This window comes from Brevibacillus fortis (assembly GCF_003013395.1).
In the GTDB taxonomy this organism is placed as follows: Bacteria; Bacillota; Bacilli; order Brevibacillales; family Brevibacillaceae; genus Brevibacillus; species Brevibacillus fortis.
In genome coordinates this window covers 115344-159857 of sequence record NZ_PXZM01000039.1, presented here as the reverse complement: position 1 = coordinate 159857, position 44514 = coordinate 115344, and the positions used below count along the sequence as shown (strand labels likewise).

The window sequence follows — 44514 nt, the reverse complement described above, 5'->3', positions numbered from 1 at the left end:
GTCTTCGATTGTTTATTTTTTGGCTAAGTATTTGCGAATGTCAAAAGCAACGGCTGCCACAATGATGAGCCCTTTGATAATGAGCTGCCAATACGGGCTGACTCCGATAAACGTAAGACCGTAGTTGATGACGCCAAAAATCAGGACACCTGCAAGCACACCCGGAACGGTACCGATTCCCCCAGACGTCGAGACTCCGCCTACTACACAGGCTGCAATGGCGTCCAGCTCGTACATGTTGCCGTAGTTGTTCGTCGCGCCACCTGTTCGTGCTGCCTCCAGGACACCTCCAAGTCCATATAAGGCTCCGGCAATGGCATAAATAATCATGAGATTGAAGGCGACGTTGATCCCAGAAACAGTTGCGGCCTGCATGTTGCCTCCGATGGCGTACATGTTTTTACCAAGCCTGGTTTTGTTGAAGATCACCCAGACGATGAACGCAACCATAATCGCAATGATGACAATATACGGGATCGAATACGGGCCACTCGGGCCGATGTAACCTGTCCCAAGATGATTGAAGTCACTGCGCAGTCCAGCGATTGGCTGCGATTGATTGGGCTCCATATCAAAATAGATGGAGTTGAATCCGTACACAATGACCATCATACCCAGCGTGGCGATAAAAGGTGGCACACTGAAGCGGGACACAATGATGCCGTTGATCAGGCCAACCAGCAAACCCGCAGAGATTGCGATGAGAATAGGGATAAGCAAAGGCAAATCGGGCAAATCAGGGAAAAACCTCCGCGGATAGTCTTGGCTTTGCAGCATCGAGGCGGAGATGACAGCAGTCAACCCTACCACTCGCCCCGCGGAAAGATCGGTTCCGCCTGTAATCAGAACAAACGCAGCACCCAAGGCGATAATGGCCCGGGTTGAGGATTGCATCAAAATATCCCGAAGCGTTGTAATGGAAAGAAAATTTGGGTCGTAAATCGCAATTCCTGCGATCAACAAAACCAGAACGATATAAATGGCGTGTTGCGTAATAAAGCCTTGCACCTGTTTAAGAGACAACTGTGACATGCTTGTTCCCCTCCTTTCTCATGCAAGATGTTTGGTAGCCAACCGCATGATCTCTTCTTCGGTTGCCGCTGTACCTGACAAAAAACCTGAGAGCTTCCCTTCGCACATAACCATGATCCGATCTGACATTCCAAGCAACTCCGGCATTTCCGAGGAAATCATGATGATGCCTTTTCCTTGGCTCGCCAACTCCGCGATGATGGAATAGATTTCGTATTTGGCGCCGACATCGACTCCGCGCGTGGGTTCGTCCAGCAATAAAATATCCGGATCAGTCAAAAGCCACCGCGCCAGCAGAACCTTTTGCTGATTGCCTCCTGACAGGTTTTTGATCAAGGCTTTCATAGAGGGTGTCTTGACGCGCAGCATATCGATGCTTCGGCCGACATCCTCCCTTCGCTTGAGCTCATTAAGGAGTAGAAAAGGTGTTTGGTAACTCGCCAAATTCGCGATTACCGTATTTTCCAGAATCGATAAGACAGGAATGATGCCAGTGACTCGTCGCTCCTCCGTCAAGAGCGCCATTTTGTACTTCTTCGCATCCTTCGGTGATTTGATCCGTACCTCCTGACCGTTGATCGACACTTTCCCTTCTGACACCGCGCGCAGTCCAAACAATGCCTCAATCAGCTCTGTTCGTTGTGCACCAACGAGGCCCCCTACGCCCAAGATTTCGCCTTTGCGCAATTCAAACGACACGTGCTGAAAAGACTGGGAAAACGGGGAGCTCAGTCCTTCTACCTTCAAAATCGCATCCCCTGGCGTATTGGATCGACTCGGGAAACGCTGCGTCAGGTCCCGTCCGACCATTTTGGAGATGATCAAATCTGTCGTCAGCTCGGCAGCCCGCCATGTTCCAATGAGCTTGCCATCGCGCATGATCGTCACGTCATCCGCAATCCGTAAAATTTCTTCCATCTTGTGTGAAATATAGATGATGGCGACACCTCTGCTCTTCAGTTCGCGGATGATCGCAAATAGCTGCTCCACCTCGTTTCCCGTCAAAGAAGACGTCGGTTCGTCCATAATAATCACTTTGGATAGGTAGGAAACAGCTTTGGCAATTTCAAGCGACTGTACCTTGGATACAGACAAATCACGGACAATCGCATGCGGATTCAAGTCCATTCCCAGATCAGCAAACAGCTTCTTTGTGTCCGTAAGCATTTTTTTCTCATCCACAAACGGAAAAGGTCCGATTCTTTTGACCGGAAAACGTCCCAGCCATATGTTTTCCATGACATTGCGAAAGGGCACCGGATGCAGCTCTTGATGAATCATGGAGATGCCATGTGCCAGTGCGTCCTTTGAGCTGTTCATCGTCACCTGCTCATTGTTCAAGACGATTTCTCCCGCATCTGGCCTATATATTCCGAAGAGACATTTCATCAGGGTCGATTTGCCTGCTCCATTCTCTCCCATGAGTGCATGAACAGTTCCGGGACGGACTTTTAGCGTGACATCGTCGAGTGCTTTGACTCCTGGAAACTCTTTATGAATGTGGTTCATTTCCAACAAAAACGCTTGCTGGACCATGCGAATGCCCTCCTTTTTGCAAAATCATCCCATCACCGAAACAGGAGAGTCGGATTCGTCTCTTCACCGACTCTCCTGCTTTTCATTTCGCGTCGTTCATGTTCTCCTTGGTGATTTTTTTGTAGGGCACCCACACGTACTTGCCGTCCGTAATGTCAAAGCCTGTGGAATCCTTCGTTGGCGTTTCGCCCTTCGCCAATGACGAAGCGATACTAAGGGTGGCTTTGCCTTGGTTATTCGCATCGTTGAGGACCGTTCCGAGCAAGGTTCCCGCCTCCAGCTCCTTTAACGCAGGCGCTGTGGCATCTACACCAACAACAGGCATGTACTTGCCATTCGCAAAATAACCAGATGCCTTCAGTGCTTCGATTGCCCCCAGTGCCATATCGTCGTTGTTGGCAAGAACGGCTTCGATCTTGTCACCGGAAGCTGCGAGGAAGGCTGCCATCTTTTCCTGCCCTTTTACGCGATCCCACATGGCCGTATCTTCCGCTACCTTCTCTACTTTAATCCCTGCATCTTCAATCGCCTTCACCGAAAACTTCGTCCGCAGCTCAGCATCCTGATGCCCTGGCTCGCCTTTTAACATGACGTATTGCAGCACACCATCCTTATTTTTATCCGCTTCCGGATTGGCCTTCCAGTAATCGACGATCAGCTCCCCAGAAATCGTGCCGGATTCCTCTGCTTTTGCTCCCACGTAGTAGACCTTATCCCACTTCTGCATATCCTCTGGCATCGGCTCACGATTAAAGAAGACGAGGGGAATATTGGCTTGCTTCGCCTTGTCGATAAGGACGCCAGCAGCTGTGCGATCCACCGGATTGATGGCGAGAGCATTTACCTTTTTATTAATGAACAAATCCACTTTGTCATTTTGCGTAGGCTGGGCATTTTGGCTGTCTACTATGTCCACTTCCGCTTTACCCTCCGCGGCTTTCGAAATCGCATTGCGCACGCCCGTCATGAACGTATCATCGAACTTGTAGATGGCCACTCCGATTTTGGGGTTCCCCGCAGGAGCCGCCCCTCCCCCGGACGCTGTCGGCTGCGAACCGCCAGATTGTGAGCATCCAACCACCGAGAGTGTAACTGCGGCTACCAGTGTTGTGGCAATCAGCTTTTTCATTCGATAATCCCCCTTTATCCCCTATGTTTACATCTGATATATACCAAATGTAAGCGTTTTCCCAAATGTGTTCCATCGAAAATCCTGCGCATTTCTATCAAAATTCTCATCTGTTTTTCGGTGGCTTACTTTACAAAGGGGAAGAGGAGCTTTTGATTTTCCGACCAGAACATATTCTCCCGATCGATTACTTTTGTTCCAGTGTCGACCAGACTGGGAACGGCTCCTCCGTTGCTCGCTTCGACTGCGTATTTAACGCCGAGATATCCCATCGATAACGGCTTCTGGATAATCGTCGCGGATATAATCCCTTCCTGCAAATACGCCAGAACTTCCGACGGACTGTCGATTGCTACGATTTTGATTTTGACTTTGTCCCGCAATCCACTGTTTTCCATTTCCTCAGCCACCCCGATAGCTGTACTGGCATCGAGTGCAATCACTCCTTTCAACTGTGGATGCTTGCGGATCAGTTCGCGAGTCCACTCACCGATCTGCTTTTTATCCAAGGGAACATGTTCGTTGGCAATCAGCTCAACCTGCGTTTCCCGTGGGAGCAAATCGAGGACCCCCTGTTCTCTTCGTTTGGCATTTGCCTTTACCCGATCAGTACCGAGCAAAGCGATTTGTCCCTTTTTTTCGATCAGGTACACCATTTTTTCGAATGCCTTCATGCCCATATCGTAGTTATCCGTTCCAATGTAGCTGTTGACGGCTGAATCTTTTCCGACTGTGTCGAGTACAAAGAGAGGGATGGCCCGCTCCCTTGTCAGCTTGATGGCTTCTCGCAAAACTTGCTCGTCACTAGGTGCCATCACGATTGTCTCGGAGCCATCCGCAATTGCCTGCTGCACCAGCTCCATTTGCCTGCGGGAGTCCTCCTCATAGTCCGGCGCGTAAAAATTCAGGTTTCGCTCATATTCCTTGGCAGCCATCTCCGCCCCGAGCTTGACCGTTCGCCAATAATCGCCGTGCTTCATACGGACGATCAGCGCCACTGTTTTTTTCTTGGCTACTTTCACATCCGCAAGCGGAGCACTACACGAGTAAAAAAGCGTCACCGCTACCAACATGAACAGTCCGTATACGCTCATCCGTTTTACCGCTGCCATCCTCATAAACGCTCTCGCTCCTCTGCAATTTGGCGCGGAATCCATATACGCACCACGGTCCCCTCCTCCTGTTCACTCTCGATTTCCAAACCGTACTGTTCACCGAAGGTCAAGCGGATGCGCTCTTGCACGTTTTGAATCCCAACGCCCGAGCCTTCTTTGCTTTTGTAGCAACCGGCTTTGACTCGTTCGAGTACGTCTGGCGGCATACCCAGGCCATTGTCGCTTACCTGCAATAACATCTTACCGTCGATAAGCGCTGCAAATATGCGAATCCGGCCCGGATCAGCCAGATGCTCAATCCCGTGGTAGATGGCGTTTTCCACAATCGGTTGGAGCAACAACTTCAGCGTCAAACAGTCGAGCACCCCATCCTCGGCCACGATCTCGTACTCAAATTTTTGCTTGTACCTCATTTTTTGAATAATAAGATAATTAAGGACGTGCTCCAGCTCTTCCTGCACCGTGATGATGTTCTTGCCTCTGCTCAGACTAATCCGAAACAGCTTTGACAACGAAGTAATCGTGGTGATGACATCCTCGTTTTTTCCGATGCCGACCATTCTGACCACAGAATTCAACGTGTTGTACAGAAAATGCGGATGGATCTGTGCCTGTAGCACCTCCAGTTCGCTTTTTCGTTTGGCTTCCTGTTCCCGAATAATCTGATGCATCAATTCCCTGACCTTCGCGACCATCAGTTGAAAACGCAAGGAAAGCTGTTCGACCTCATGGCTTCCCCGGATCGGTTCACTCTCTGAAAAGTCTCCCTGCTCCACTTTTTCCATGGATCGCTCCAGTAGCTTGATTGGTCGTGATATTTTTGCAGAGAGATAGTGCAGCACGAACAACACAATAACAATCACAATGATGAGCAGCCAAATAATGAAGCCACTGATTTCTTTTTTGGTCGTCACGATCTCGTCCATATAGGAAACCCCAATTATTTTCCAGCCTAGCTGATCGATCGTCTTGATGGTAATCAAACGCGCTTCGTCCTGTGTCTCCTCTACATAGCTGCCATAGGAATGCTTCAGCGGCAAAGAACGGTTTTCATTTTTCAATCCGGCGTAAATCAACTGCTGCTGCGGATGGTAGACGATGTTCCCGACCAAATCGATGATGTAGACATACCCCTTTTTCCCCAAGCCCACTCTCTGGCACAAGTCATCGATCTCCTTGAAATTCACATCGACTAAAAGTACAGCCGGAATTTCTCCGTCTGGTCCATGGAGGAGAATTTCACGACTCATCGAGACAACCCAGGTGTACTCCCCTTTAAACAAGTTCTGGATATGCGGGAGCGAAAAGGACAGGTTCGTTGGGTCCTCGATCGCCTTTTGGAACCAGCTCTGCTCGGTCAAACGAGTGTTTCTCCTCAGTACCTTGGTAGGCGTTGTAGACAATAACGTTCCGTCTCGTGTAAAAACGGCGATGGAGACGATGTCCTTTCTCGTTTCTACGATTGTCTCAAGCTGTTCGCTCAGCTTGTCTGCCGTGAGCCCCTTGCTTCTTCTGATCTTGTCATCGACGAGTTCAAATATTTGTGTCATCCCATTCAAATAGCTGTCCAGATTGTATTTCACCTGCTCCAGGATTTGCTGCGTGTGCAGGTAGGCGTTTTGCTCTGCCGTCTGCGCAAATTTTCCGTACAGCATCACTCCGACAAACAGCATGACGAGTACCGTCACGAGTGTAAAGGAAGTGGTAATGATAAATTGAATGCCTTTGACCTTAATCACCGCGAGCAATCGTTTCATGGTTAGCCTTCCTGCTCGCTCTGACTTCGGTACTCTTTGGCGGATATCCCAGCATACTTGCGAAAACTGAAGCTAAAGTAATTGGGGTCGGTATATCCTACTTTCTCCGCGATTTCAAACGTTTTCAAATCCGTCGTCCGCAAAAGCTCTTTGGCCTTTTCCATGCGTAATGATAAGAGATAGGACACAAAGGTGGTTTTCGTCTCTTTCTTGAAGATACTGCTAAAATAACCAAGGCTGATGTGCAGATGATCGCACACCCTGTGAATGGATATGTCGGGAGAATGATAATGCGCGTGGGTGTAGTCCAGTGCCTGGGTGATCAATCGCCTGTACGTCGTTTGTCTTCCACTAGCGATACTTGCCATGATGCGCTCACAAATATCTGTGATCTGTTCTCGAGCATCCTCCGTACTGGAAAAAGTCGTCATGACCTGCAACAAATAGCGTTGCCCGCCAAAAAGTTGATCCATGTCAACCTCGGCACGATGGGCAGCCTTTAAAATGGTCGTCATAATTTCCAGCAAATAAATTCGGTAGTCCTCAATGGATACGGGTACACCCGCCACTTGATCAAACAATTCATCGATAACGGTCCGAAGCTCGGGACTCGTCCCCATTTTTATGCATCGAATCAATTCATGCTCTCTTCTCTCATCGAGGCGTATTTGCTCACTCGCTTGCTTTTCCACGTCGTTGATCACAATCACACGATTGCAGCCCTGGATGCTTTTGTAATCGAGTGCCTGCATGGCGTCCCCATACGAGTAAGGGAGTGCCGCTACATCCGTAACGACGTTACCGATTCCGATTGTTACAGTGATGCTCATATATTTTTCAATCGTCCGCCTGATTTCTTCTGCGATATTTTGTGTTCGCACTTCGATTCGCTGCGTGTCGTCTGCTTTGGTTCGTATAAGCAGCACGACCTGATCTTCATGGAGAAACACGATCCCCGCCTGTTTGCCTGCATTCAGTTGTTCTTCTGCGACATTTTTCACAGCAAAAAGAAACAGCTGCTGCTCCTCCTGCTTGGGCTGGTCTATACAGATTGCCGCCACGAGATATTCGGGACTCCTGAGCTCTACCCCGTATTCGCAGGCTTTAGAAAAAACATCGTACTGAACGAGCTGACGACTCAACAAAGATGATAAAAAAACTTCCCGCAAAACCGGCAAGCTTTTTCGATAGCTATCGCGCAGAAGCTGAACGTTTTCCCGATGAGCCGCCTCTTCGTCCATACGTCGCTTGACCTTGTCCAGCGCTTCCATCAGCTCACTCGCAGAAAACGGCTTGAGCACATATTCATCAATTTGCAGCTTCACGGCCTTTTGCGCGTACTCGAACTCATCAAATCCCGTCAGGATAATGATGCGAATGGCAGGGTACTCGCGCCCGATAGACTCCGCCAGCTGAAGTCCGTTCATAAAGGGCATCTTGATGTCAGTTACGACAACGTCCGGTCGCAGCCTCTCTACCAACTCCAGTGCCTCTCTGCCGTTTTCTGCTTTGGCAACCACCTCGTATCCGTGGCTATGCCAGTCAATTTCTTGGCTAACCCCTTCTCTTACATCTTCTTCGTCATCTACCAATATCAGCTTATACATAGGCACCTCCCGCTGTTGTACATGTACAACGGGAGGCAAATATTTTCCTGCCAGTAGAATGGTATGACGCTACCACGTCTTATCCAGATCATCTGCATAGAACAGAATCGCTTTTTGATAGGCCAAAATCGTAGGATCGCTTGAGGTTTCTGCGAGGTTTTTCAGGAGGAGAGTCATGGCTTCGTGATGCTTCCCGAGGTTGTAATACGCCATGGAAAGAAAAATCGGAAAGGATCGGTCCTCGGGGAACTGTTGCATTCCCTTCGCGAGCGTATTTGCTGCCTGCTCGTATTGTCCCAGCGTGCGATATGTACTGCCAAGACCCAGTAATGCCCCTTGCAGGTCGTCTTTGACAGACAATCCAAGCTCAATCGCTTTCTCGTAAAAGGGAACGGCTTCCTTCTCCAATCCGGCTGCGTCGTGGCACCAAGCACATTGATAATGGGCGACAGGATCCGTCGGGGATTGGCTGACGAGCTGAAGGGCAAGCTGGATCGCTTCGTCCAGATGCCCTTCTTTTCGCAGATGAATGATTTTTTGGATCATCGGGTTCATGTGAGCACTTCCTTTGCCTGTGTATCTATCTCTTCCTCCTAGCGTAACAGCGTAACTTGGCTAGGTGAAGACGCAAATTATGTGCCCTGCAAGGATTTTGCCCGCTCTCTTTCGCTTCTCCTTTGCCGGTAGGCCCTCATCCACGACCAGCCTAAAATAAGAAACGGAACCAGAACCAACAGAATCAATAGGATGCCGTCCCAAAACTCCCATGAGTGAAGTGGAGCGTTTTTCATATCGTCCGCGATGATCCAGATAAAATCGACTGCCATGCGCAGCTGGTACTGGACAAAGAACCAGATACCCCATACCGATCCGATTAAATAGACCCAGCTGTACCAACGGATGACTCTTTTCTCATGGTCGGCTACGTATTCCCATTCCTCCTGCTCATCCTGCCTCAAGGAACGGAATTTCCCTTTTAGAAACAGGCGTGTATTCACCATCAAATTGGAGCAGTGGAACTTGGTTGCCAACACGTAATACAAGTCCGTCTGCATGAAAACCATGAACTGGAAGGCCAAGGCCATGAGCAGGATCACATTCAGCATACGAATGAATGCTTCCATGAAGGGCACAAGCGTCAGCCAGCCTTGATCATTGGCAAACAACAGAATGACACCTATTCCCCAAAACATCGCATCCCAGGACATCCCCGCCAAAAACGCCCTGTATCTGCGCTGTGGCTCAACGAGAACGATATTGGACATATTCGTCTCTGCTACAGCAAAAACAAGTCGATGCCCCAGACCAATACGACTGCCGATTCCCAATGATCGGGCCGCCATTAAGTGGGCCATCTCATGGAAAAATAGAAAAACCCAAGTAGCTACGAAAGAAACCACAACCGAAACCGTCACGGAAGAAGAAACAAAAATATCGGAATAGACCGGGATATACTTGCCTGTAAACACACAAATCAAAAGACCTGTGAAAAATAAGAGACCGTATAATCCAAAGGCAACACGATTAAAGAAAAACTGACCCGTGCCCTGCTTGATCCAAGAGAAATGATCCTCAACTGGAACTGGCTCGTTGACAACTTCTCCATCTACCATGTACACAAATTGATAGGAACCAATTAAATCCTGTGCAAAGTCAAGCACATCCACCGGTTCGCCCAACCGTTCTTCCATGATCGTCGCGACTTCATTGATGCTCTTCCCTTCATCCAGCATATCGATGATCTCGACACCAATGGCCGGAAGCACGATGAAATTGCTGATATCCGTTCGTCCAATGAGGATCTCTTCCTCGTTTTCAGCCCGACGCGCAAGCGGGTGCATCTTGAGAATGCTATCACCCGAGATATTCACTTGACAGACACCTTCCTCTCTTCCAGGAACGACTCCTCACTACGCGAGCACTTCTTTTCTCTTAATATGAAAAACCGGCTCCGTTCCGCTGCCCCTTCCACAAGTCGGGCATTCGGCTTCATTTCGCTCCCATTCAAAAAAAACGCTCTTCTCCAACGTGTTGAAGTCGAAAATGATAAATTTGCCCGCCGATTGTACCGGAGCGATTCCTGTCAAATACCTGATAGCATCGGAAGCCATCATTCCCGTAATCATCATGGTGTTGGGTGCGATGGTGGCGGTAGGCAGAGTAAAGTTGGTATCAAGCAGCCTTTGAATCATCTGCGCATAGTCCTCGATCTGACTGGAACGATGCAAATGCATGCAATCGATACAACCTGTCTTGCCCGGATCTACCATGAAGAATTGTCCTTCGATCAGATTGAATCCCCCAGCGATGAACGGAATTTGCTGCTTGGTGCAGGCGAGATTTACCCATCTCTGCAAAAAGAAAAAGGGCTGATCGGCTGCGAGCATCACGAGGTCACTGCCGGCAATAACCCGCTCCACGTCTTCGCTGGACTTGATTTGCAGCGTCTCCGTTTCAATCAACACCTCAGAATGAAGCCTTCCTATGAAATCACGTGCCGCTTCCACCTTCAAGCGCCCAATATCTTTTTCATTAAAGACCATTTGCCTGTTCAAATTGCTGAGCTCGACTCTATCAAAATCCACGAGCTTGATATGCTGAATGCCCGCTCCTACCAGATTGACCAGCAGCGTTGAGCCAAAAGCACCCATGCCAAGAATCGTCACTTTTTTTCTGCTTATTTGTTCTTGCAGCTCGCTCGGACTTTGATTGAGATCGGTAAACAAGGAGAAGTAGCGGATATTCGCTTTATACCTTTCTTTTTGTTCAAAAGTCAGGTCAGAAGCATCTTCCTTCGCCTGGTCCATGAGAAAGCCCAAGCCACTTAATGATTCTACTGCTTCCACTATTTCTTCATACGAAATTTCAGGGTAATCAACTAGCAATAATGTATGTATTTCTCCGACAGTGCGGGTACCATCCATTAGTTTGATCATTTTGCGTATAGACCGATTCTCGTCTTCCAATTCGAAGGTATAGCCAGGAGCTTCGCCCATGCGGATGATCTGCTCACTCACTTCATAAACAGGATGCACTGGTTTAAACAAAGGACGACGTTCCATACCAAACACCTCTCCATATTGGGTTCTCTAACCCGGCGCATTTTGGATGAAAAAAGGGAATAGCTCGTGTGCTATTCCCCCTCTTCTTAAGAGAATTAAGCTGCTACTGCAGTAGTGCGAACGCTTTCAACTTTTTTCGCTTGGATTTTCATGGGTGGTGCCTCCTCTCTATGATCAATGATTAAGACAAGTTCATTATATTTCATGAATTTACAGAAATCTACAAATATTAGCAAAAAATTATATATTCTGGTAATATTCGACTATTTATTTCGTATGCAATAGTAATTTCCTTCCATTTTCTATGAATATTCTTAGAAATCCTTCTTTCAGGGAAATGTTTTTTATTCTTTTTTGGAAAATGCCCCTTAATTTGGGACGCTTTCATTTCGGGATCAACAATGAAAAACCACCTTTCCTAATGAAACTGTAACAGCTCATGGGAAAGGTGGTTTTTTTAGATTTCGGTTCCTTTTACAGCCTTCACGGTAGCGAGTGCAGCAGCGAGGTCATCATAAATAACATTCCCTACGACTACGGTATCTGCAATCGCAGCCATTTCTGCTGCTTGCTCCGAGTTACAAATCCCGCCGCCATAAAAGAGATGTGCTTCGCCCGCGCCTGCTTTAGCAGCCTTCACGATTGCTGGATCGCCATATGTACCGCTGTACTCCATGTAGACAATCGGCAAACGACAAATGTTCGTCGCTACCTGTGCGTACGCCTTGGCCTGCGAGGCATCCGCAATCGGACGTGCTTTCGTCAGCTGTGCTACGCCCGCGTCAGGATTGGCGATGATATATCCCTCTGTAATAATCTCATCCCAATGAATATAAGCGCCAAACGCTTGCAGCCCCGATACATGCGGAGCAAAAATCCAGTCAGGATCGCCAGCGTTCAATACGAGCGGGATCAAGTACGAATCAAATCCCGGCACAACTGCATCCAGCGAGGAAATCTCCAGGACGGCCGGTACCGCGTAACGACGCAATCGGGACATCAATTCGAGCGTATTGTCATAGGTCACACCGTACGTGCCGCCAACAATAATCGCATCTGTTCCGGACTCGCAAATCGCTTCCAAGGCCTCGTCATCGATTGTTTTATCCGGGTCTAGTTTAAAAGTATGGCGCCAGCCACGATAGTCAATCAACGTTGCCTGCCTCCTAGCTATTTTCCGATCCGCTCAAGCGCCATCTGGTATCCGTCATTTCCATAGTTCAAACAGCGTTTGACGCGGGAAATGGTTGCCGTACTTGCCCCGGTTTCTGCTTCAATCTGATTGTAAGTAAAGCCTTTGCGGAGCATTCTCGCCACTTCCAGGCGCTGTGCGAGCGACTGCATTTCATTCACCGTGCACAGATCGTCAAAAAATTGATAGCATTCTTCCATCGTTTCCAGGGAAAGAACAGCTTCAAACAACTGTTCGAGCCCTTTTCCTTTTAATTTTTCCAATTGCATATCTGTCACCTCTGTTATATAGTCCGTTTTTCGAACGGTTTCTCACTGTACAATTTTTAAGCACTAAAGCTTCAACAATTATCTTAGAAGAAACCGCCTTCATCCGCAAGCCCTAATCCTTACTGGAACTTGAGCGACTTCGACAGACCCGGTGAGTTCGGCAATATCGCCACCCATGTATTTCCTGGCAAAAGTGGGGCTTCTTGCGTCAAAGCCGCGTCCTCATAGGCACGGATGACACCATTGCTACGCTTCCATTTGACCTTGCGCGCTTTTCCATGCTGGAATAAATAACCGTCCCCAGGACCGATTACATCTACCGATAGACGCCCTTCTTTATCCAGCACGCGGTGCTTGGCAGAGATGACCAACAGATTGGTCGTGGTTAACTGCTTTTTGTCGCTCAAGTCCAAATGCGGCTTGCCTGCCGTGAAGCGCATGTATTTCTTTTGCTCGGAATCATATGTAAAAGCAGCTTTGTTCAATGAGTGGAAAGTCAGATCTACCTGAGTAGCAGGCTCGCCTTCCTTAATCTCAGCATCCTCCGGCAGGAACGTAAAGTGGGGCACTTCTGCCGATTGACGCATCCCTTTATCCTGCATCGCTTTTTCCAAGAGCTCTGGCTTTGTGTACAGGTTATGCGGCATCTTCCGGAATTTTTCTCGCCAAAAGTATTGACCGTTCGGGATTTCATCCAGATGACTGAGGTCTTTTCGCGCCAAGGTTTCTAGTGCATCCGGACTACCGCCAGCATGAACGAGGACCGCATCAAAGCCGTTACCGATCTGGATAAAATAAGGGCGTATACTACGGACAGGCCCAATTACTTCCGGTTTTTGACTTTGGAATATCGCTAGAAAGCGGGTCATTTCCCCTTCTGACAATACCTCATAAATCATGTCCGCCTTGTTGACGCCTGTTTGTGGACGGGCGGGCGGAGCATTGTTGATCATCACCATAATCGGGCGTTTGCTCCCCAGGTTTTCGTGACTGCCAAGTCCTGTCATTGGTGCCTTATACGCATACTCGATAGGCTGATTCGTTTCTGGCGGCGTTTGCACAATCGGGTCAGGTATCTGCGGACTAGGTTGGGTGTCCACCGGCTTTTGAGCGCAAGCCGTCGTTACGAGCATGAAGGCTAGTACCATGAGAGACGATTTGACTGTTCGTTTCATATGAATCGCTCCTTTCCATCTCTCGTTGTCGTTTATTCCCTGTTTCTTTTTCCAGAAGGATACAGGGGAATCCTGCTTCCACATGTTTTCCACGATTCTCATACGCCCGTGCCACACATCTTGTTTTTGGCTATGCTACAATAACGGTATAAAACAGATGCAAAGCGAGGCCAAAATCTATGAATACCCCCTACCTCGTCTATCTGGTGGACGATGAAACGAACCTGTTGGAGTTGCTGCAATCGTATTTGCAAAGTGCTGGATTGCAGGTGAAAGCGTTTTCTAATGGCAAGGACGTATTGCCGTTACTTGATGAAGACACACAGCCACATTTGTGGATATTGGACATCATGATGCCCGACATCGACGGCTATGAGCTCTTGCGTCTTATCCGCGAAAAGTCGAATGTCCCGATCATCTTCATCTCCGCTCGCGATCAGGATGTCGATAAAATCATCGGACTGGAGCTGGGCAGCGACGACTACTTGGCGAAGCCTTTTCTCCCTCGCGAACTGGTCATCCGTGCGAAAAAGCTGCTACAGCGCACTTATGAGAAGCCCGGTGCCACTGCTTCCTCTACCCAAACTTTCCAAGATTGGGTAACGGTTGATCCTTATATGATCTCAGAAAAAGGCAGACAAGTAAAAGAAGGCGACGATCTCATTGATTTAACCACAAAAGAATTCGAGCTCATTGTCTACCTTTTGCACAATCAGGGCCTGGCCTTAAACCGCGAGCAGATTCTGACCTCCATCTGGGGGGAAGACTACATTGGCTCAGATCGGGCTGTCGATGACTTGGTGAAGCGCATCCGCAAAAAAATGCCCAAGTTTCCATTGGAGACGGTCTATGGCTTCGGCTACCGAATGACGCGTATATGAGCAAATTCCGGCTGAAAAACCTGCCGATTTCCAGGCAAATCCTCATTTTGTTCATGATCCTGACAAGCGTGCTCGGGGTTGGCCTTGGCATCGGGTATCCACTGGCTGTCAAACAGTATCTGGTATCCAACACTTACTCTCTCTTGGAAGAAGAGTTTTACACATTATCTGAGCATATCTCCTTCAATGAGCATAACGAGCTGCTGCCTGTCCCGGCTGCGGCCCCTTACTTTTTACAGCTCTTGCTCCAACGCTATGAGTACTCATTTGATATGATCGTCTATGCCGAAAACGGACGAGAGCTGGGCAGCCGAAGCAATGGCCGCATTCCGTACGAGGATGCCAAGGAATTGTTCCGACAAGCCGCCTCGTATCCAAGCAACAAGCTCCAGCATGGTTCGCTGGACCGTGGAGCCGAGAGCTATTTGTTCGTCAGCAAAAAAATGGATTACCACGGCTTCCCATACTACATGGTGCTCTTCTCCAAGGAACAGGAGCTCAATCAGATCAACTCGATTTTGACACGTCAGTTTTTGTTCGTGTTTGGTCTGCTGTTGATCGTAAGCTGGTTGTTGGCCGTGTGGTTTAGCGGGTATTTGAGCAGACCGCTACGCACACTTGAAGAGCTGTGCAAAAAGATCGCTCGTCGTCAGTTCGATATCCCGCTTGCGATGGATCGCGGCGATGAGATCGGACAGCTCGCCCGCTCATTCGATATGATGAAAAACCAACTGAAGGAATACGACGAGTCGCAGCAACATTTTGTCCAAAATATTTCCCATGAGCTCAAAACACCGATCATGGCGATTCAAGGATACACGCAAGGACTCATAGAAGGCGTCTTCCAAGGGCCTCAAGCTGAAAAAGGGCTTTCCATCATCATGGAGGAGAGCAAGCGCCTCGAAAAGGTCGTCGGACAGCTCTTGTATATCACGAAGATCGAGTCTGTCTCCCAAATGATGCAAGTCGACCGCGTCGACCTGTCAGAAATGATGCACCTGTTGAAGCAGCGACTCTCCGTGCTCAACCCGCAAATCGAGTGGGAATTAAATCTGGCAGCCGACTTGATCGTGGAGGGAGACGGCGAGCAATTGAGCACTGCTTTCGTCAATATCATGGAGAATCAACTGCGCTACGCCAAAAGCCGACTTACCATCACAGGAAGACATGCGGGAAAAAGCGTCATTGTCGCGATCTCTAATGATGGGCCACCCATTGAGGAGGCACTGCTGCCGAATTTGTTCCAGCGTTTCCGCAAAGGAAAGTCGGGCAAGCATGGGCTTGGACTCGCTATTGCCCGTGCCGTCTTGGAAGCACATAAAGGGACGATCGATGCCCGCAACGATCCAGATGGACCTTGCTTTACGATGATTGTACCTGTTGAGTTTAAAGGTCGATTGAACTGATAGGAGAGGACACTTGTCCTCTCTTTTTCTATTCTAAAGGAGAAATTCAATAAACGCGTAGGAAGATACCGTGACAAATCCGAGCTTCTCATACACGTGTATCGCCATGGGATTATCTGCAAAGACAACCAAATAGACATTCGCAGACTTCTCCAGTCCAATCCGGGAAATATCTGAGCTGATTTGCGTACCCAGCCCTTTTTGCCGATGATGAACAGATGTGCCAATGTTCCCGATTTCTACGTAGGCTTCATCATAGACGTGAAAGCCTGCTACGGCCATTGGCTCGCCACCTTCAGAAAAGAGCGCGATGTGTGGCATTTCTGCTATTTCCTCCGCCCGAAAACTAATCATGCCGAGCTCTGCCGCCATTTTCTCCACGATCTGTGCTTCGGATAATTCCAGTATTCGTGATTGTCCCACAGGCAAAAGCCGCTCCGGATCTATTAGTTTCATCAAATGCATGGTACGTGTAGCGAGTATATTCGGAATTTGTACGCGATTTGTGCTAGGCTCCGCTAGTGCAATCACGCCCTTTTGTCCATCTGGTAAGCTGCCATCTAGCACTTCTTTCATATACGAGAGCATCGGCTCCATCTCGTAATTTCCCTCGCCCGCTACCACATGAAGAGAAAACGCGTGAAACGGCATCCCCTTCAAGTAAGACCCGATGGCCCTCAACTCTCCTTGGACGCTATCCGTTACGACGACGCTCCTGTCCGTTCGCAAGTACATATTTCCGTACAAAATGTACGAATCTTCTAACGAAATTTGTTCCAAAAGCTGGCGTTGTTCATGACCTGTTCGCAATTTTAGCAAAGAATTCACTCCTTCTATCGATTCCCTATTGACGTTGTCGTGCTTCGCGGTTAACATGGTAAAAATTTCTCTAAAAAAGAGGCAGTTCTAAAAATCGAGACCAACTAGGAGGAGCGAATCGTGGCTTATTATTACACAGAACCATCTCGGACGTTTAATGAGTTTTTGTTGTTGCCAAATCTCACCACAAAAGAATCCACACCAAACAATGTGGACTTATCCACTCCGATTACCAAGTATAAAAAAGGTGAAAAGCCTGCCATCACACTAAACATACCGTTCTCATCCGCAGTCATGCAAGCAGTTTCCGACCATCATATGGCGGTCGCATTGGCTAGATGTGGCGGTATTTCGTTTATTTTTGGCTCCCAGTCCATCGAGAGCCAAGCAACCATGGTTCGCAAAGCAAAAGGCTACAAGGCTGGATTCGTCGTTAGCCGCACCAACCTGACACCAAGCCATACGCTGAAGGATATTTTGGAATTGAAAGAAGCGACAGGTCACTCCACCGTTGCCATTACCGAAGATGGTACGGCAAAAGGCAAGCTGCTCGGAATCGTAACGGGTCGTGATTATCGTATCAGCCGCGACTCTCAGGACAAACTCGTCAGCGACATCATGACACCATTCTCGAAGCTGATCTATGGCAAATCCGGCATTTCGCTCTCCGAAGCCAACGACCTGATCTGGGAGCACAAGCTCAACTGCTTGCCAATTGTAGATGATAATCAAAATCTCGACTTCCTCGTTTTCCGCAAGGACTACGATTCTCGCAAAAACAATCCGCTGTCCCTCTTGGACGCGAACAAGAGCTATATTGTAGGTGCCGGTATCAATACAAAGGACTACAAAGAGCGCGTCCCGGCATTGGTGGAAGCAGGCGTTGATATTCTCGTCATCGACTCCTCCGACGGCTTCAGCGAATGGCAGCGCGAGACGGTTCAATATGTAAAAGAAAACTTCAATGTTCCCATCGGTGCAGGCAATGTCGTCGATAAGGAAGGCTTCCGCTACCTCGTGGAATCGGGCGCCGATTTCGTCAAGGTAGGGATTGGCGGCGGCTCCATCTGCATTACCCGCGAACAAAAAGGAATTGGGCGCGGTCAAGCCTCTTCCCTCATTGAAGTGGCAGCTGCCCGCGATGAGTACTTCAAGGAAACAGGCATTTACGTTCCGCTCTGCTCCGACGGTGGAATCGTACATGACTACCACGTGACTCTTGCTTTGGCTATGGGCGCAGACTTTGTCATGCTGGGACGTTACTTCGCTCGCTTCGACGAAAGCCCGACCAAAAAAGTGAAGATCGGCAACAACTTCGTGAAAGAGTACTGGGGAGAAGGTTCCAACCGCGCTCGCAACTGGCAACGCTATGACACTGGCGGCAAAAGCAGTCTTGTCTTTGAAGAAGGCGTAGACTCCTACGTACCATACGCGGGAAGCCTGCGCGAGAACATAGACCGTACCTTGAGTAAAATCAAATCGACCATGTGCAATTGCGGGTCGCTCTCCATCTCAGAGCTTCAGCAAAAAGCGCGAATCACCGTCATCTCCGCCACTAGCCTGGTAGAAGGCGGCGCACATGACGTTATCTTGAAAGAAAGCAGCATGGCTGCCGAGTAAGACAATTGATTCGTGAGTAAGCAAGAAACAGTCTGCAATGTTCTAGCAGACTGTTTCTTTTATTTATAGGAAGTGTCACATCGTTCCCTGTTCAGACCGTTTTTCATAACGCTTTTTCAGATCCCCCACAATCAGCAAGAGAATGGGCAAAAACAAACCGTACGTCAACGAATACGGCATCCAAATGTCCGAAACGAACGAGTCAAAATAAGGGCGGTTAGGCATCGTCGCCAATGCCACCACGATCATGATCATCCCCAATGGAAGTGTCAAATGGCGGTAATCCCGTAGCCCCAGTGTATATGCGATTCCCAAGTTGGTCGCATAATAGCAAATGGTAATTTTGACAAAGAGCGTGATAAACCAGATAACGGCCATCAACACTTCTATTCGCTCAAAAAAATTGCCGATACTGATTTTTTGCGCAAGTGTGTAGCTTGGATAGGCGAGCAGTACGGTAAAATCGGCACCCAAGACCAAGATTGCCACAGCAGTAATGATCGTCAGGAAGAAATTAGCCAAAAGGTTGCCCAAGATATAAGCTTTGGCCGCACGCGCTGGCCGTTTTACCAAGGGAAACATCACGATCAGAATGACCGATTCCAGCAAATAACCCAGGTATCGGAAATTCCCCCCGAATACAGGAGCGATTCCATGCGCAAGCACGGGCTTCACATTTTCTATTTTGATCTGAGGGGAGATAAACGCAATCAGGATAGTAAACAGCAACAGAAAATACGGAAACAACAGCTCGCTCACCCGAGAAAAGGCTTCTGCTCCACTGCGGACCCCCATCACGATAATCACCATAAAAAGGACAAGAATAATTTCAATGGGGGTCTCCTGCATAATCTGCGTCGTGACAAAATCGCCAATCTCCATCAGCATGAGCGAAGCGTCGATGAAAAAATAGCTGATGAACAACACAGCCACCGCTTTCCCCAGCCACTTCCCCAATATATCCTCACTGTACTGAAAGATCGACTTGTTCGGATACCGCATGCTCAGCGAAACATATAGATAGGTTAAAAGAAAGCCTTCCCCCCACCCTATGAGGGCGGAGATCCAGGCATCTTGCTTGGCAGCGATAGCAGTAAGTGATGGTACGTACAATATCGCATCACCAATCCCAAAAAGCGCCGCGAGTATCATGAATTGCCTTGCGCTAATATGACCGTTGTCTATCAATTCCTCTCGCTCCCCCGCCTCGCTGCTGGCTACTGCTTCATTCCACAGTTCCCAAAATGAAGTCGCTGAATGGTTTATAGACAAATGTGATCCAGTCCAACGGGTTCGGAATATTCGCCTCAAGCGATTCGGCTATGCTAAGTCCCGTCCCCACTACAAGCAAAATGAAGAAAACCAGCATTTCCTTGTTCATCGCGTTCCTTCTCAAATAAGGCACCTCAAAGAGGGCAATGAGTAGGCTGATCATCAAAATCATTATGATGGTCCACATGGTGTGCCACGCACCTACTTTTTCGAAGCATTACCTTTACCATTTCCATGGATGGAAAAAGTTATGCCCTACTCCTTTTTCATGAAAGGAATAAACGAATTGCCCACTTTTCCTGTCCGCCTGAGCTTCACGTCTGTTTTGATTTTCACTTTCACGTTGGAGAACTGAGAATCCCAATCCTCTTTTACCTTTTCCCACCCTTTGGGGTCATTTTGGTAGATCGACTGCCCAAATCCGAAAACATCCGCTCGGTATTGCTTTTGCGCTTTATGGATGGCGCTTAAAATTTTCTCTCTGATCTGCTTTTCTACGTCAGCCTCCAATTTGTACATGGTTTGGGGATCGGACAAATCTTTTTTGCATGCTACCTCGCCTACATTGCCTTCTGCGGAAATGCTCACTTCCACTTGTGGTTTGCCTTTTTCTACCTTGCCGCTGACAGTTGTTTTGTTTCGGATGATCTCAATGACAATTTTATTGTTTTTATCACAAGGAATTTCTTCAACTGTACTGTCCACCCTGTCTGTGATGTAGCTGAATCCGATGCTTTCCTCTTCGTTAAACCACCCTCGCAGCTTGTCTTCTTTGAAGACACCGATTTCATGGTACCTCAACAGCGCTGACTGGCTCTCTTTTTGGGAATTCACACTGGAAGTCCCCGTATGTACCCTCCCTTTTAGCGTAATACCTACCAACACTGGCTCAATTCCTTCTCCTAACAAATCCGCTATATATTCATCTAATTGGACGGAGACAATCGATCCCCAGGCACTCTCTGCCGTTTCCAAGCTTTTATAGAGCTTCGTCGCCGGAATTTTTTCCAATGGGTCGATCATGCTGAGGATTTGCAGTGCTGTTGCATCCTTGGCAAGAATGACATAAAAATCGGGCCGAACCTCATGATCGCGAAATAACAAATCCAGCACTTCCTTTGTCCCTTCTCTCGCTATCTGCTCTCCCAAAATCAGCACCTGGATATGGGAAAAGTACAGCCGTCTCGGCGTCCCGGTTGTCATTTTTCGGATTCCCTCAAAAATGCTTGCTGCCCGTATGCTGTAAGTGGCAACAGGTGATTGGCTCATCCCCCCGCTCTCCTTTAACGCTACCCCTCCCGGATTGACGATTTGGGCGGAAATCACATACTCTTTGTCTATCTTGTCAATACCCATACCCATGACGATCGCCAAATCATTCAATTCTCTGCGGTTCCAGCAGCCTGTCAATAAAACGAGAAAAGCCAGAGCCAGGGCCAGGAGGAACACACCTTTTCGTTTCATGCCGTCTCCACCTCGGCTTCGATTTATCCTCACATCAGCACGATACTTGCGCTATATTTTACTTTGTCGTTCCCTGGCGCTGTTTTTCTGTCGCAAAAAATGAGGACGCGTATGCATCATCCAAATCGGCAGACGAAGCAGCGTATCCTTTTGGTCCGCCAAATTCATTGGGGCAAGCGGTGCCATATAGGGGACACCAAACGAACGTAGGGTGCACAGGTGAATGCACAAAGCAATCATCCCCACAAATACGCCGATCAGACCAAAGCTGGCGGCGAGTGCAATCAACCCGAACCGCAATAGCCGAATCGGAATGGACATGGAAAAGGAAGGGAAGACAAAGCTGGTGATCGCTGTAATCGAAACGACGATAACGGTAGCAGGTGAAACAAGCCCTGCCTGTACGGCTGCTTCACCCAACACGAGTGCTCCCACGATGGAAATCGCTGATCCCACCGCCCTCGGCATACGTACCCCTGCCTCTCGCAGCATTTCAAAGGTAAATTCCATCAACAGCGCCTCCACTGCTGCCGGGAATGGCACACCTTCACGCTGGGCTGCAATGCTCATGATCAGGTTAGTCTGCAGCATTTCCTGATGAAAGGTCGTAACGGCAACATAAAGGGATGGCGCGAGCAAAGCAATAAAGAAAGAAATGAGACGCAAAATACGCAGAATCCCAAAATCCGCACGCATGTAGTAGTCCTCGGAGGACTGAAAGAATTGGACAAAGACAGCTGGTACCAACAAGACAATCGGTGTACCGTCCACCAGAATGGCGACGCGCCCTTCCAACAGCCCGGCTGCCACCGAGTCGGGGCGCTCTGTATTGTAAACGGTCGGAAACGGCGTGAATGTATGATCCTGAATCATTTCTTCGATGTTTCCGCTCTCCAAAATACCGTCGATCGTGATTTGCCCCAAGCGTTCTCGGACTTCTGTCACTACGCTTTCCTGCACGACTCCTTTTATATACATCACAGCGACTTTGGTCTGTGTCATGTCCCCGATCTGCATGGTTTCCAACCAAAGATTGCGATTATTGATCCGCCGACGCACCAAAGCCGTATTGGTTCGGAGGTTTTCCGAAAACGCTTCTCTGGAACCGCGGACCACCGTTTGCACGGAAGTCTCCTGAACACCACGATCTTCCCACTGCTTCGTATTCGCAATAAAGCCGTACGAATACCCATCTACCAAAATAACGGTATCCCCCGTCAATATCGCATCGAACAAATGGTCAAAATCGTATACCTCTTCCACTCCACCGATCGTGAGCAAGAAGTCCTTCATCAGCATCAATGGATCGGCTTCTGTGGGGAAGTCCTTTTTCCTGGCATGAAGCATGAGAGACTCCATGAAGCCACTAATCATATTTTTGTCGACCAGACCCTCGGTGTACAAAATCCCCACCTGCATCTGATCGACAGCTTCTAAACGCACTTGGCGTGTCACAAGATCCGTGCTGTTGCCCAGCTCTCGCTTCACCTTCTCCAGATTTTCGTCCAACGAGAAAAGAAATGGCGTAGCTTGTTTTCCTTGGATCATTTTGAATCACTCTTTTTCCAGTTCGGGATATGTTTACTATCCCTCATGGCTCTGAGGTCTATGCTGAACACAAAAAAGCCCCCTTAATAGGAGGCTTTGGGACTGGCTGTATGAATCGACAACTGTCATCATTGTTACGGCAAACGATAAACAGCAAATGGTTCCCCGTTTCGGTACGCGTCACTCAAGCGGTCCAGCTCTGCCAAGGTCGCTTCATCCAGCTCCACGGATGCACTCTGCAAATTATCCGTAAGCTGCTCGACACTGGTCGCGCCCACGATCACCGAAGAGACAGCTGGCTTGTGCATGAGCCAAGCCAAGGACAGCACACTGGAGGATACACCAATACCCGCTGCTACCTGACTGATTTTACGTCCAAACTCCAGCTTGTCTTCGCTCAGCAACCGGACGAAACGCGGCTCCTTGTCCGCCCGCGAACCAGCCGGGGCCTGTTCTGCGGAGGTGTATTTGCCTGTTAAAATTCCACCAGCAAGCGGGAAGTACGGAATGATTCCCACCCCCTGGTCAAGACAAAGCGGTACGAGTTCACGCTCGGGTGTCCGATCTGCCAGTGAATAGCTCACCTGCGTCGATACGTAACGATTCAGCCCTTCCCGCTGACTGATGCCAATCGCCTTCATCAATTCCCAAGCCGCATAGTTGGAAGCCCCGATGTAACGCACCTTCCCGGATCGAACCATATCGTCAAGTGCCCGGAGTGTTTCTTCCAAAGGTGTCTCTGGATCAAACGTATGAATCTGATACAAGTCCACATAATCCGTGCGCAAACGCTTCAAGCTGTTCTCCAGCTCCAGCATTAGGTGGTAGCGCGATGAGCCTCTCTGATTCGGTCCTTCGCCTTTTACCAAACCAGCTTTGGTCGCCAAAACGACCTCGTGCCGCTTCCCTGTAAGCGCCAGCCCGATGATTCGCTCCGATTCTGTTTGCGTATAAATATTCGCCGTATCAATAAAGGTAATTCCGTTTTCGATTGCGGTATGAATGATGTTTACAGACGTTTGCTCATCCGCACGCCCTCCGAATGAGTTCGTGCCTAATCCCAATGCCGATACCTTCAATCCACTGCCACCGAGTCGGTAGTATTTCATATTGTGATCGACCTCTTTTCATAATAGGAGTGCTCTTCCATTATCTCCTATTGAAGTGGGGATTGAAAAATAAGATTAGGGAAGTTTGCTTTTCGAAATATTCTGAATTTTTTTCATGGTTCTTGATACACACATTTGGGATACATTTAAAAAGTCTGCCGTTTGCGTCTGATTGTAGCCTGACATCCTTAATTGCAGGACTTGCCACTCTTTTGATGAGATTTGATTTTGCAGTTGCGTAAGCATTGCAGCCACATATAGCTTGTCCAGCACGTACTCTTCCACGTCTCGTCCTTCGTCCTTTAAGACATCCATAGCGGTGGTAGCTTCATTGCTTGAAGCGGATCCATTCATGTATGGCTCCTGTAAATACTTCACAGGTCTACCGACATCCAGTGCTTTTTTGATCTGTTCCACATTTTCACCCAACAGTTCGGACAGTTCTTCCATTGTAGGGAGATATCCTAGGTCTGCTTCTATTTTACTTATCTGTTGGAGAATCGTTGTTGCCGTTCTAGTCGGCCGTACAATATGTCCGCTATCTCGCAAAAAGCAGTTGATCTCCCTCACAATTGTGATGACGGCAAAGGACGAAAACTTCACGCCTCTTGCTATATCAAAGGCTTTGATAGCCTTGATGATTCCCATTCTCCCCAATTGCAAGATATCTGCTTTTTCCAAGCAATATTGCTTCACCAATGTCTCCGGCTTTCCAATATATTTGTGCACAGAATGCCAAATGAGCTCTTCATTCGCGAGTATGACTTCACCCAGATACTCACTATCTTCCTTGCAGCGGCGAATATTCTCCATGTTATACAAGGAGTATTGTTCTTTATTCTTGCCAACTCTCTGTTTTACGAACATGGCATGCTCACTCATAATACCTCCTCCCAGCCTATCCTCAAGATTCTCTTAATAAGCGGTTCATTTTTTTGTAATGGGTCATGACTTTTGTATAGTAGCCATCGTGATAACGATTTCGGTCGACATTTCCCTCGCCTTGGTTATAAGCGATGATACTTAAACGAAGGTTTCCATATTTCTTTTGCAAGAGATCCAAGTACTTGATACCCGTATGTAGATTGATCACTGGATCAAACAGGTCATCAGGGTTAACTCCCAGCCAGCTTCCTGTGCGCGGCATGATTTGTAATAATCCTCTTGCGCCCTTGCCGGAAATCGCGTCGTGCTGAAATCGGCTCTCCTGCCAAATCATCGCCATGATCAAAACCGGGTCTATTTCGTATTGATTGGATAATGCATAAATCGTTTCTGTATAAAGCTCGACTGTAGCAATATCTAGTCTCGGTGCAGCATGTGTGATTACGTTTGCAAGCTCCTTTTTTCTATGCAACTGCCTATCTGTGTCCCTGGCCAGTTTCACCACAGGATGAATTTCCGACAGCCCCTTTTCTACGGCTGGCAGTACAGCATTTGCGGGAATGAACACCGCAGCTACAATGCCGATTAGCTTTGTTAGCACGTAACTCGCTTTTTCAGATGTAGCTGATGGACTGCTTGCAGAATGTTTTTCTGCATTTTTTCCACCCCGATTGACGTATCCAGCGTATGCACTGACCGGCGCGAGGCATTGGCAAGGGAAAGATAGGCTTCCTGCACCTTTAGCAGCACGGCATTATTCGCATCTACTTCGGTTCGCAGAAAAAAGGTTGCATCGGGTCGCTTCGTCAAATCACTCATCGTGGCATACCAAGATAGGGGAGTATCTTTCATATAGAAGTAGTAATAATTGGACAGTTCGTAATGATCAATGATGATGAAATCAACGTTCTCCTTCGAAATCCTCGCCATTTCTCGCTGATAGTCCAGAAAATCCGCTTCAAAAAGCTTTCCTACCGCTTTCTCATCCAGCTCAATTTCGCAGCGAAGCCACATGCCAATGACCGCTCCGATTGGGGTATCTAAACGCGGAAACGATACTCTTTTCACTTTATATCCGAGGCCTCTCAAATTTTCTTCTAGTAACGCCGCCTGAGCTTCCTTCGCATTGGCGTCAATTCCTTCGAAAGCGACAATCGTGGGCTGTCTCATGGCGTTACATCGACTCCTCATTCGTCGAGATTTCTTCAGACGCTTCACGAAGCTTTTTCTCAGCTTCGAGCTCAGCAGCCTGAGTAGCTAGGTGATCTGCTAGCATTTGCTCGAATTCTTCCTTTGTAATCTCATAAATCTCGGAATGGAGTCGGTTCACCGTGTATCCCATACCGTCGGTCAGTAAAAAGTTAGTGTAGGTCAACGGCTCCTCACGAAACTCCTGCTTTTCGTAATCGAAGGCAATGACCGCTTTTTCAATTCCCGCTACGCAACCGCCAAACCAAATATTTACCTCTTCTTCTCCACCTTCGGCTGTAGGGGTTGTGTGCATATTGGTAGGAACGTGTACATATTTTCCAATGACCTGATGGGAGAGCTCCTCGGTCAATTCCTCATTCATCTTTTTCAACAAAACTGCCATGCTGGATCATTCCTTTTCCGATTATTTGTGTATGTCTACAGCTCACCGTACTGCTTCATAATCGCTTTGATGATTTGACACACTCTTTCCTTGCTGATATTGAACTTCTGGCCGATTTCCTCATGGTAATAGCCTTCGCTTCTCATCTGGAGAATCAGCTTGTCTCGCGTGGACAGCTTCATATACTCCATGATGTCGATCATCATTTCTACTTCCTCGTATCGATACTCCTCACTCGGAGCAGCAATACGGCTGATCATCGTTTCCTCTTCATCCTCATCTCCACTAGAGACAAGAACCGCATTACTGTTTGTCAGGTTTTTTTGCGTGCCGGCTTTCCGCAAGCAGTCACGAATTTTATTCGTAATCACATGATCGACAAAGGTAGTCACTCTAGCTTTTTCCTGATCGTAATCCTTCATCGTGCGATACACTTTTAAGAGAACCTCTTGAACGACATCATCATGGGTCATTCCAGCAAACGTCATCCCGGTCAGCTTGGCTTCACAGTTTTCCTTTGCCTTCTGCAAAAAATCATCGACTTTCCCTGCGAGAAATAATTCGTCCATCTGGTGAAGTTGATCTGTCATGTACTTCATCCCCTCCTCATGCTCCTATTCACAGTGGCTCTATCACACTAGGTAATTTGAGGAGGGATTTAGCAACCAGCTTTCAAAATTTTTTTCGGACAAGTTTGCAGGGTACCGGCCGTGAATGCTTTTCCATTCAAAATCTTCCATGACGCACACTGACGCTTGATGTACCATTGGCAATCGCGGCAAATGTCATGAACCACACAACGACAAGTCATGGGCACGACATCCTGTTCCTTTGCTGACATCACGATGTCATTGACTTTCATTTTCTTTTGGCAGGCTTTTTCGTAATCACATCCTTGACAGGCCATGCTATCCACCGATCCTGACGATCCCGATTCCTTTCAGGGACTCTGGATTTACTTGGACATGCTCGCGAAAGAACTCTTCCAAAACGGCTATGGGGGTGTCTTGGGTCGAAGTATATTTCATGACCTGCACCTGCTCTCCATCTGCCGAAAAACTAATCTGATATAACATGGTTTCTCCCCTCCTTTTGCCTCTTGTCGAATCTATACGAAGCGATTTGCGATGCATTAAGCGGATTTTGAAAATAAAAAAAAACCAGCTGTTTATTCCAGCTGGTCCTCTACGTATAGTTCCTCAATCATTTCCTCTGTTATATTCATCTTCCCAAATTCCTGACAAACTTTTTGAAATCCAAGCAGCAAGGAATCGTTTTCTGCGAAAACCTCGTTCAGATCCATTCCTACCATACCAAGCGCGTCACTGAGCTCCTCCCAGCCTTCGCGATCGATATCCTCTCCTAGTAGAAATTCAGCTAAAGCAGCAATACTTACGATATACAATACGGCTTTTTTGGAATCTCTCATTCTTATCCCTCACTTTTTTTCGTTTGAGATAGAATAGACCGTTTCGAATGAGTTTCTCCCTCCAAAAAGAAAAAACCCGCTGTGCGGGCTTACTGTACATCTGAAATGATTTTTTGAATCATACTTTCATCGATGAAATGGCTGGCTACTGTCAATGCCTTTGCCATTCGCTCCTTATCTCCATCAAAAACCTCGTGAATAATTGTACGCACACTTTCTTCATTCAGCGTGTAGTTCTTGGCCATCGCCATAATCCCTACAACAGCTTCATGATCTTCAAGCGTTTTCGCAGAAACTTTTTCCTTGGTCTGTTGAATGATGATTTGTATCATTTCACTTCGCAATGTTTTGACCTCCTGGCTTTTTTATGACTGAATATGTATTCCACGGGAGACATCTTCCTCATCGGTCTAACCTATGAACGTAGAAGGAGCCTATTTTGTTCCAAAAATTCTCAGCAAAAGGGGGTGAATCATTCGTGGTTGTCGACCTCTATCATCATCTCTATGAATTACTATCTACGGATAGCCAGTTACTCGCATTACTAGGAATTGCTCCAGAAGACAAGGACTCCTTATCCAGGCAGCTTATCAAGCAAAGAAAGCTCGCTCAGCTATCTGAGGTGTCGAAGCCTCTCCTTTCCTTCTACGCAACCTCCGGAAAGCGCGACACCGACAATCCTCTCCTTCTCACCAGCTTTTTCAGATTAGATGTGCTCACACCTGATGATGTCGAGCTGGCGCATCAAATCGCGAGCCGCCTTTTCCATCTCTTAGACGGTAAAAGCTTATCGATGAATGGAATAGAAGGTTTGGACACGTATGTTGTCTCGCAGCAGGAATCCGATACGGGCCATTCCTCTGCGTACTGTTTCACGCTGATCACGAAGTTTACTTTGCAAGTTTGTTAGACATTTCAAAACCCCGTCTATCCTATGACAAGCTGATCGCGATTCCCGTTCCACACGATTCAGCAACAACACCCAAATTCCCTATCTAGAAGGAGTGACTTTCATTGTCTAAAAAAATGATTATCAAAGGTGTCGGTCAATTTCTTGCCAAACGCGCTTCCAAAGATGGAAATGGCGTCGAAGTCATTACGCTTGGTAATATGCAGGACCTGAAAATTGACATGAATGTTGAAATGGAGGATATCTTTGGCGGCGATGGACTCTTCGCCATTGACACTCTCGTCAAATCAAAAAGCATTGAGATTACCGCAACGGATGCCAAATTTGATCTGGCTGCGCTTGAGCTCATGATGGGCTCCAAGCTGCAAGAACAAAAGAGCGACTATGTGTATGTGCTGGGTGAGCAAAAAGCAGTCACAGCTGGTAGTCTGGATCGTTCTGCATCCACAGGCGACGCTGGTGTTTGTGAAGTTGACTTTGGCGGTACCCTCTTCAATGGCGGCGGATTTGCTGTTCGTCTGAAAAATAGCAATCGTCTTTTGAAACAAGTTAGCTTGAGCACGTCTGCTGCTCCAAAAGCTGACGAATTCATGGTGGATACTTTCAAGGATGGCAGTGAAAATAAAACTCGTCTCATCTTCTCTCCAGCCCTCGTGAATGAAGATGTGGCCTTCAACTATCAGCGAATCGAAACCGTAGACGTAGTCGATATTTTGATGGATGAAGTACCATTCCCTGTTCATGTCGTCCATCACGGCTCCTTCCTGCAAAAGGACGGAACCTATGCAGGCATTGAAACAGAGCTGTTCTCTTGCATGGCAAAAGGCAGCTTCTCGATCGATGCGGCACGTTCCACAGCCAGCACTTCCGCTATTTCCTTGTCCGTTATTGATCCAGAGCGAGCAGATGGCAAGCTAGGCAGTGTGAAACGCTTCGTATCGACCAAAAAAGTGTAAATCTTTCGAGGTTAAGCAGGCTGAGTGGAGGGCATCATGCTCTTCGCTCTTGCCTTGCTCTTTTAAAAAGGGAATAACTTACAACGAATCATAGCGAACGAAATCACATTCAGCAAGTGGATAAATTTTACTGATGATTTCTCGGATTGTACAAGGAGGGATTTTTCCATGCTAAACCACCAAGAAGATCTGGAAAAAAAACACGCAGAAATGATGAACCAGGAAGCTGTAGAACGTATCAAAAAACAGCAGGATGCTGATCTGGTAGAAGCTATTTTCTTTGAAGATGATAGTGAAATCATGCTGCGTGACGGCAAAGCCTACCGGATTCCGCCTGTGACCTTAAAAGATGCCCGAATCCTGATGAAAAAGCTGGGAACCATCCATATCGATGCGATCATTCTCAATTTTCTCCCGTTCGAAAACAAAGAAGAAGATTTATTCGATATCCTGCTTCTGGGCTTCCGCAACTACCCTACAGTCACTCGCGAGTACTTGGATGAACATTGTGATTTGGAGACGGCCAAAAAGCTTATTAACATTTTAATTGGTCTAAACGGCTTAAAAAAGTAGAGAGTGGCGAGGGTGACAGTTCCACCATTCGCGATATGGAATCTGGTGAGCCACTTGATTGGGGCGATCTATTTTTTCATCTCCATAAGGACTGTGGATTGAAGAAATGGGATATTTGGGAGTACACCCTTCCCCAAGTAGCAGAATTAATGAAGAGAGTGAACAAATATATTCAATTTGAGGTAGAGACGCGCATGGGACTTCCTTTCTTGAGAAGACAGGGAACGAATTCTGCTGCCAACTCTCCCCATGCCTCCAACTCGCAAGACTATCAGGAAATTTCCGAAGACGATATTGCCGTACTTGGCAAAGTGTTAGGTGGTCTATAACCCGTTTCTGTCTATTCTAAGACCAGAACGGGATTTTTCTTTTGAGGAAGGTGATATTCATGGAAACTCAACGCTTGACCGATGCCCTCCGCTCCATAACGAGTGCTGCACGGAGTTCTGTAGAACAGCCGGCATCCCCATTTCGAGCCCAGCAAGCTACACCATTTTTTCAAGCCATGCATCAGCAGCTGTATGAATTGCGCCAGATTATTCGCGACATTGAGTCGAAGCCGCTCAGCTTTTCCCGTAAGTACGTGTCTCAGCCTGTTTCCCATGCTGCTCCTGCTTCCCGGCAATCCGTAAGTACAGGAGCCATTTCCCCGTTCCGCTTCGCTACTTTTCCTGATGCTCCCGTTAAAAGAACAGAAAAGTCCTACGGCACAAGAAACACCCTTCGTCCACAAGCATGGGAAGATGCTGCTGTAGATGTGTTGCGAAACATGATGAGCAGCGGCCTTCACACGCTTATCAACTCGATGGATATCGAAAATTGGGAGTCAGCGAAATCTTTGAACCGCCTGTTAAAGAGGGCAGAGCGTAATTTTTTGTTCAAAGATACAAACATGATGGATTTGGCGCAGGCACGCGTTTCAGGACGAACGACGGATCAAAAACAAGTGGAAGAAGAAGCACTTGGTTTGCGCGAATACTTGCGAACAGGAGTCAAACAAGACCTGCGGGATATCGCGCTAACACATGCCGTCAGCCTTGAAGACGTAACCAGAGCCTACTATACGTCTTCTCGCAAATCCAATGACCCGCATGCAACTGTAGCCGATATTCGGGAGAAAGCAGCTCTGTTACCAGATGACCCTCTTGCTCCCCAAAACCAGATGCAAACCATTTGGCAGTCAGCATCCCTTGAAGCATTTGATCTGTTTAAAAATCAGCCAGGGAGCTTTCCTACTCTTTTGGTCCACCTACTTCAGCGCATGCGAGAAAGCCAGAGCCAATTAACGCTTGCTGTTCGTCTGTTTAAAAATGCTACGGATCAATACGGAGGAAAAGCTGCCTACGTCAAAGCCCGGCGCAATCTTCATGAAGGAAGTGAGCAGCGAAGACAAGAACGCGTTACCACAATGCTTGGTCAATCCTCTTCTCCCTTTACACAAGAAGCGATGGAAATCCAGTCGTGGCAATTGCAAAATCTGTCCTCCTATCAGGCTAGCCGCACTCGATTGATTCGCAACAGGTTGGAACAGAAAAGGGTACAAGAGCTGTATCCGTACAATGATCGATTGTTAAAGGCATTGATTGCGGAAGAGAAAAAGCTGCTTGAACAGTTGGATTTGCTCAGACGGAAGATGCGCGATGTAGAGCGTCAGGCACATTTGCTCACCAGCCGAATCCTTTTGGTACAGCGCGCATTCGGTGGATTGCAGAGTACGATTACCTCTTTAATTCCTTCCGTCTCTTCGCTGGATGAGAAGCTGCGTGCCCTTGCTGATACGTCTGTCACGACCGACCAGCAGATCACGGACATGACAAGCGATTTAAAACAGCAGGAGGAACAACTCCAGAAAACACGGGAAGCCTTGAAGGAATTGACAGAAGCACTGTCCACGGCTGTACCCAAACCTCCGAATGCCGCAACGGGTCCTCAGGCTGCTCCCGCGGCTGCAGCCGCAAGCAGTTCATCCTCTACCGCTAGCAGACTCGCCCCTGTCGCTGCTCTTCTTTTTGAGGAGTTCTCGGGTGATTTCAAGACGAAGATACGGGAAAAGTACTTCAAAGGCAAAAAGAAGGAGGATGAGAAAGAATCTGAATCTGAATCCGATTCTGCATCTAAACCTAAATCCAAATTTAAATATAGATTGAAATCTGCCGAAAAGGCGAGCGATACGGATGAGTCAGACTCCACTCCGAAAGCTCCATCCAAAGCCAGCAAAGCTGCTTCAACGGCTGTCGATGATGCAGCTAAGGGTGTACCAGGCTGGCGAAAAGGATTAAAAAACATCGTAAAGTTAGGTAAAGGTATCCCTGGCATAGCCATCGGTGTTACGGCACTTACTCTACTGGACAGTCTTAACAAAGATTGGTTGCAGCCTATGTTTATGTCCGATACCCAGAGACAAAGCAGAGCCTTAGAAAATCAAAAAGGTCTAGTGGCTGACATCAATAATTTTGATAAAATGCCTCCAGGTTTAAAGCATTTATTTTTTGCCGGTACCGCTGCTTCTGGTATTACAGATGGTCTGATCAACTTCATGGGTGGCACTGCTCCTTCATGGGGCGATTACTATAACGCTTTAGAAGCTGCTTACAAATATGATGGTCCTGAACTCAAACAACAGTTGGAGAATAGCTTTCAGCTAGGAGACAAGGAAGCTCAACTCACGCTTGAAAATGTCAAATCCGAGATTAAAAAGAATAACGAGAAAGAAAAGCACTCTAAACTTATTGATGTTGATGGAGATGGATACAAACTGGACGATACTCCACTACCTTCATGGGATGAAGTCAAGACACTCGAACATGGCAAAGAAGTCGTTGGGTATCACCTGGAAAAACTCTCTTTAGCGGAAGGCGAGTTAAAAGCCAAATTAGAGAAAACGCAGGCAACTCTTCTAGAACAAGGTAAATCCGAAGATTCTCCAGAAATGCTGAAAGCTTATGATGACTACTACAGTGGTATTAATACGAAACAGAATGAACACTTAGCCTATTTTAAAACGGTATTAGCGAAAATCCCTAAGGGTACAGATGCCTCTGGGATAGTAGAATCAGTAATCGCTAATTTAGATGCTTCTATCGCCAAAAATAACCTCGATAAAACCAACCATACAGCCAGCACCAAAATTGAATCCGCGAAGGACAAGTTAAGCTCTGATCTGGAAGGTATAGAACTTCAACACTCCATTGACAGGAACAAAGCAATCTTAGCTGGTCACAGCGCAAATTCTGAAGTAGTAAAGAAGCTAGATGACGAATATTTACGCAGTATCAATGAGACTTTTGATGCGACGAGTTCTGAAATGGATCGTCTTTTGGCAGAGAACCAAAATAACGAAACACACAAGAAAAACATCGAAAGCTTTAAAAAAGGTCTCGAAAAAGCCAAGTACGACAATCTCGTATCCCTGCATATGTCCAAGCAGCCCACCAAAGGAACCTTCAACATGCCCGACGGCTTGCAGCCGCTTACCTACTGGGGTATGCAAACCGCAAATGCAACACATAACACCTACGACCTTACCTATGGCGGCGGCAGCAACGTGAACATTACCATCGACAAAATGAGTGGAACAGAAGCTGACCTCCAACGCATCGGCTCGACCGTCAGCGAAGCCGTTCGCAGTACACAAGCAAGCCTTTCTACCGAATTGAGCCAACAAGTCCGCTCCGGCATCGCCACGAGCTACACGAGATTGTAAGGAGGTACAACGATGACCCAACAATACGCCTTTGGCACTGCTAATCAGCGCTACAAAAAAAAGCTGTTCGTCGATACAGGCTTTGAGTTTATCGAAGTAAACGCCCGACTCATCGAGCCATATGCTCCGCCAAGTCCCCAGCCTTCCTTGCGCGAAATCAAAATCATCAACGCTCCCTCGCACATCCACCACTCCGGCTTTAGCAGCTACCAGTGTTCATTGACCTTACTTTTTCCAGACAAGGAATCGTACAACCATTACTTGAGCTACGCAGGCTGGACCCACAAGTTTTACGATGAAAAGGGAAGCATTTTCCTCGGAAGCGCAGAATCCATCACCCCCCATGTGCTTGAGGCAGGACGGCGCTACAGCGTAACTGTCGATCTAATCCTCATCAAAAAAGACTCGATCGAGCGCGAATCACGGTTCCAGTTTCAAGATATCGAGGGGCATTGGGCGCAGAAAAACATCGAGGAAATGGCCGATCTTGGGCTGATCACAGTCATTACCCGTGACGGAAAGCCCGTCATTTACTTCCGCCCCAACGATTTTGTGACACGCGCCGAATTTATTGCTTTTTTGAATCGGACAAGGCGGCTCGTAGAACGGATGATTCGTGAATAGCTAAGGCTGTTCCGGGTTTCTGTCTACTCTATATAGGAGGTGATGAAAATGATCAGCTGGGCTGATGTGAATGAAAAAGACTGGTTTTTTAATGAAGTAATGGAGGCCAGCAATTATTTGATGGCTGACGGAGAACCGTTCATTCAAGGAATTGCTTATGGCTCCTTTGAAAGCAATGCTCCTTACTTGTATGAGGAACAAAAGGGCTCCATCGGACAAAAAGTATTTACGCTCGCAGCCAAATTGACACCGAGTGCAGATAACCCCGTCTTTGTCTATATTGATGGCACGCAAACCCTTTTCAAAGAAATTCGGCCGAATCAAACAGACCCGAACAAAACGGACGTCGAGCTGTATTACGCACCATCTGCCAACTCGGTTGTTGCGTTTTCCAGCTTCGGCAAGCCTGCCTTGGACCGTTTTGGCAAACCGATTTCCCCCAATTCCTCTTCCTTCGCTTACCCGAACAAACGCCTTGATAATGGAGACACGTATTTCTACAATCCGTTTAGCCGCCAATTCAATGAGTATTTGTACGCATATGGACGCTCCTTGAAGCGAATCGATGTGCCGGAAGAAGAATGGAAATCGACACCTGCCCAAGACCTCGCCAAAAAATATATCGGACTCAAGCAAGACGTCTACATGGTCAGTCCTGCTCCTGGAGCCACGATTTACCTTCCTTACAATCTAAACGGCGTACAGGTGCGCTTCATCTACAACAGCTACGAAAACGGTGCTCTGTTTATGCGAGGCGGATATTTTTCAGTGAAAAGCTCTGGCGTTTGGAGAAATGACCGCTTCTTTCCCAACGCCTACATCAATCGGGCAGAGGCTTTTCTGCTCATTGACCGGCTTCGGCGCTCCTTTTACCAACGCTTTACGGATTCACAGCCTCCCACACAGCGGCTGGATGAATCCCACTCGGCATACGAGGGGCAACGTGTTTTTCGTCTGAACGGTACCTATCCAGCGGGCAAAAAGCTGCTTGCCGTCAAAGTGGATGGAAATACGGTGAAAAGCTCGGACTATCAAGAATTTGATGATCATACGGTACTGTTTAACATGCCGCTTGAGGCAGGTAAAAACGTGCATTTCTTGTATGTCAAAGAGACGAGCACCCGTTTTGAAGATGTCGGGCGCGAAAAATATATGTACAACAGCAACACCGGGGAAAAAATTGCGCTAAACGGTGGGATGGCGGGCAGCAAGCCTTCATGGTGGGCACCATCCGTCCTCTCTATGGAAGACGAGCGGTTTGGCAACGGAGATTACTTGATCGAAGGAATTGCGATCAACAATTTCGTCGATGGAGCCGCTGTCGTCAATCATATGTACGAGGTATCGTCATCCAACGCGGAAGAGAAAGAAAAATGGTTCATGCCTTACTCGCTGCTCACCCGGGCACAGGCCGTCTCTTTTTTGAATCGCTTTCGAAAATGGTCCCTGGAACGGTTTAAATAGGAGGTGTTTTCATGCAAACGATGTCCAATGAACTGCGCAGAATTCTCTCCGCAAGACTCAAACTGGGAGAATTATCGAAGCCCGCGTGTCGCGTCGAGATAGATCGACTCATCTTCGTGCCGGGCCGTACCGAAGAGCTCGATTTCATTATGAGTGATCCGCGGGAAGAGAAAACATTGACCCGCACCATCATTCAGGATGGTTCAGGAGAGGGAGGAACTGATCTCTCTAAGATTCCTTTTGTCTTTCCCGTTGAGGGCAAAAGCATCCGAGATATTACCGCCTATATGGGCGACAATCGTAACCACCAAGGGATTGATATCGCTTGTCCGGTCGATACACCTATCAAAGCTACATGGGCTGGCAAGGTAAAAAAAGTGAGCGTGTCTGAAAAATATACGAGCTACGGCTATCGCGTAGAAATTCAACATGCGGATGGCATCTGGACACGCTACGCCCATATGAGCGAAATCCACGTCAAAACAGGGGATTATGTCACGCAGGGCACCACAATCGGAAAAAGTGGCAATACAGGCGATGTCCGCTCTGCCGGGGTTAAGACAATGGGCACCTATGACGATCCCAATTCCCCCCGCTCCAAAGGAAGAGGAGCTCATCTGCACTTTGAGGTCTGGAACGGACAAGCCGTCATCGATCCGTTTCCTTATATGAATGGCTCGAAGCATCTGTTCGCTGCCTCTTCCAATAACGGCGCAGGAGTCACTACCGATGCCACCTATGTTGGAACACCAGGAGCAACTCTTTTTGACGAACGGTTTACCAATAATACGTGGCACACAAAATCTGTCTACAAAGTAGACGAGCTGACCAAAAAGCTATCCATGATCGAGAGAAGCTCGACGGAGCATAGCAACCTCACCTTTACCTTTGATCCCAAAGGGTACAAGACCGTCTTCCCTTCCCCGACCGTTACAACAGGCATGAATCTCAAGCTGACCTCCGTTCACCCCGGAATTTTTAGCATGGGTTTCTCCACCAACTTCGGTGAAGGTGCTGGCGAGCTGCGCGTTTTTTTCAATGGAAAAATGCAAATCAAGGTCAACAAATTCACCGGGACTGAAAACGTAGAGATTCGTGATATCCCCTTTCCCAATGGCGAAATGGAAATCCGTATCGAGCTGTTTTGGAATGGAAAGCAAGTCAATTGTTTTTCCCTCCAGTACATTCAGATTAAGGAATTGCAAGGGCGCCCCGATCTGTACGGGAACAAAGAAAAAGTCGATCCCACTGTGCAGCAGGAGTTTTTTGAGGAACGGGAAATTACGAGCACCTTCATGCCTGGTCAGCCGCGAAAAGTATCGCTCCAGGTCGGAAAGTTCGTCTATATGGACACTCTTACCCTCGACAATATTAACCACATCGAAATGGACGACCAGTTTGAAATGGATTCATGCGAGGCACGGATCACGATTTCAAACCCGGGCGGCTACTACAGCCCGGACTATAATCCGTTTTACTTTCCCGAAACCTACAAGGAAACCCCTTGGTCTTATTTTGTGAATGGATTTCATGTTGGTGTTCTCTCTGAAAATACTCCTGTCCGGATTTACATGGGCTATGGTCTGAATTTGATGCGCGTATTTACTGGGCTGATCGACAAGCTCGATATGAATGGCGAGGAATCGACCATGACCCTTTACTGCCGTGATATGTACAAGAAGATTTTGAACAAGGTCATTACCGAAGACAAGCAGTATCCCCCAGACGTCGGACATTCTGCCGCACATGATACCAACGTTTTTTCCTCGATGTCTCGCCGGGACAAAATCATCTCGATGGCCAAAAAGCAGTCCAAGCAGCAAGGTCCCGAGCTCGATTATAAATTTTTGCTTGCCATTGCCGAGCATGAGACAAAAATGGGGACGCTGGGGAAAGGTCTTCCTCCAGGGGACTTCATTCTCGGGTATGGATGCTATACCGGTGAAAAATGCGACCCGCAATACCAAGGGATTGAACGGCAGCTCTATCGTGGTGCCGTTCGCTATCGGGAGGCCATGGCGAGCAAAGGCTGGCGCTTCCAATCAGTCGACGACGTCAAATATTTTTGGCAAGGAGGAGACAAGGGGGCTTTCCAATGGGCGAGCGATACGAATTGGTATAACAGCGTGTGGCAAATCTATCAAAAGTTCCGTTCCAGCACGGAGTTTGATTCGATCCCTGAGTGGGAGGGTAACGCACCTGTCCCAACCGAACCAACTGCCAAAGCCGCCTACCTCAAATCCGCCATCGTACAAGACTTGATCGCCCATGCAGGAATGTATGGCTGGCGCAGCAATCCGCAAGACATTTACTACCCCTATGCCATTGTACAAGAAACAAGCTACAGCCACGTGACGCAGGCGACAGGCAAGGTTTTCAAGGCTGTGCCTGATAAAGAAGGAGAATTCGTGGAAGTCGATGCCGAATCCATTTTGACCCCAAAAGGTTGGAAAAATCCTTTTATTGAGCCACCCGGACGCAAATTCAAATCGTATCAATACAAAGTCGGAGAAGCCATCGCGGAAATCATGAAAGATACAGATTTCCGTTCCTATTGTGACCGTTATGGTACGTATCGCTTGGAAGAGATTGATATGAATCGGCCGATTGTTGCTACTTTTACGGAGCACGACAATTTGATCACGATTCATAAGACGATCGATTTTTCCCGTGGCAGAAGCCATCTTGTCATTTTGGATGAAGAAAATAAGGCTGGTCATTTCGTAGACACGGAGATTTTGATGGAGCTAAAAGGCGAGGTCCGTACAGGCGTGAGGCACGTTCCTTCTGCAAAGACAGACGAATTGAAGCGACTGGCCGCGCGGCGATCCTTTTTTGATATAAAACGCTTGTGCCGTACGCTGCAAATTTCCATCCCCGGCAACCCTGCCTTGGATGTTCTCGATCGCATTTACATTATCGACTCCAATACAACCACCCGCGAAGCGTATACCATCAAAGGAATTCGCACGATGTTTGACGCGCAGAACGGCTATATGCAAATCCTCGATTTATTTTGGAGCAACAACGAGGGGGCGATGGTGTAATGGCCGGGATTGCCAATGATTATTTGATTTACCCCATCCTCGATCTGATCCGTGATGAAGTGCACCGTACCACGACAGTCACGGCAGACCCGTTCGCAGAGGAGCCCTCTGTTCGATTGATCCGGGAGCATCCCCTCGATCCCGAAAAGGTCACGGGTGCCAAGCTATTCTACGAGTCTGGCTACATGCTGGACATTTCCCTCACGTTTGGCTCTACAGATACTACCACCTTCCCCCTTGAAGTCGATCAGCTCCATCCAGACTGGGAGTACTATTCTCTTTGGCGCTTGACCTCAGTTACCACTGCGGGATATGCACCTGACGGAAAAACGGTAGGATCTTACCTGATCCGTCTACTCTATGATACGAGGGGCCTCTTAACTGGCACCGATGTCCTTCGTATAGAGAAAGAGAGGTGAGTACAAGTGGGCTTCTCCGTTGTTTATTCGGGCGGGGGCGTAATCGACAAGGTACGAGAGCTCCCCTACCCGCACTTTTCCAAATTTACTGAGCCCTTCATTCGCGGACGCATGCTTGATGTGACCGCCTCCAAGCAAGTCTTTTCCGATACCTATGCCCTTCCCTATCCGACAGAATTTTTATCCGTGGCGTTTGCTACCAATAATTACTGCGTCGGCGATTACTGGGAGCTGAGTCTGGACGGCGTGAAGGTCTGTGAAACGATTTATACCAAAGAGCTCCCGGAGTCCGTCTCGATGGGAAACAGCTTTGGGATCGTCTATCCGTTGAAGCCAAATGCGCAGGTCCGCTTTGACTTCCACAACATTTCAGGTACGGAAAAGAAAGTTTGGTACAATGTGAAATTTTTACGCAAGAAACTGTAAAGGAGGCGTATGGATGCCTAGTAAACAAGTAGCTTGGATCGAGGGCGAGGTCACAGCCGATTTGCTCATCAACAAGCTGGCTGATGAAATCGTCAACGCCAAAATCCCGGATACCACGAACCGCTGGGAAAAGGTGTTTGAGGTCAATGAAGATAAGTGGGTTTCGTATACGAAGACGACTGTTGCGAATACGCAAGGGACGTACAAGCATACGGATGGGAAGACTTATCAGGTTTATGTGTTGCCTGATTTGAGAGATTTGCGAGGTAATGGAGGGACTTTGCTTGTTGATGCAAATGGCTATATCTTTGAAACAATCAATGCAGAAAATGTAAAGTCTAGTAAAAAAATTCAGGTAAAAGAGTTTGTCTATAAAGATGATGAAAGCAACGATATTACCCTTTCTGTTCCTGGTCTACTGGTGGTTAATGTCGATGATACCGACCCTGCCAACGTTGTCGGTAAGAAATGCTATGTTTTACAACAAGGTAAGTATGAACTGGATGGGGTAACCTTTACTCCTGGAACAGAGTGGGACGAGTACAAGCTCATCACACAAATGCCCTCTGACTGGAACGATCTTCTGTCAAAAGGACAATGGTCGGTATATTACTATTCTTGGGAATGGACCTATGTCCGTCCTACTCCTTACAAATTCGGAATGGTCAAATACGTTGCAAATCCCGTCCATCACTACGACCGAACTGTCGTCCTAAAAGCTGTTCCTGACGTACCTTCAGGCCAAACGCCTAACGACTACTTCGTCATGTTGAAACACCCTATCAATCAGTACAACTACTTGGATCTGTCCTACGGCAAAGGCTTCACTGGTAAAAATCCCGTAGGAAAATCTGCAGATACCTACCTGCTAGCCTGCGATAAAAGCACCGTCATCCCCGGCAAAGCCCCGGTCATCCTCGACCAAAAACAAGCGGAGCTGCAATACAACAAATGGAACAATCCCGATGAAACCGATAAATACACCCCACCCCACGAAGCTTGGGTACTTGATTATGATAACAAGGTCGAAATCAAAAGCCCTTCCTCCCACTTTTTCTATGGTGCGGACTCCGTCGTTTCCTGGGTACCGAACAAGAAGCGTCGCCCCGACTATTGGGTAGAATACAACCTTTCTATCAGCAATGACCGCGTAGCAATCGTGATTGAGGGCGACCCTTCGCCTGATATGGATGCCTACTACAGCAGCTTTGCTTATATCGGGAAAACCATTCCTTTTGCTGACTATGACCATAAAGGCAATTTTGGAATTACTGTCGGCATGGGTGATTTGACAAAGGAAAAATCAGGCTTCCTTCCTGCCGACATCAAACAGGACACCAATCCTAATTACTCGGGCTGGGGACGCTATACCTCCAACGGCATGTACTCCTTCTCCATGCTGCAAACCCGTAGCTCCGTTTACTTCCAAGCGTACTACCCTGCCTTCATTACCCAGCTCCCCAAATATGATGGAGTGGGCACGCTCCCTCCAGAGCTGTCCAAAATGGTACTCGAAGCAAACGGCTTCCAAAGCTCGAAATGGACGAAGAAATATCATGCGTCGCCGATCTATCTGGTACACCAGTTCGAAGGCTATCGGGGCTACCTCGACAGTGTCGTAGCAATCGAGGACCATAATCTGATCAACAAGGACGAGCTCGTCGTAGATACAGAGGAACCGAAAGATCCGAAGGACCCCGCTGCCGGAACATGGACAGAGGTTTACAAGTTCTTCCGAATCAATACCCCTGTCAACTTCTTCAAGTACTCCCCAAACCCTACTGACTGCACGATCGCCATCTTAAAAGAAGTATATTAAAGGAGGAATTTCACATGGCCAATTTTAAATACATTGAAAAAATCACCACTTCTAAAGAGCTCTTAGATACGATTAAATCTGAAATTGAGCAACTTACCAACTATCAGCATAATGCAACTGCTGGTGAAACACAGGAGAAATCGACCTGGACAGTCATGACCGATCTCACCAAAAAAGATTCCGCTTCTGGCAAAACCTCCGAGCTTGTCTTGAAGGGCATCTCTAACATCAACAACGTGACCAAAGAGTTTTATGTCAAATTCGTTAATCCAGGCTTCACCAACCCGAAGGAACATAGCTCCTTGACGGCACAAGTATTGGAAGGATTCAACCCGACAGCTAAAACCTTCGCAACAGAAGGACATCCAGTCAATTTCGAATGGGCTGACGAGAAATTCGTCGTGAATGGCAAACCGACAGATCGTACGATTGATAAACCTGTCTACCTGTACATGAATGTGATGAATAATCGCCTTTCTCTTGTTGCCGTTGGCGATCCAGCTGTTCACTTTGAAGATTATCGCAAGAGCTTCTTGTACGTAGGCGCACTTAAGCCATTCAAGTACAACATGGATGATGTAGTTGGAAACATCATGCTGACAGCAGGAGCTATCGCTGCTGAACCTGCTGCTCCTATCGCCCCACACGATTATGGTCAATACACCTCTTTTGGCAACAACACCTTGCAAATGCTGGCGACAAAATCGGGCATTCGCTTCCAAAAGCACTACCCTGCCTTCATTACCCAAGCTCCACAGCCGGGCAAGGCATATAAGGATGGTCCTCTAGGCGATACTGGATTGCTGCTGGAGCCACAAGGCTTTAACGCATCTGCTTGGACACGCCGTTACCATTTGAGCCCGATTTATGTCGTGCATGGCTACGATGGATACCGCGGCAGCTTGGATGCATGCATTGCTGTATCGAAAAATAATATCCTCCACTTGGATGAATTGATCATTGATGTCGATCCAAGCGACACGACCAAGAAACACAAACAGGAAGTTTACCGCTATTTCGACCACAATACCGAGCAGAATTTCATGAACTACTCCGCCAACGTAAAAATGGGGGTCGCATTCCTGAAGGAAGTTCGCTACTAAAAGAAGTCCCTCTAAAACCGTATAGCTAGCATAAGGGGGAAACTAGAATACATATCTGGTCTTCCCCCTTCTTTTTGGGAGGTGAACCATTTGACCGGGATTTCTTCACTAGCAGCCTATCAATTCAGACTTGCAGATCACTCCGCTTCTATTCGCAACTATATAGGAAAAGTAACTTTCACGACTTCGCCCTCCCGTAAGTATTCCTTCGTCTATATTCCCTACGGACAAAGTGCCAGTATGGTCATGCTGGATTATTTGCTCGCGAATCGGAAATCATTTTCCGCTGATTTTCAAGACTCTTTGCAGGATATGATCCGGAATGATACCAGCATGGCAAATCCTATGGAGCTAATCGTGGTATCCGAGCGCTCTCCTCTTAAGGAAGGTATGCTTCAGGACGAACCCTTGGATGCTGACCGGATTATCAAGCAGCCATTACAAGTCATACGTCGCGTACATTTATCAGATCGGATCAAAGCAGCAGGAATGGCTAAGCTCAACCCTGCTCAAATGTCTGTGCGTGTGCATAAGGATGAACTGCATATTGATTTGCCACCAGCATCGGCAAGCCGTTCTATTTCTACAGAAGCTACCGTTGGGAAAGAGAAACCTAGCGCAACACGGACTGAGCGATTCGCCGGAAAAAAGATGAACGAATGGTTCACGGGAGAGCGTTTTTCTACCTTAGATTTATTCGTAAACAATGAAAGAAGCTTGGCTGAGCGAAAGTTTTGGGCCTTGCTCTTTGTGCAGATGGAAAGAGAATACGCGACCAGATCGATCGCTCACCACCTATCTATTGATAGCAGTCTACCTCTTTCCAGCCGCAATAACAGACATGCCATGTTTACGGATTGGTCCCATTCTATTGGCGAGCGTCATTTTACCTTCGAGATGACCCGACACTTCGTGCAAGCCTTCCACCGGATTAAAACAAAGCCGACGAAGGTGCTTCGCGACATGGACTGGGCTTACCTCAAAGCCCGTCAGTATGACGCCTTGCTGCACTTCCTTCACCGTGCAAGCAGGATCGCTACGCAAGACTTAGCTATCCATCGCACTTCTACAGGTTTTCGAACCATGAGCCAAGGTGGCTCCATTTTACAGAATCGCGACTGGGGCTATCGAGATTTCACTCGTCTTCTCACTCTAGATTCCTATTCACCAACAGGCTTCCGTCCGTACCATAATGACTTGTTTATTAATCGCTCTCGACTCCACGCTGCTCGTCCCTATCAATCGCCAGGCACACTCATGACGGAATATACAATCGGTAATCGAGACGTGGTTTCGGAACTCGCTATTCTCCTGTCACAGCTTTCTGGAACCCGAACGATTCAAACAGATGCTTCACTCTTGACTTATCTCGAACAAGCCTCTCGACAAAACAGCCACCATCTGTTTATCCCAAATCCCCTCTCTGATTCTCTGCGCGAAAAAGTAACTCAGCTCTGGATTCCTCAGCCTTTTCAGCTCGGAAAGAAACACCTTTCTCGCCCTGCTTCAATTGTGACGGATGACGTTCGCGCAGATCGCCAGCTCATGCGTGCTACTCATCTCTGGGAA

General features: G+C 47.7%; 43 protein-coding genes (1 of these 43 cut by a window edge). 16 read left to right on the top strand and 27 right to left on the bottom strand.

The window, feature by feature from the left end; translation table 11 throughout:
* Positions 1-12 precede the first annotated feature (12 nt).
* The 12 genes from mglC to C7R93_RS23520 form a co-directional block, all read right to left on the bottom strand.
* Entirely contained in the window at positions 13-1032 is a 1020-nt protein-coding gene (gene mglC, locus C7R93_RS23575) for a galactose/methyl galactoside ABC transporter permease MglC (RefSeq protein WP_106841100.1), read from the bottom strand.
* Positions 1033-1050: 18 nt separating this feature from the next.
* Positions 1051-2568, bottom strand: coding sequence for a sugar ABC transporter ATP-binding protein (locus tag C7R93_RS23570; protein WP_106841099.1), 1518 nt, complete (start codon positions 2566-2568; stop codon positions 1051-1053).
* 82 nt (positions 2569-2650) lie between these two features.
* The gene (locus tag C7R93_RS23565) at positions 2651-3697 is read right to left on the bottom strand and encodes a galactose ABC transporter substrate-binding protein (RefSeq protein WP_106841098.1); all 1047 of its coding nucleotides are present in this window, start codon (positions 3695-3697) and stop codon (positions 2651-2653) included.
* A 125-nt stretch (positions 3698-3822) separates the two neighbouring features.
* Entirely contained in the window at positions 3823-4815 is a 993-nt protein-coding gene (locus tag C7R93_RS23560) for a substrate-binding domain-containing protein (protein ID WP_106841097.1), read from the bottom strand.
* A complete protein-coding gene (locus C7R93_RS23555) occupies positions 4812-6569 on the bottom strand; it encodes a histidine kinase (RefSeq protein ID WP_106841096.1) in 1758 nt (585 codons plus the stop codon). The genes C7R93_RS23560 and C7R93_RS23555 overlap by 4 nt, the downstream gene beginning before the upstream one ends.
* 2 nt (positions 6570-6571) lie before the next feature.
* Entirely contained in the window at positions 6572-8176 is a 1605-nt protein-coding gene (locus tag C7R93_RS23550; RefSeq protein WP_106841095.1) for a response regulator, read from the bottom strand.
* Between the two features lie 69 nt (positions 8177-8245).
* Positions 8246-8731, bottom strand: coding sequence for a tetratricopeptide repeat protein (locus C7R93_RS23545; protein ID WP_106841094.1), 486 nt, complete (start codon positions 8729-8731; stop codon positions 8246-8248).
* Between the two features lie 77 nt (positions 8732-8808).
* Positions 8809-10047, bottom strand: a complete 1239-nt coding sequence (locus tag C7R93_RS23540; RefSeq protein WP_106841093.1) for a hypothetical protein — start codon at positions 10045-10047, stop codon at positions 8809-8811.
* Positions 10048-10086: 39 nt separating this feature from the next.
* The gene (locus tag C7R93_RS23535; protein WP_106841092.1) at positions 10087-11238 is read right to left on the bottom strand and encodes a HesA/MoeB/ThiF family protein; all 1152 of its coding nucleotides are present in this window, start codon (positions 11236-11238) and stop codon (positions 10087-10089) included.
* 457 nt (positions 11239-11695) lie between these two features.
* Entirely contained in the window at positions 11696-12391 is a 696-nt protein-coding gene (gene pcrB, locus C7R93_RS23530; protein WP_106841091.1) for a heptaprenylglyceryl phosphate synthase, read from the bottom strand.
* A 17-nt stretch (positions 12392-12408) separates the two neighbouring features.
* Positions 12409-12699 (bottom strand): YerC/YecD family TrpR-related protein, encoded by a 291-nt coding sequence (locus C7R93_RS23525; RefSeq protein ID WP_007717484.1) that lies wholly within the window; start codon positions 12697-12699, stop codon positions 12409-12411.
* A gap of 119 nt (positions 12700-12818) precedes the next feature.
* Entirely contained in the window at positions 12819-13874 is a 1056-nt protein-coding gene (locus tag C7R93_RS23520) for a DUF3048 domain-containing protein (protein ID WP_106841108.1), read from the bottom strand.
* 179 nt (positions 13875-14053) lie between these two features.
* Between C7R93_RS23520 and C7R93_RS23515 the strand changes: the two genes are divergently transcribed.
* Positions 14054-14755: a response regulator transcription factor gene (locus tag C7R93_RS23515; RefSeq protein WP_106841090.1), complete on the top strand. Its 702-nt coding sequence runs from the start codon at positions 14054-14056 to the stop codon at positions 14753-14755.
* Positions 14752-16161, top strand: a complete 1410-nt coding sequence (locus C7R93_RS23510) for a sensor histidine kinase (RefSeq protein WP_106841089.1) — start codon at positions 14752-14754, stop codon at positions 16159-16161. The genes C7R93_RS23515 and C7R93_RS23510 overlap by 4 nt, the downstream gene beginning before the upstream one ends.
* Positions 16162-16194: 33 nt before the next feature.
* Here C7R93_RS23510 and C7R93_RS23505 read toward each other — a convergent pair whose 3' ends face one another.
* Positions 16195-16989 carry a GNAT family N-acetyltransferase gene (locus tag C7R93_RS23505; protein WP_244191645.1) on the bottom strand — a complete coding sequence of 265 codons (795 nt, stop codon included), beginning with the start codon at positions 16987-16989 and terminating at the stop codon, positions 16195-16197.
* Between the two features lie 111 nt (positions 16990-17100).
* On the opposite strand from C7R93_RS23505, the gene C7R93_RS23500 reads away from it, so the two are divergent.
* Positions 17101-18600: an IMP dehydrogenase gene (locus C7R93_RS23500; RefSeq protein WP_106841088.1), complete on the top strand. Its 1500-nt coding sequence runs from the start codon at positions 17101-17103 to the stop codon at positions 18598-18600.
* Positions 18601-18675: 75 nt separating this feature from the next.
* On the opposite strand, the gene C7R93_RS23495 is transcribed toward C7R93_RS23500, so the two are convergent.
* The 14 genes from C7R93_RS23495 to C7R93_RS23435 all read right to left on the bottom strand — a co-directional run bounded on the left by C7R93_RS23495 (position 18676) and on the right by C7R93_RS23435 (position 28245).
* On the bottom strand, positions 18676-19788 hold the full coding sequence (locus C7R93_RS23495) for a GerAB/ArcD/ProY family transporter (protein ID WP_106841087.1): 1113 nt from the start codon (positions 19786-19788) through the stop codon (positions 18676-18678).
* Positions 19789-19825: 37 nt separating this feature from the next.
* Positions 19826-20059 carry a hypothetical protein gene (locus C7R93_RS23490; protein WP_106841086.1) on the bottom strand — a complete coding sequence of 78 codons (234 nt, stop codon included), beginning with the start codon at positions 20057-20059 and terminating at the stop codon, positions 19826-19828.
* A gap of 68 nt (positions 20060-20127) precedes the next feature.
* Positions 20128-21336, bottom strand: a complete 1209-nt coding sequence (locus C7R93_RS23485) for a Ger(x)C family spore germination protein (protein ID WP_106841085.1) — start codon at positions 21334-21336, stop codon at positions 20128-20130.
* 51 nt (positions 21337-21387) lie between these two features.
* Positions 21388-22884 carry a spore germination protein gene (locus tag C7R93_RS23480; protein WP_106841084.1) on the bottom strand — a complete coding sequence of 499 codons (1497 nt, stop codon included), beginning with the start codon at positions 22882-22884 and terminating at the stop codon, positions 21388-21390.
* Between the two features lie 134 nt (positions 22885-23018).
* Positions 23019-23993, bottom strand: coding sequence for an aldo/keto reductase (locus tag C7R93_RS23475; RefSeq protein WP_106841083.1), 975 nt, complete (start codon positions 23991-23993; stop codon positions 23019-23021).
* A gap of 75 nt (positions 23994-24068) precedes the next feature.
* Positions 24069-24875 (bottom strand): sigma-70 family RNA polymerase sigma factor, encoded by an 807-nt coding sequence (locus C7R93_RS23470; RefSeq protein ID WP_106841082.1) that lies wholly within the window; start codon positions 24873-24875, stop codon positions 24069-24071.
* A gap of 22 nt (positions 24876-24897) precedes the next feature.
* Positions 24898-25479, bottom strand: a complete 582-nt coding sequence (locus C7R93_RS23465) for a lytic transglycosylase domain-containing protein (protein WP_106841081.1) — start codon at positions 25477-25479, stop codon at positions 24898-24900.
* Positions 25473-26048, bottom strand: a complete 576-nt coding sequence (locus tag C7R93_RS23460; protein WP_106841080.1) for a dTMP kinase — start codon at positions 26046-26048, stop codon at positions 25473-25475. The genes C7R93_RS23465 and C7R93_RS23460 overlap by 7 nt, the downstream gene beginning before the upstream one ends.
* A 4-nt stretch (positions 26049-26052) precedes the next feature.
* Entirely contained in the window at positions 26053-26472 is a 420-nt protein-coding gene (locus C7R93_RS23455; protein ID WP_106841079.1) for a hypothetical protein, read from the bottom strand.
* Positions 26473-26507: 35 nt separating this feature from the next.
* Positions 26508-27062: an RNA polymerase sigma factor gene (locus C7R93_RS23450; RefSeq protein WP_106841078.1), complete on the bottom strand. Its 555-nt coding sequence runs from the start codon at positions 27060-27062 to the stop codon at positions 26508-26510.
* 68 nt (positions 27063-27130) lie between these two features.
* A complete protein-coding gene (locus C7R93_RS23445; protein WP_106841077.1) occupies positions 27131-27379 on the bottom strand; it encodes a hypothetical protein in 249 nt (82 codons plus the stop codon).
* A gap of 1 nt (position 27380) precedes the next feature.
* Positions 27381-27548 carry a hypothetical protein gene (locus tag C7R93_RS30410; protein ID WP_017249762.1) on the bottom strand — a complete coding sequence of 56 codons (168 nt, stop codon included), beginning with the start codon at positions 27546-27548 and terminating at the stop codon, positions 27381-27383.
* A 92-nt stretch (positions 27549-27640) separates the two neighbouring features.
* A complete protein-coding gene (locus C7R93_RS23440) occupies positions 27641-27901 on the bottom strand; it encodes a hypothetical protein (RefSeq protein ID WP_106841076.1) in 261 nt (86 codons plus the stop codon).
* Between the two features lie 89 nt (positions 27902-27990).
* Positions 27991-28245: a hypothetical protein gene (locus C7R93_RS23435; protein ID WP_106841075.1), complete on the bottom strand. Its 255-nt coding sequence runs from the start codon at positions 28243-28245 to the stop codon at positions 27991-27993.
* Positions 28246-28379: 134 nt separating this feature from the next.
* Here C7R93_RS23435 and C7R93_RS23430 point away from each other — a divergent pair, with 134 nt between their 5' ends.
* The 13 genes from C7R93_RS23430 to C7R93_RS23370 form a co-directional block, all read left to right on the top strand.
* Positions 28380-28811: a hypothetical protein gene (locus C7R93_RS23430; RefSeq protein WP_106841074.1), complete on the top strand. Its 432-nt coding sequence runs from the start codon at positions 28380-28382 to the stop codon at positions 28809-28811.
* Positions 28812-28915: 104 nt separating this feature from the next.
* Positions 28916-29767 carry a hypothetical protein gene (locus tag C7R93_RS23425; RefSeq protein WP_106841073.1) on the top strand — a complete coding sequence of 284 codons (852 nt, stop codon included), beginning with the start codon at positions 28916-28918 and terminating at the stop codon, positions 29765-29767.
* Between the two features lie 168 nt (positions 29768-29935).
* The gene (locus tag C7R93_RS23420) at positions 29936-30340 is read left to right on the top strand and encodes a hypothetical protein (protein WP_106841072.1); all 405 of its coding nucleotides are present in this window, start codon (positions 29936-29938) and stop codon (positions 30338-30340) included.
* 98 nt (positions 30341-30438) lie between these two features.
* Positions 30439-30669 (top strand): hypothetical protein, encoded by a 231-nt coding sequence (locus C7R93_RS23415; protein ID WP_244191643.1) that lies wholly within the window; start codon positions 30439-30441, stop codon positions 30667-30669.
* Between the two features lie 59 nt (positions 30670-30728).
* Positions 30729-34043 (top strand): hypothetical protein, encoded by a 3315-nt coding sequence (locus tag C7R93_RS23410; protein ID WP_106841070.1) that lies wholly within the window; start codon positions 30729-30731, stop codon positions 34041-34043.
* Between the two features lie 12 nt (positions 34044-34055).
* Positions 34056-34667, top strand: a complete 612-nt coding sequence (locus C7R93_RS23405) for an S-layer homology domain-containing protein (RefSeq protein ID WP_106841069.1) — start codon at positions 34056-34058, stop codon at positions 34665-34667.
* A gap of 48 nt (positions 34668-34715) precedes the next feature.
* Positions 34716-36131, top strand: a complete 1416-nt coding sequence (locus C7R93_RS23400; RefSeq protein ID WP_106841068.1) for a hypothetical protein — start codon at positions 34716-34718, stop codon at positions 36129-36131.
* Between the two features lie 11 nt (positions 36132-36142).
* Entirely contained in the window at positions 36143-39178 is a 3036-nt protein-coding gene (locus C7R93_RS23395; protein ID WP_106841067.1) for a M23 family metallopeptidase, read from the top strand.
* On the top strand, positions 39178-39597 hold the full coding sequence (locus tag C7R93_RS23390; RefSeq protein ID WP_069847294.1) for a hypothetical protein: 420 nt from the start codon (positions 39178-39180) through the stop codon (positions 39595-39597). Before C7R93_RS23395 ends, C7R93_RS23390 begins: the two co-directional genes overlap by 1 nt.
* Before the next feature lie 6 nt (positions 39598-39603).
* Complete coding sequence (locus C7R93_RS23385) at positions 39604-40023, top strand: hypothetical protein (RefSeq protein ID WP_007717420.1); 420 nt, start codon at positions 39604-39606, stop codon at positions 40021-40023.
* A 13-nt stretch (positions 40024-40036) separates the two neighbouring features.
* A complete protein-coding gene (locus C7R93_RS23380) occupies positions 40037-41842 on the top strand; it encodes a hypothetical protein (protein WP_106841066.1) in 1806 nt (601 codons plus the stop codon).
* Positions 41843-41856: 14 nt separating this feature from the next.
* Positions 41857-42945: a hypothetical protein gene (locus tag C7R93_RS23375; RefSeq protein WP_106841065.1), complete on the top strand. Its 1089-nt coding sequence runs from the start codon at positions 41857-41859 to the stop codon at positions 42943-42945.
* An 81-nt stretch (positions 42946-43026) separates the two neighbouring features.
* Positions 43027-44514, top strand: partial view of a 3-keto-alpha-glucoside-1,2-lyase-like domain-containing protein gene (locus tag C7R93_RS23370; protein ID WP_244191642.1) — the beginning only. Its footprint extends 1770 nt past the window's final position; only the first 1488 of its 3258 coding nucleotides appear in the window; its start codon is at positions 43027-43029; the stop codon falls past the right edge of the window.

What these genes read in the sequence shown, in the direction of transcription:
- C7R93_RS23405 (WP_106841069.1), top strand. Translation starts at nt 34,056, where the DNA reads ATGACCCAACAATACGCCTTTGGCACTGCTAATCAGCGCTACAAAAAA.
- C7R93_RS23515 (WP_106841090.1), top strand. Translation starts at nt 14,054, where the DNA reads ATGAATACCCCCTACCTCGTCTATCTGGTGGACGATGAAACGAACCTG.
- C7R93_RS23420 (WP_106841072.1), top strand. Translation starts at nt 29,936, where the DNA reads ATGCTAAACCACCAAGAAGATCTGGAAAAAAAACACGCAGAAATGATG.
- C7R93_RS23490 (WP_106841086.1), bottom strand. Translation starts at nt 20,059, where the DNA reads ATGTGGACCATCATAATGATTTTGATGATCAGCCTACTCATTGCCCTC.
- C7R93_RS23400 (WP_106841068.1), top strand. Translation starts at nt 34,716, where the DNA reads ATGATCAGCTGGGCTGATGTGAATGAAAAAGACTGGTTTTTTAATGAA.
- C7R93_RS23445 (WP_106841077.1), bottom strand. Translation starts at nt 27,379, where the DNA reads ATGGCCTGTCAAGGATGTGATTACGAAAAAGCCTGCCAAAAGAAAATG.
- C7R93_RS23565 (WP_106841098.1), bottom strand. Translation starts at nt 3,697, where the DNA reads ATGAAAAAGCTGATTGCCACAACACTGGTAGCCGCAGTTACACTCTCG.
- C7R93_RS23410 (WP_106841070.1), top strand. Translation starts at nt 30,729, where the DNA reads ATGGAAACTCAACGCTTGACCGATGCCCTCCGCTCCATAACGAGTGCT.
- C7R93_RS23485 (WP_106841085.1), bottom strand. Translation starts at nt 21,336, where the DNA reads ATGAAACGAAAAGGTGTGTTCCTCCTGGCCCTGGCTCTGGCTTTTCTC.
- mglC (WP_106841100.1), bottom strand. Translation starts at nt 1,032, where the DNA reads ATGTCACAGTTGTCTCTTAAACAGGTGCAAGGCTTTATTACGCAACAC.
- C7R93_RS23460 (WP_106841080.1), bottom strand. Translation starts at nt 26,048, where the DNA reads ATGAGACAGCCCACGATTGTCGCTTTCGAAGGAATTGACGCCAATGCG.
- C7R93_RS23570 (WP_106841099.1), bottom strand. Translation starts at nt 2,568, where the DNA reads ATGGTCCAGCAAGCGTTTTTGTTGGAAATGAACCACATTCATAAAGAG.
- C7R93_RS23510 (WP_106841089.1), top strand. Translation starts at nt 14,752, where the DNA reads ATGAGCAAATTCCGGCTGAAAAACCTGCCGATTTCCAGGCAAATCCTC.
- C7R93_RS23520 (WP_106841108.1), bottom strand. Translation starts at nt 13,874, where the DNA reads ATGAAACGAACAGTCAAATCGTCTCTCATGGTACTAGCCTTCATGCTC.
- C7R93_RS23550 (WP_106841095.1), bottom strand. Translation starts at nt 8,176, where the DNA reads ATGTATAAGCTGATATTGGTAGATGACGAAGAAGATGTAAGAGAAGGG.
- C7R93_RS23470 (WP_106841082.1), bottom strand. Translation starts at nt 24,875, where the DNA reads ATGAGTGAGCATGCCATGTTCGTAAAACAGAGAGTTGGCAAGAATAAA.
- C7R93_RS23455 (WP_106841079.1), bottom strand. Translation starts at nt 26,472, where the DNA reads ATGGCAGTTTTGTTGAAAAAGATGAATGAGGAATTGACCGAGGAGCTC.
- C7R93_RS23560 (WP_106841097.1), bottom strand. Translation starts at nt 4,815, where the DNA reads ATGAGGATGGCAGCGGTAAAACGGATGAGCGTATACGGACTGTTCATG.
- C7R93_RS23475 (WP_106841083.1), bottom strand. Translation starts at nt 23,993, where the DNA reads ATGAAATACTACCGACTCGGTGGCAGTGGATTGAAGGTATCGGCATTG.
- C7R93_RS23390 (WP_069847294.1), top strand. Translation starts at nt 39,178, where the DNA reads ATGGCCGGGATTGCCAATGATTATTTGATTTACCCCATCCTCGATCTG.
- C7R93_RS23375 (WP_106841065.1), top strand. Translation starts at nt 41,857, where the DNA reads ATGGCCAATTTTAAATACATTGAAAAAATCACCACTTCTAAAGAGCTC.
- C7R93_RS23395 (WP_106841067.1), top strand. Translation starts at nt 36,143, where the DNA reads ATGCAAACGATGTCCAATGAACTGCGCAGAATTCTCTCCGCAAGACTC.
- C7R93_RS23380 (WP_106841066.1), top strand. Translation starts at nt 40,037, where the DNA reads ATGCCTAGTAAACAAGTAGCTTGGATCGAGGGCGAGGTCACAGCCGAT.
- C7R93_RS30410 (WP_017249762.1), bottom strand. Translation starts at nt 27,548, where the DNA reads ATGTTATATCAGATTAGTTTTTCGGCAGATGGAGAGCAGGTGCAGGTC.
- C7R93_RS23555 (WP_106841096.1), bottom strand. Translation starts at nt 6,569, where the DNA reads ATGAAACGATTGCTCGCGGTGATTAAGGTCAAAGGCATTCAATTTATC.
- C7R93_RS23440 (WP_106841076.1), bottom strand. Translation starts at nt 27,901, where the DNA reads ATGAGAGATTCCAAAAAAGCCGTATTGTATATCGTAAGTATTGCTGCT.
- C7R93_RS23535 (WP_106841092.1), bottom strand. Translation starts at nt 11,238, where the DNA reads ATGGAACGTCGTCCTTTGTTTAAACCAGTGCATCCTGTTTATGAAGTG.
- C7R93_RS23525 (WP_007717484.1), bottom strand. Translation starts at nt 12,699, where the DNA reads ATGCAATTGGAAAAATTAAAAGGAAAAGGGCTCGAACAGTTGTTTGAA.
- C7R93_RS23450 (WP_106841078.1), bottom strand. Translation starts at nt 27,062, where the DNA reads ATGACAGATCAACTTCACCAGATGGACGAATTATTTCTCGCAGGGAAA.
- C7R93_RS23480 (WP_106841084.1), bottom strand. Translation starts at nt 22,884, where the DNA reads ATGATCCAAGGAAAACAAGCTACGCCATTTCTTTTCTCGTTGGACGAA.
- C7R93_RS23545 (WP_106841094.1), bottom strand. Translation starts at nt 8,731, where the DNA reads ATGAACCCGATGATCCAAAAAATCATTCATCTGCGAAAAGAAGGGCAT.